Annotated in this window: 64 protein-coding genes; 53 read left to right on the top strand and 11 right to left on the bottom strand. The window is 49.3% G+C overall.

What is annotated here, in order from left to right:
* The first annotated feature begins 47 nt into the window (after nt 1-47).
* From PGX44_RS06185 to PGX44_RS06150, 8 genes are all read left to right on the top strand, one after another.
* Nucleotides 48-443 carry a hypothetical protein gene (locus PGX44_RS06185; protein WP_288200884.1) on the top strand — a complete coding sequence of 132 codons (396 nt, stop codon included), beginning with the start codon at nt 48-50 and terminating at the stop codon, nt 441-443.
* A 368-nt stretch (nt 444-811) separates the two neighbouring features.
* Nucleotides 812-1,009: a Sec-independent protein translocase subunit TatA/TatB gene (locus PGX44_RS06180; protein ID WP_186501740.1), complete on the top strand. Its 198-nt coding sequence runs from the start codon at nt 812-814 to the stop codon at nt 1,007-1,009.
* 14 nt (nt 1,010-1,023) lie between these two features.
* On the top strand, nt 1,024-1,845 hold the full coding sequence (locus PGX44_RS06175; RefSeq protein ID WP_498854656.1) for a 4Fe-4S binding protein: 822 nt from the start codon (nt 1,024-1,026) through the stop codon (nt 1,843-1,845).
* Nucleotides 1,842-2,057 carry a hypothetical protein gene (locus tag PGX44_RS06170; protein ID WP_186501738.1) on the top strand — a complete coding sequence of 72 codons (216 nt, stop codon included), beginning with the start codon at nt 1,842-1,844 and terminating at the stop codon, nt 2,055-2,057. The genes PGX44_RS06175 and PGX44_RS06170 overlap by 4 nt, the downstream gene beginning before the upstream one ends.
* Nucleotides 2,050-3,276, top strand: coding sequence for an aldo/keto reductase (locus PGX44_RS06165; RefSeq protein ID WP_498854655.1), 1,227 nt, complete (start codon nt 2,050-2,052; stop codon nt 3,274-3,276). The genes PGX44_RS06170 and PGX44_RS06165 overlap by 8 nt, the downstream gene beginning before the upstream one ends.
* Before the next feature lie 152 nt (nt 3,277-3,428).
* Entirely contained in the window at nt 3,429-3,959 is a 531-nt protein-coding gene (locus PGX44_RS06160; RefSeq protein ID WP_289001151.1) for a flavodoxin family protein, read from the top strand.
* 12 nt (nt 3,960-3,971) lie between these two features.
* Nucleotides 3,972-4,511 carry a cyclophilin-like fold protein gene (locus tag PGX44_RS06155; RefSeq protein ID WP_498854654.1) on the top strand — a complete coding sequence of 180 codons (540 nt, stop codon included), beginning with the start codon at nt 3,972-3,974 and terminating at the stop codon, nt 4,509-4,511.
* Between the two features lie 79 nt (nt 4,512-4,590).
* A complete protein-coding gene (locus PGX44_RS06150; RefSeq protein ID WP_498854653.1) occupies nt 4,591-4,815 on the top strand; it encodes a hypothetical protein in 225 nt (74 codons plus the stop codon).
* Between the two features lie 76 nt (nt 4,816-4,891).
* Here the strand turns inward: PGX44_RS06150 and PGX44_RS06145 are convergent, their stop codons facing one another.
* Nucleotides 4,892-5,998 (bottom strand): acyltransferase, encoded by a 1,107-nt coding sequence (locus PGX44_RS06145; protein WP_498854652.1) that lies wholly within the window; start codon nt 5,996-5,998, stop codon nt 4,892-4,894.
* 89 nt (nt 5,999-6,087) lie between these two features.
* On the opposite strand from PGX44_RS06145, the gene PGX44_RS06140 reads away from it, so the two are divergent.
* Genes PGX44_RS06140 through PGX44_RS06105 form a run of 8 tightly spaced genes read left to right on the top strand, consistent with a single transcriptional unit; the run spans nt 6,088 to nt 11,589 of the window.
* Nucleotides 6,088-6,606: a hypothetical protein gene (locus PGX44_RS06140; protein ID WP_498854651.1), complete on the top strand. Its 519-nt coding sequence runs from the start codon at nt 6,088-6,090 to the stop codon at nt 6,604-6,606.
* Nucleotides 6,607-6,618: 12 nt separating this feature from the next.
* Nucleotides 6,619-7,017 carry a DUF3592 domain-containing protein gene (locus tag PGX44_RS06135; protein WP_186501731.1) on the top strand — a complete coding sequence of 133 codons (399 nt, stop codon included), beginning with the start codon at nt 6,619-6,621 and terminating at the stop codon, nt 7,015-7,017.
* Nucleotides 7,018-7,059: 42 nt separating this feature from the next.
* A complete protein-coding gene (folE, locus tag PGX44_RS06130) occupies nt 7,060-7,671 on the top strand; it encodes a GTP cyclohydrolase I (RefSeq protein ID WP_498854650.1) in 612 nt (203 codons plus the stop codon).
* A complete protein-coding gene (gene folP / locus PGX44_RS06125; RefSeq protein WP_498854649.1) occupies nt 7,664-8,503 on the top strand; it encodes a dihydropteroate synthase in 840 nt (279 codons plus the stop codon). The genes folE and folP overlap by 8 nt, the downstream gene beginning before the upstream one ends.
* Before the next feature lie 26 nt (nt 8,504-8,529).
* The gene (folB, locus tag PGX44_RS06120; protein ID WP_498854648.1) at nt 8,530-8,892 is read left to right on the top strand and encodes a dihydroneopterin aldolase; all 363 of its coding nucleotides are present in this window, start codon (nt 8,530-8,532) and stop codon (nt 8,890-8,892) included.
* On the top strand, nt 8,889-9,392 hold the full coding sequence (gene folK / locus PGX44_RS06115; protein WP_498854647.1) for a 2-amino-4-hydroxy-6-hydroxymethyldihydropteridine diphosphokinase: 504 nt from the start codon (nt 8,889-8,891) through the stop codon (nt 9,390-9,392). The genes folB and folK overlap by 4 nt, the downstream gene beginning before the upstream one ends.
* The gene (locus tag PGX44_RS06110) at nt 9,377-10,045 is read left to right on the top strand and encodes a response regulator transcription factor (RefSeq protein WP_498854646.1); all 669 of its coding nucleotides are present in this window, start codon (nt 9,377-9,379) and stop codon (nt 10,043-10,045) included. Before folK ends, PGX44_RS06110 begins: the two co-directional genes overlap by 16 nt.
* Nucleotides 10,042-11,589, top strand: a complete 1,548-nt coding sequence (locus PGX44_RS06105) for a HAMP domain-containing sensor histidine kinase (protein WP_498854645.1) — start codon at nt 10,042-10,044, stop codon at nt 11,587-11,589. Before PGX44_RS06110 ends, PGX44_RS06105 begins: the two co-directional genes overlap by 4 nt.
* A 131-nt stretch (nt 11,590-11,720) precedes the next feature.
* Here the strand turns inward: PGX44_RS06105 and PGX44_RS06100 are convergent, their stop codons facing one another.
* Genes PGX44_RS06100 through PGX44_RS06090 form a run of 3 tightly spaced genes read right to left on the bottom strand, consistent with a single transcriptional unit; the run spans nt 11,721 to nt 13,501 of the window.
* Nucleotides 11,721-11,951: a hypothetical protein gene (locus PGX44_RS06100; protein ID WP_289001157.1), complete on the bottom strand. Its 231-nt coding sequence runs from the start codon at nt 11,949-11,951 to the stop codon at nt 11,721-11,723.
* Nucleotides 11,948-12,685 (bottom strand): metallophosphoesterase, encoded by a 738-nt coding sequence (locus PGX44_RS06095; RefSeq protein WP_289001158.1) that lies wholly within the window; start codon nt 12,683-12,685, stop codon nt 11,948-11,950. The genes PGX44_RS06100 and PGX44_RS06095 overlap by 4 nt, the downstream gene beginning before the upstream one ends.
* Nucleotides 12,686-12,691: 6 nt before the next feature.
* Nucleotides 12,692-13,501 carry a DUF4931 domain-containing protein gene (locus PGX44_RS06090; RefSeq protein WP_498854644.1) on the bottom strand — a complete coding sequence of 270 codons (810 nt, stop codon included), beginning with the start codon at nt 13,499-13,501 and terminating at the stop codon, nt 12,692-12,694.
* A gap of 124 nt (nt 13,502-13,625) precedes the next feature.
* Between PGX44_RS06090 and mutY the strand changes: the two genes are divergently transcribed.
* A complete protein-coding gene (gene mutY, locus PGX44_RS06085; RefSeq protein ID WP_498854643.1) occupies nt 13,626-14,696 on the top strand; it encodes an A/G-specific adenine glycosylase in 1,071 nt (356 codons plus the stop codon).
* 29 nt (nt 14,697-14,725) lie between these two features.
* Nucleotides 14,726-15,943 carry a metallophosphoesterase gene (locus PGX44_RS06080; protein ID WP_498854642.1) on the top strand — a complete coding sequence of 406 codons (1,218 nt, stop codon included), beginning with the start codon at nt 14,726-14,728 and terminating at the stop codon, nt 15,941-15,943.
* Nucleotides 15,944-16,113: 170 nt separating this feature from the next.
* Here PGX44_RS06080 and PGX44_RS06075 read toward each other — a convergent pair whose 3' ends face one another.
* Complete coding sequence (locus PGX44_RS06075) at nt 16,114-16,506, bottom strand: NifB/NifX family molybdenum-iron cluster-binding protein (protein WP_186501719.1); 393 nt, start codon at nt 16,504-16,506, stop codon at nt 16,114-16,116.
* Between the two features lie 98 nt (nt 16,507-16,604).
* Nucleotides 16,605-18,125, bottom strand: coding sequence for a pyruvate kinase (locus PGX44_RS06070; RefSeq protein ID WP_498854641.1), 1,521 nt, complete (start codon nt 18,123-18,125; stop codon nt 16,605-16,607).
* A gap of 220 nt (nt 18,126-18,345) precedes the next feature.
* On the opposite strand from PGX44_RS06070, the gene PGX44_RS06065 reads away from it, so the two are divergent.
* From PGX44_RS06065 to PGX44_RS06025, 9 genes are all read left to right on the top strand, one after another.
* On the top strand, nt 18,346-18,759 hold the full coding sequence (locus tag PGX44_RS06065) for a hypothetical protein (RefSeq protein WP_498854640.1): 414 nt from the start codon (nt 18,346-18,348) through the stop codon (nt 18,757-18,759).
* A gap of 75 nt (nt 18,760-18,834) precedes the next feature.
* Nucleotides 18,835-19,686, top strand: a complete 852-nt coding sequence (locus PGX44_RS06060) for a polysaccharide deacetylase family protein (protein ID WP_498854639.1) — start codon at nt 18,835-18,837, stop codon at nt 19,684-19,686.
* A gap of 247 nt (nt 19,687-19,933) precedes the next feature.
* The gene (locus tag PGX44_RS06055; protein WP_498854638.1) at nt 19,934-20,194 is read left to right on the top strand and encodes a hypothetical protein; all 261 of its coding nucleotides are present in this window, start codon (nt 19,934-19,936) and stop codon (nt 20,192-20,194) included.
* Nucleotides 20,187-20,636, top strand: a complete 450-nt coding sequence (locus PGX44_RS06050; RefSeq protein ID WP_498854637.1) for a radical SAM protein — start codon at nt 20,187-20,189, stop codon at nt 20,634-20,636. The genes PGX44_RS06055 and PGX44_RS06050 overlap by 8 nt, the downstream gene beginning before the upstream one ends.
* Before the next feature lie 72 nt (nt 20,637-20,708).
* Nucleotides 20,709-21,392 carry a radical SAM protein gene (locus PGX44_RS06045; RefSeq protein WP_498854636.1) on the top strand — a complete coding sequence of 228 codons (684 nt, stop codon included), beginning with the start codon at nt 20,709-20,711 and terminating at the stop codon, nt 21,390-21,392.
* Between the two features lie 25 nt (nt 21,393-21,417).
* Nucleotides 21,418-22,845, top strand: coding sequence for a sodium:solute symporter family protein (locus PGX44_RS06040; RefSeq protein WP_498854635.1), 1,428 nt, complete (start codon nt 21,418-21,420; stop codon nt 22,843-22,845).
* Between the two features lie 83 nt (nt 22,846-22,928).
* Nucleotides 22,929-23,843, top strand: coding sequence for a DMT family transporter (locus PGX44_RS06035; RefSeq protein WP_498854634.1), 915 nt, complete (start codon nt 22,929-22,931; stop codon nt 23,841-23,843).
* A 203-nt stretch (nt 23,844-24,046) separates the two neighbouring features.
* Nucleotides 24,047-24,766 (top strand): GntR family transcriptional regulator, encoded by a 720-nt coding sequence (locus PGX44_RS06030; protein ID WP_498854633.1) that lies wholly within the window; start codon nt 24,047-24,049, stop codon nt 24,764-24,766.
* 17 nt (nt 24,767-24,783) lie between these two features.
* On the top strand, nt 24,784-25,242 hold the full coding sequence (locus PGX44_RS06025; RefSeq protein WP_498854632.1) for a RidA family protein: 459 nt from the start codon (nt 24,784-24,786) through the stop codon (nt 25,240-25,242).
* 106 nt (nt 25,243-25,348) lie between these two features.
* Here the strand turns inward: PGX44_RS06025 and PGX44_RS06020 are convergent, their stop codons facing one another.
* From PGX44_RS06020 to PGX44_RS06010, 3 genes are all read right to left on the bottom strand, one after another.
* Nucleotides 25,349-26,515 carry an iron-containing alcohol dehydrogenase gene (locus PGX44_RS06020; protein ID WP_498854631.1) on the bottom strand — a complete coding sequence of 389 codons (1,167 nt, stop codon included), beginning with the start codon at nt 26,513-26,515 and terminating at the stop codon, nt 25,349-25,351.
* Nucleotides 26,516-26,651: 136 nt separating this feature from the next.
* Nucleotides 26,652-27,566, bottom strand: coding sequence for an EamA family transporter RarD (gene rarD / locus PGX44_RS06015; RefSeq protein ID WP_186501715.1), 915 nt, complete (start codon nt 27,564-27,566; stop codon nt 26,652-26,654).
* A gap of 26 nt (nt 27,567-27,592) precedes the next feature.
* Nucleotides 27,593-28,327 (bottom strand): BUD32 family EKC/KEOPS complex subunit, encoded by a 735-nt coding sequence (locus tag PGX44_RS06010; protein WP_498854630.1) that lies wholly within the window; start codon nt 28,325-28,327, stop codon nt 27,593-27,595.
* A gap of 252 nt (nt 28,328-28,579) precedes the next feature.
* Between PGX44_RS06010 and PGX44_RS06005 the strand changes: the two genes are divergently transcribed.
* Complete coding sequence (locus PGX44_RS06005) at nt 28,580-29,332, top strand: NADPH-dependent oxidoreductase (RefSeq protein ID WP_186501713.1); 753 nt, start codon at nt 28,580-28,582, stop codon at nt 29,330-29,332.
* A gap of 232 nt (nt 29,333-29,564) precedes the next feature.
* Here the strand turns inward: PGX44_RS06005 and PGX44_RS06000 are convergent, their stop codons facing one another.
* Nucleotides 29,565-30,482 carry a LysR family transcriptional regulator gene (locus tag PGX44_RS06000; protein WP_498854629.1) on the bottom strand — a complete coding sequence of 306 codons (918 nt, stop codon included), beginning with the start codon at nt 30,480-30,482 and terminating at the stop codon, nt 29,565-29,567.
* Nucleotides 30,483-30,665: 183 nt separating this feature from the next.
* Between PGX44_RS06000 and PGX44_RS05995 the strand changes: the two genes are divergently transcribed.
* The 13 genes from PGX44_RS05995 (at nt 30,666) to PGX44_RS05935 (ending at nt 42,205) form a co-directional block, all read left to right on the top strand.
* A complete protein-coding gene (locus tag PGX44_RS05995; RefSeq protein ID WP_498854628.1) occupies nt 30,666-31,490 on the top strand; it encodes an aldo/keto reductase in 825 nt (274 codons plus the stop codon).
* A gap of 13 nt (nt 31,491-31,503) precedes the next feature.
* Entirely contained in the window at nt 31,504-32,040 is a 537-nt protein-coding gene (locus PGX44_RS05990) for a flavodoxin family protein (protein WP_498854627.1), read from the top strand.
* A gap of 140 nt (nt 32,041-32,180) precedes the next feature.
* Nucleotides 32,181-33,719, top strand: a complete 1,539-nt coding sequence (locus tag PGX44_RS05985; RefSeq protein ID WP_498854626.1) for a hypothetical protein — start codon at nt 32,181-32,183, stop codon at nt 33,717-33,719.
* 100 nt (nt 33,720-33,819) lie between these two features.
* Complete coding sequence (locus PGX44_RS05980) at nt 33,820-34,359, top strand: flavin reductase (RefSeq protein WP_186504345.1); 540 nt, start codon at nt 33,820-33,822, stop codon at nt 34,357-34,359.
* Nucleotides 34,360-34,477: 118 nt separating this feature from the next.
* Complete coding sequence (locus PGX44_RS05975; RefSeq protein WP_498854625.1) at nt 34,478-34,978, top strand: prolyl-tRNA synthetase associated domain-containing protein; 501 nt, start codon at nt 34,478-34,480, stop codon at nt 34,976-34,978.
* Nucleotides 34,968-35,540 (top strand): hypothetical protein, encoded by a 573-nt coding sequence (locus tag PGX44_RS05970; protein ID WP_498854624.1) that lies wholly within the window; start codon nt 34,968-34,970, stop codon nt 35,538-35,540. The genes PGX44_RS05975 and PGX44_RS05970 overlap by 11 nt, the downstream gene beginning before the upstream one ends.
* Before the next feature lie 14 nt (nt 35,541-35,554).
* Nucleotides 35,555-36,361 (top strand): MBL fold metallo-hydrolase, encoded by an 807-nt coding sequence (locus tag PGX44_RS05965; protein ID WP_498854623.1) that lies wholly within the window; start codon nt 35,555-35,557, stop codon nt 36,359-36,361.
* A 44-nt stretch (nt 36,362-36,405) separates the two neighbouring features.
* Nucleotides 36,406-37,440, top strand: coding sequence for a macro domain-containing protein (locus PGX44_RS05960; RefSeq protein WP_498854622.1), 1,035 nt, complete (start codon nt 36,406-36,408; stop codon nt 37,438-37,440).
* Between the two features lie 94 nt (nt 37,441-37,534).
* On the top strand, nt 37,535-38,221 hold the full coding sequence (locus PGX44_RS05955) for a vWA domain-containing protein (protein WP_498854621.1): 687 nt from the start codon (nt 37,535-37,537) through the stop codon (nt 38,219-38,221).
* Between the two features lie 141 nt (nt 38,222-38,362).
* Nucleotides 38,363-38,938, top strand: coding sequence for a hypothetical protein (locus PGX44_RS05950; RefSeq protein ID WP_498854620.1), 576 nt, complete (start codon nt 38,363-38,365; stop codon nt 38,936-38,938).
* Between the two features lie 121 nt (nt 38,939-39,059).
* Nucleotides 39,060-40,739: a helix-turn-helix transcriptional regulator gene (locus PGX44_RS05945; RefSeq protein ID WP_498854619.1), complete on the top strand. Its 1,680-nt coding sequence runs from the start codon at nt 39,060-39,062 to the stop codon at nt 40,737-40,739.
* Between the two features lie 245 nt (nt 40,740-40,984).
* A complete protein-coding gene (locus PGX44_RS05940) occupies nt 40,985-41,263 on the top strand; it encodes a DUF5665 domain-containing protein (protein WP_498854618.1) in 279 nt (92 codons plus the stop codon).
* 210 nt (nt 41,264-41,473) lie between these two features.
* Nucleotides 41,474-42,205, top strand: coding sequence for a hypothetical protein (locus tag PGX44_RS05935; protein ID WP_498854617.1), 732 nt, complete (start codon nt 41,474-41,476; stop codon nt 42,203-42,205).
* Nucleotides 42,206-42,366: 161 nt separating this feature from the next.
* On the opposite strand, the gene PGX44_RS05930 is transcribed toward PGX44_RS05935, so the two are convergent.
* Entirely contained in the window at nt 42,367-43,395 is a 1,029-nt protein-coding gene (locus PGX44_RS05930) for a Fic family protein (RefSeq protein WP_498854616.1), read from the bottom strand.
* Nucleotides 43,396-43,650: 255 nt separating this feature from the next.
* On the opposite strand from PGX44_RS05930, the gene PGX44_RS05925 reads away from it, so the two are divergent.
* The 12 genes from PGX44_RS05925 (at nt 43,651) to PGX44_RS05870 (ending at nt 55,593) form a co-directional block, all read left to right on the top strand.
* Entirely contained in the window at nt 43,651-44,616 is a 966-nt protein-coding gene (locus tag PGX44_RS05925) for an ATP-binding protein (protein WP_498854615.1), read from the top strand.
* Between the two features lie 18 nt (nt 44,617-44,634).
* Nucleotides 44,635-44,997: a hypothetical protein gene (locus tag PGX44_RS05920; RefSeq protein ID WP_498854614.1), complete on the top strand. Its 363-nt coding sequence runs from the start codon at nt 44,635-44,637 to the stop codon at nt 44,995-44,997.
* 19 nt (nt 44,998-45,016) lie between these two features.
* Nucleotides 45,017-45,409, top strand: a complete 393-nt coding sequence (locus tag PGX44_RS05915) for a hypothetical protein (RefSeq protein ID WP_498854613.1) — start codon at nt 45,017-45,019, stop codon at nt 45,407-45,409.
* 65 nt (nt 45,410-45,474) lie between these two features.
* Nucleotides 45,475-46,461, top strand: coding sequence for a hypothetical protein (locus PGX44_RS05910; protein WP_498854612.1), 987 nt, complete (start codon nt 45,475-45,477; stop codon nt 46,459-46,461).
* Nucleotides 46,462-46,737: 276 nt separating this feature from the next.
* Nucleotides 46,738-49,290: a type III-A CRISPR-associated protein Cas10/Csm1 gene (gene cas10 / locus PGX44_RS05905; protein WP_498854611.1), complete on the top strand. Its 2,553-nt coding sequence runs from the start codon at nt 46,738-46,740 to the stop codon at nt 49,288-49,290.
* Nucleotides 49,291-49,305: 15 nt separating this feature from the next.
* On the top strand, nt 49,306-49,710 hold the full coding sequence (gene csm2 / locus PGX44_RS05900) for a type III-A CRISPR-associated protein Csm2 (protein WP_498854610.1): 405 nt from the start codon (nt 49,306-49,308) through the stop codon (nt 49,708-49,710).
* Nucleotides 49,711-49,752: 42 nt separating this feature from the next.
* Nucleotides 49,753-50,451, top strand: coding sequence for a type III-A CRISPR-associated RAMP protein Csm3 (gene csm3 / locus PGX44_RS05895; protein ID WP_498854609.1), 699 nt, complete (start codon nt 49,753-49,755; stop codon nt 50,449-50,451).
* Nucleotides 50,451-51,461, top strand: a complete 1,011-nt coding sequence (gene csm4 / locus PGX44_RS05890; RefSeq protein ID WP_498854608.1) for a type III-A CRISPR-associated RAMP protein Csm4 — start codon at nt 50,451-50,453, stop codon at nt 51,459-51,461. The genes csm3 and csm4 overlap by 1 nt, the downstream gene beginning before the upstream one ends.
* On the top strand, nt 51,451-52,707 hold the full coding sequence (csm5, locus tag PGX44_RS05885; protein WP_498854607.1) for a type III-A CRISPR-associated RAMP protein Csm5: 1,257 nt from the start codon (nt 51,451-51,453) through the stop codon (nt 52,705-52,707). The genes csm4 and csm5 overlap by 11 nt, the downstream gene beginning before the upstream one ends.
* Complete coding sequence (gene cas6 / locus PGX44_RS05880) at nt 52,697-53,470, top strand: CRISPR system precrRNA processing endoribonuclease RAMP protein Cas6 (protein WP_498854606.1); 774 nt, start codon at nt 52,697-52,699, stop codon at nt 53,468-53,470. The genes csm5 and cas6 overlap by 11 nt, the downstream gene beginning before the upstream one ends.
* Nucleotides 53,467-54,795, top strand: a complete 1,329-nt coding sequence (gene csm6 / locus PGX44_RS05875; protein ID WP_498854605.1) for a type III-A CRISPR-associated CARF protein Csm6 — start codon at nt 53,467-53,469, stop codon at nt 54,793-54,795. The genes cas6 and csm6 overlap by 4 nt, the downstream gene beginning before the upstream one ends.
* Nucleotides 54,796-54,900: 105 nt before the next feature.
* Nucleotides 54,901-55,593 carry a hypothetical protein gene (locus PGX44_RS05870; RefSeq protein ID WP_498854604.1) on the top strand — a complete coding sequence of 231 codons (693 nt, stop codon included), beginning with the start codon at nt 54,901-54,903 and terminating at the stop codon, nt 55,591-55,593.
* The last annotated feature ends 807 nt before the right edge of the window (nt 55,594-56,400 follow it).

The following is a 56,400-nucleotide window of genomic DNA, read 5'->3' as shown; positions in this document are numbered from 1 at the left end:
TTATGGTATAATAGGGGACATCTAGGTTTACTATATTTGAAAAGGCGGTGTACTTTTTGAAGGCAAAAAAAATTCTGGCCGTATTGGCCTTAACCCTGGCTGTTTCTGTGACGGCCTTTGCAAAAGAAGAAGTCTGGCAGTACAACCAGTTCACGACCATTGACATGAGCACGGCAAAGCTGTCCTATCCGGCAGGCATGGAAACCCTGACCTTTGAAACGGTAGAACAGGCCGGTGACACGACGGACTATTGCACGTACGTCTACAACGTGGATGAACAGACCATTCAGCTCAAGGAAATGATTACTAAGACCAAGAAGAGTAAATACAAGAGCAACTTCTATCCCGAATCGGTCAAAAATGGCAACAACGTCATCAAGGCCCGGGCCCGTATGGCTGACGCAGTACTCCAGAAAGTAATGGCCGAAAAAAACAAGAAATAAGAAGGCATGATGAAAAACACTTCTCCTGAGGACATTGGGAGAAGTGTTTTGCTTTCTCTGGGGAGAACGTACTCGTTGCGTAAACAACGAGGGATGGAGGCGGAACGAAACGTCTCGTAAACGTGATGCCTGCAAAAGTACTGCAAACCGGGGATAGGGGTGAACCTATGCCTATCATGCTTACTTCCACACCTGCATAATAAAGAAATACGCCCGAGGCATACATAAAGATAAAATATAAGCATTAGATTTAAGGATATATTTCTCCTATACTATAACTATGGAAAATAATAGGCTGAGAAAAAACTAAATTTTCTGTCTATTTCCATGCGGGTATTAGTTTTACAAAGTAAGAGGGGGAATACAGTATGGGACGTTTTGGTATGGAAGAATGGGGCTTGGTCCTTTTGATCGCCCTCGTCGTTTTTGGACCCGGCAAGATCGCCGGTCTGGGCAAGGCCCTGGGGAAGAGTGTCCACGATTTTCGCAGCGCTCTCAATGGGGTAGAAGCACCGCAGGAACCGGAAGCTCAGGAACAGAAGGGGGCCGTGAGCCACCATGGCTAAGATTTCAAAGGATATTGTCCGCTATCGCTCGTTGCGGCTTGCAGGCTACGTCATTGGCTTTATGCTTTTTTTATGCACCTTTTGACGGTTTTGCCCGTTTTATCGACCTTTTCATTACGCCGACGCAGCTTTACAGCATTCATGAACCGTGCTTCCGCATTCCGCTCCATGATTTGCTCCTGGGCAATATGGGCGAAGCCGGTCCGGTGTCACTCATCGCCTTCGGCCTTTTACTCGTCGTGTCGTTTTTCTTTGGGCCGCTCTTTTGCGGCAAACTCTGTCCGGCCGGAGCACTGCCGGAATATTTGTCCCGTCTCGTGCCGGACCGCTTCAAGATTGACTGGCCTAAACACATTCCAGCCACACCTATCCGGTACGGTTTCTTTGCAGGCTTTCTCCTGGCCGGTGTCGTCGGTATTAGCGAACATTGCTCATATTGCAATTTCTACGTCTTCGATCTCTTCGTCCAGACAGTAACGACAGGTCATTTGCCGGTTTATTCTATTTCCCTTATTCTGACCTTTTTGGTTTGGTTCTTCATCATGGGCATCTTTACGCAAGGCGGCCGGGGCTTCTGTAATTTCCTCTGTCCCGTTGGTGCCTGCAGCAATCTGGTCCATGTTTTAGGCGTGCATATACCGTGGACGTGGCGTTTGCGCGTGGGCCAGCCGTCGTGCGTTCACTGCGGCCGCTGTACCAAGGTCTGTCCCATGAGCTGCCTGACTCTGACAGATTATGCCCTGAAGCTCGACCGGCATCGCTGCATCCTCTGCCAGGAATGCCAGCATACATGTCCGGCCAATGCCATTTCCTACGGGAGAGGTGAAGTAAAATGAAAAAGTTTACCATGCTCGCCAGTTCTGGCGCGGCAGGAACGGCTTTTTTGAGCAGTGCTGCAGAGACAGCATCCGGCGCGGCACCACTGTGTAACGGTATTTGTGGTACCTGCGGCGGTGGCTGTGTCATTGCCATAGCGGCTGTGGCCTGGATGGGAGCCACGGCATTTTACAAGAAGAAGCACAAAGAGGGGGATGCAGACCATGAATAGAAGAAACTTTCTGAAAATTGCCGGTTTAGGTGCGGCCGGACTGGCCCTTTCCGGGTGTGGTCTCAAGTCGCGGCGTGAAGCCTTTAACGAACAAAGAATAACCAGTATTGCCGACACGGGGGACGTACAATACAGGATTATTCCTCACAGCAACACGAAGGTCAGCACCATTGGCATCGGTGCCAGTGCCATTCACGAAGCGGATGGCGACGAAATCCAGCGCATATTTGATTATGCTGCAGATAAGGGCATTAATCTCGTCGATACGGTCATGTCGAACTTTGCCTCGGCAGAGCTCATGGGCAAGGCCATGAAGGGGCGGCGTCAGTCTTTTATCACGCAGATGCATATCGGTGCGACCTATCCCGGTGGTACCTATACGCGGACCCGTGATTTTGCCAAGGTCAAGGAAGGCTTTGAAACACAGCTGAAGACCTTCCAGACCGATTACAGCGACATCGGTTTCATTCACTATGTCGACGAAGGCAAGGATTACGATGACATGCTCAATAATGGCCTTCTCGATTACGCCCAGAAGCTGAAACAGGAAGGCATTATCCGCAATATCGGTTTTTCCTCTCATTCTGTAGAAATGGCTAACCGCTTTCTCGATACGGGCCTCATGGACGTCTACATGTTCAGCATCAACCCGTCGTACGATTTCGTTTCCTCCGGCGGCGGCATGACCCTCGACGCAGACCGCAAGAAGCTCTACGAACGGACCCAGCAAATGGGTGTCGGCATTACGGTCATGAAGGCCTACGGCGGCGGCCGTCTCCTTTCTGCCGGTTCGTCGCCCTTTGGCAAAGCGATGACGCCTGTCCAGTGTATCCAGTACTGTCTCGACAGGCCGGCGGTTATTTCCGTCATCCCCGGCGTGCGCAACCTCATGGACCTCAAAAGCGTGGCCCTCTATTATGCAGCTACGCCGGAAGAACGGAGCTATTCGGATATCCTTAAATCACAGGTCAAGGACATGGACGGCGTTTGCATTTATTGCGGCCACTGCCAGCCCTGTGTGCGGGCCATCGATATTGCGGCAACGAATAAGTTTTACGATCTGGCCCAGGCTGGTGATGCCCTGGCGAAGGATCATTATATGCGCCAGTCCCGTAAGGCCGGTGACTGTATCCAATGCGGCCAGTGCGAACCGCGCTGTCCCTTCCACGTACAAATCCGGGCGCGCATGCGGCAGACGAAAGAATATTTTGGCGCGTAAAGGTGACGGAGAAAGAGGCGATTTAGATGGACAGACGCGAGTTTTTAAAGCTATCCGGACTCGGTATGATGACTTTGTTTTTAAGCGGTTGCGGTACGATCCTTTCTCAGGGTGGTACGTCGGCGGCAGCTGCGATTGGAGGAGGAAAGAAAATGAAAATTGTCGTAGTAACGGGGAGCCCTCACGATCATGGCACGTCGTTTTTGCTGGCCGATAAGTTTATTGAAGGGGCTAAATCAGCAGGCCACGATGTATTCCGCTTTAATGCGGCTTTTGAAGATATTCATCCCTGTATTGGCTGCGATCATTGCGGCATGGATGGCGACTGCATCTATAATGATGCGATCCAGCAAAAGCTCATGCCCCATCTGCTCGATATGGACATGATTGCCCTTATTACGCCATTATATTATTATGGTATGTCGGCACAGCTAAAGACCATTGTCGATCGTTTTTATTCCCGCACGGGACATCTCACGGGCAAGAAATCAGTCCTCATGGCTACGGCCTACAATAGTGCCGACTGGACCATGAACGCTCTGGTTGATCACTACGATACACTCGTCCGCTATATGGGCTGGACCGATATGGGCAAGGTCCTGGCCATTGGCTGCGGTGCCCGTTCACTGATTGAAAAATCTGAATTTCCCGACCAGGCCTATAAGCTGGGCGCTAGTCTTTAAGGAGGAAATCCCATGGGCTTCTTATTTCAGCACCATCCTATACGCTGGCTCTACGTAGCCATAGCAGCTATCCTGGCAGTCATCGTTTCATCGTACGTTCATCGTCTCTTGAATCCCTGGACCGTGTGCAGCTCCGCAGCATCAGTCTACAGTATGAACCAATATAGCATGGAAGAAACGCCGTTACAGGCAGGCCTTTCGTTTCCAGGCGGTCAGGCAAAACTGGAATTGTATGATACAGAAGCTGCACTTGAAGTAGCGGAACGGCGGCCTTTTGTCGTCCAGCTGCAGCATCAGGGCAATCGCTTGGTTCTGCCAGGCCTGCCGGCTACGGTGTTTCAGCGCGAAAGCAATAAGGGCATGAATCCTGTTGCCGGTGACGTAGCCTTCGATACGGCTAAAAACGAACTGGTCGTATTTTTGGCCGACGAAGCAGCCTCAGACGATCTTATTCCTTTAGGTCATGTGTCTCAAGGTCTCGACAACATGAAACACGCAGGGGAGGTATTCCAAACCTATGTCACACAATTTGAACCAAGCAAAGCTAAGTAAAAACTACAATATTTCTCCGGATATTGTACGGAAATACGAGGCCTGTTGCCGTAAAAGCCGGACAGGCCCTTATACGGACGTGGAAATTGAGGAACTGAGCCTCGTGGCAACTCTCGTAGACCTGGGCTTTTCTGACAGGGATATTTGTACGTATTTGCATCTTAGCCATGCCCCCGGTGAACATCAGGCTGAGCTGTTGCAGCTCATTGATACACAACGCCGGCAGCTGGTACAGCGAATCCATACAGAACAACGCAAGCTCGATTGTCTTGATTGTCTGCGCTACGAAATGAAAAAACAGTGAAAAGTAATAAAAATCACCGTTCTATGCAGAATTACTAATACCTGCATAGGACGGTGATTTTACATTGGGGATTGTATTATTTCCCTTTGAGGCAGATGTCGAGCCACTTTGGCAGGGGCAGCCACGTAATGATGGCCGAGAATGCCGTAGCCAGACAGGTGACTGCAATGTAAATGGCAATGATGTAGAGGCTTCTCAGGTAAATATGGAAGTGAGCTGCAGACCACGTGAGGAAGCTCAAAAAGAGGGGATGTACGAGATAAATGGGATACGAGTAGTCGCCCAGAAGGGAGAAGAACCGGTGCAGGAACGGCGGTACGCGGTGACATTCGAGCCAATAGAGAAGGTAGAGAATCGTCGACAGGGTGTAGGCCATACCGATAGGGCTCAGCTGATGGATCGTAAAGACGGCAGATAAGGCATCGTAGTGAAGCGTAGCCATGATGCCGTAATAGGCCATGAGCATGCCTGCTGTCGTCAGAGCCTGAAAGCTATTGACCAGAAGCCCGTGCCGGGACAGCCAGTTGCACGTTGCCTGGAAGTGTTCTGCTGTAAAAGCGCCGAAGAGGAAGATGAAGAGATAGTGCAGGACGACGTAGTTCAGGCGGTACGTAAAGGCATCCTGCAGGAACGGATTGGCTGAATGGAAATCCCAGACGTAGCTCGAGTAGAAGTTGAAGACTACGTTACCGGCAAAGAGCAGCGTAAACCAGAACCAGGGCTGGCGGTTCATGTATTTCAGCATGATGCGCCACAAGGGCATGAGAAAATAGAACCAAAGGAGAATGACGAGAAAATAGATGTGATACATGGCCAGGCCATACCAGAGGGTACGTATAAAGGCAAGGGGCTGGAAAATACTGGTGTTATGGCTGAGAATAGAGCTATAGGTCATGTAAAACAGAGACCAGGCCACGTACGGTACGAGGACTGTACGCAGGCGGCGCTTCAAATAGTCCTTGTAGACAAAGGGGCCTTCAATAGGCTGGCTCATGAACATGCCAAAGGCCGAGAGAAAGAAAAACGTCGGCACGGAAAAACGGGAAAGGATTTCCAGAACAGCCACGAGCTCAAGATTGGGCGTCGGGTTGAGGAGTGCCACAGAACCGACGTGAATGGCAATGACGCCAAGCATGCAGATTCCGCGCATATAATTGATAGAATGTATAAATCGTTTTGACATCTGGCACCTCAATAGATACAATATAATAGATACTTCAGTTTTTAATTGTAACACATTTGTCATATTTTCTGTAGAGTAGAGAGGTTGTTATGGAAGGAGCGAATCTGCGTATCCTGACGCGGACAGGGATTATCGTGGCCCTGACCTTAATCTTGCAGAGCCTGCGCCTGTGGATTCCCATGCCACCGCAGTTCAGCTTTGCCTTTATCGGCGTCCTCGTCAATGCCTGCCTGATTACGGCTGTCCTGGCCGTAGACCTGCGGGCCGGTATTGTCACGGCTTGTGTGACGCCTTTTTTTGCCTATATCGAAGGCATGCTGCCCTTCCTGCCCTTTGTCGTCCCTGTAGCCCTGGGCAACTGCGTGTATGTGTTCCTGGCCTGGCTGGGCCGCAAACACTGTCTGCTTGGCTTCAGCGTGGCAGCACTGGGGAAGGCGGCCACTCTTTTCCTGGGCTTTTATATACTTTTTGCCGCCGTAGCCTTTCCGCCGGCTATGCGGCACACGCTGCTCTTTATCATGAGCTGGCCCCAGGTAGTGACAGGTTTAGGAGGCGCTGCTGTAGGCTTTTTTGTCTGCCGCAGCCTTGCCCGTTCCCATATTATCTAAAGGAGTTTTTCCATGTCTATCTTTTATTATGTTCCTGCTGTACTCGGAGTGTTCTTTATTGCTGTCGGCATTTGGCACGGCTGGCGCCTGCGGGCCCTGACACGTCACTGCACGGCACCGGCTACGGGTACAGTTATGCAATTTGACGTAGAAAAGAACAAGAGCGGCGATATGTATTATCCGGTCGTGCGCTTTTCTGTCCACGACGAGCAGTACACGGCACGCTATACCTTTGGCAACAGCGAATGGAGTTTTGAAGCCGGCGATACTGTGGATTTGCGCTATAATCCGTCACGGCCGGAAGAAATATATTTGTATCATGAACAATCGACGCTGCAGCAATATGCCAGCCCGGTCATGATTATCGTCGGCGGTCTGATTTTTATCGCTACGTATTATATTGAGCTCTAAAAAAGTACCGGCTTTTAGGCCGGATCAAAAAGGAAGTATGACATGACAGATAGTACAAAGTATACGCCGGACCACGCGTCCGGTGTCAATCAAAAGGCCGTACAGGCCATGCAGGATTTTCTCGAAGCCTTGGGACTGGACCTGACGGCTCTCGGTATGGAAAAAACACCGTACCGTGTGGCTGAAGCCTTTGGTCAGTTTTTTTCAGGCCTCCGCGAGGATCCTAAGGCGCGCTGGGGCAGTCTCATCGAAACGGAGTCGAATGGTCTGGTCGCCGTGCGTCAGATTCGGTTTTATTCCATCTGTGAGCATCACCTCCTGCCTTTCTTTGGAACTGTTTCCATTGCCTATTGCCCGCACGAGGGAAAAATTGCCGGTTTCAGTCACTTTGCTGAAGTCGTCGATGTCCTGGCCCGGCGGCCGCAGCTGCAGGAACGTTTTACAGCTGACATTTGCAAGGCTGTAACCGAAGGCCTGCAGGCAGACGGTGCCTTGGTCATCGTTCAGGGCACACATTTGTGTTTGTCCATGCGCAACCGGCAGGGGAGCGATTCGGATATTGTCACGCAGGCGTCCTATGGCTGCCTGGCTGAAGGTACAGAAGCCGGACGGGAAGCGTGGAAGCTGTTGATGAAGGGGGCAAATCATGACTAATCTTATGCGCGAGTACCATTGGTCTGACGGAAAACGCTTGATCGTTGGCAAGAAAACGCTCATCATGGGCATCCTCAATATTACGCCCGATTCCTTTTCGGATGGCGGCAAATGGAATTCTATTGATGCGGCCTTGCGCCATATGGAAGAAATGGTAGAGGACGGGGCCGATATTATCGATATTGGTGCCGAATCGTCGCGGCCAGGCTTTACGCCCCTTTCGGCAGCTGAAGAAATAGAACGGCTTCAGGTCATTTTGCCTAAATTGGTGGAACATTGCCCGGTGCCCATTTCTGTCGACACGTACAAGGCTGAAACGGCAGATTATGCCATGACAGCCGGTGCTCATATGATGAACGATATTTGGGGCCTCCAGTATGCGCAAGAGCCGGGGCAGATGGCCGCCGTAGCAGCCAAGCACGGTGTGCCCGTCGTAGTCATGCACAATCAGGCTGGCACGGACTATAATGATATAATGGAAGAGATGAAAGCCTTTTTTGCCCGTTCGGCAGCCATTGCGGCCGCTGCCGGTGTGCTGCCGGAACAGATCATTACCGACCCGGGGATTGGCTTTGGCAAAACGTGTGAGCAGAATATATACGTCTTACAGCATTTGAAGGAATTGACGGCTTTGCCGTATCCCTTGCTCCTCGGTACGAGCCGCAAAGGCTTTATCGGCAAGGTCCTTGATTTACCCGTAACAGAACGGATGGAAGGTACCGGTGCTACGTGCGTTGCCGGTGTCCTCGATGGCTGCGCCATCGTGCGCGTTCACGACGTCCGTCCCATTGCCCGTATGTGCGCCATGGCAGATGTCCTGGCAGGCAGATAAATTTTCCCTATAAGGATGGTACAATTATGGATAAAATCGTATTAAAAGGCTTACATTTCTATGGCTATCACGGTGTATTTCCGGAAGAAACGCGGAAAGGACAGCCTTTTTCTGTAGACGTAACACTGGAATTTGACGCGTCCCGTGCAGAAGAAACAGATTCGATCAATGAAACAGTCGATTACAGCGCTGTATACGGCACGATCCAGAAAATCGTCGAAGGTGATCCGTATAAGCTTATTGAAAAAGTAGCTGCTGTCATTGCCTGGGCGATTCTCGCTGAATACAGCCTCGTCCAGGCCGTAGAAGTGACGCTCCACAAGCCACAGGCGCCTATTGATGGTCATTTTGACGATGTGCTCTTCGTCATTCGCCGGGAACGGTCATGATCACTGTATATCTCAGCTTGGGCACGAACCTCGGTGATAAGGTGCAGGCTTTGACGCGGGCCTTAGATGAGTTGCGGCAAGCACCGGAGGTGACGCTTACGGCCGTTTCACCGTACTATGAAACGCCACCCTGGGGGAAAACAGACCAGCCGCCCTTTCTCAATGCCTGTGCCGCTGTCCGTACATCGCTGACGGCAGAAGCACTGCTGCGCCTGTGCCAGGCCATCGAAGCCCACGGCGGCCGTGAGCGCCACGAAAAATGGGGCGCCCGTACGATTGATATAGACCTGGTGTACAGTCCGGATGTGATCTGTGCCAGCCCTGATTTACAATTACCACACCCGTATCTGACGCAGCGTGCCTTTGTTCTCGTGCCGCTGCAAGACATAGCACCTGACCTCGTGATCCAAAACCGCCCGCTTAACGCGTGGCTTCAAGAATTGCCTGAACGGAATGCGGTGGTCAAAGCAGAAGGAGGTTATTTATGGAAAAAATTTTAATCGCCGATGATGAAGAGCTCATGCGGCAATTGGTTATCGATTTTCTCAAGCCTGAGGGCTACGAAATTATCGAAGCAGCTGATGGCAAGGTAGCTCTGGAAAAATATCATTCAGAACATCCCGACCTGATTCTCCTGGATGTCATGATGCCTATTTATGACGGCTGGACCGTATGTCGTGAAATCCGCCGTGAATCGACAGTGCCGATCATGATGCTCACGGCTAAGGGCGAAGAAATCGACCAGCTCTTTACCTATGACCTGGGGGTAGACGAATATATTACGAAACCCTTTAGCCCGAAGATTCTCGTCGCCAAGATTAAGGCTCTCTTGCGGCGCGTCCAGCAGGAAGAAGAGCAGCAGCATACGGCTTCAGAAGGCGTAGCCATTGACCGCGATGCCCATCAGGTAGTCATTGACGGTAACAACGTTGATCTCAGCCCGACAGAATACAAGCTGCTCAATTACTTGATGATCAATGCCGGCAAGGCCCTCAGCCGCCGTCAGATCTTGAACAAGGTTTGGAACTACGACTACTATGGGGACCTGCGTACAGTCGATACGCATATTAACCGCCTGCGTATTAAGCTCGGTGACAAGGGCAGCCTCATCAAGACTGTGCGCGGCTACGGCTATCGCTATGAAGAAAAATGATACGACTTTCCCTGCGTAAGAAAATTTGCCTGATCCTCTCGGCCTTTACCATCGTTTTTTCCCTGTTGCTCATGATTGCCGTGGGCATGGGCTTTACACCTTTTTATTTCCACTATAAAAAGGATACCCTCGTGTCTATGTCCCAGGTCATAGCCAGCCTTTACGAGAAGGGAGAAGCCAATTATGTCGATGAATTCGACCAGATCAGCCAGCAAGGCGGCGCGGCTGTCTTCATCGTCGATAAGGGGACTCTCGTCTATTCGTCCCGGCCGGACCGCAAGGCTGTCGTCGGCAAGCCTCATTTTGATTCGGAAAATGTCGTAACTGCCGAAGCACCGCAGCGGTCGGAAGAGGCAAAAACGGAGGATTTTAAGACGCCCCGTCATGTTGAACTCATGCGGAAGCTGTTTAACGGCGAAGAACTGCCCCAGTCAGACCTGCGGCGCGTCTTTTTCGATGGCGATGAAGATCATGTCCGTTTCATGAGTATCCTTTGGCCCAGTGGTAACGACGCGTACGTCATCGTTACGCAGCCTATGGAACCTATGGAAGCGACGGTGGCAGTGGTGCAGCAGTTCGTCATCATTTGCAGTCTCATTTGGCTGGTCATTGCTATCATCGGCGCTATCTTCTGTACCAACCGCCTGACGCGGCCGCTCCTCAAGCTGAAGCAGCTCTCCGTGGCGATGGCCCATTTGGATTTTTCCAAGAAGTGGACCGATACCAGAAGCGATGAAATCGGCGAACTCGGGCGCAGCTTGAATGAACTCTCAACGCAGCTTGATACGGCTTTGAATGAACTCAAGCAGGCCAATAACGAGCTGGAAGTACAGCTCCAAAAGGCTAACGAAATTGAAGAAATGCGCAAGGCCTTTATTTCAGCTGTGTCTCACGAGCTAAAGACGCCACTGGCCCTCATTCAGGGCTACGCCGAAGGTTTGGACAGTCTGGATATCTCGGAAGAAACGCGCAAGCGGTATTGCCGTGTTATCCATAGTGAAACGGAAAAGATGGATCATTTGGTAAAGGATTTGCTCAACCTGTCGCGGCTGGAAACGGGTTCTTTCCGTATTGAAATGACGGAGTTTGATTTCCCGGCCTTAGCAGAAGAATTGCGCTATCGTTTTGACGGCGTCATTAAGGATAAGCAAATCAATGTTACCAGCCATTTCCCGGACGCTATGGAGGTCTATGGCGATCCCGAACGAATCGATACAGTCATGAGTAATCTCTTGTCCAATGCCATTGATTATACAGACATCGGCAAGAAAATCGACGTTTCTGCTGTCCGCGAAGGTGATCATTATGTGATCAGCATTTACAATCAGGGCATTCAAATTGCTGCGGCCGATCAGTCCCGCATTTGGGAGCCCTTCTACAAGGTCGATGCAGCCCGTACGCGGCAGCCACAACGTGTCTTTGGCGGCCATGGCCTGGGCTTGGGCATCGTCGCCGCTCTCGTCGAACGGCACGGCCAGAAATACGGCGTCCGCAACGAGACAGACGGCGTGACCTTCTGGTTTACCCTGGCGGCAGCAAAATAGGAAAAAGTGAACTGCATCTTTTGAGACCCGGCCGTTTTCGCAGCCGGCCCGGTTCTCCCCAATGGGGAGCCTTAGGAAAAACTAAAAAGCTGTGCAAGAAGTAAAATCCTTCTTGCACAGCTTTTTCATTTCTAAAACGAGCGGTTTCCCAGTGAGGGATGACTGCATTTTTTGAGGGTCAGATGTTCGACCAAATAGCCTGCTTCGTCGAGGTCGATGTCGTCGCGCTGACCGTCGTGCTCGTAAATGCACATGGGCTTATCCGTACCGACTTCACCGCCAGGCAGGTAAATGTATTCGTTGTTTTCCCGGTCACCGAAGATAATGCCGGCGAGGAGGTGTTTCTTTGCTATTTGACTCATCGTAAGGCTGCTCCTTCAGCATCAAATTTTACTTCCAAGAGGGAACAATCGCGGTAATCAGCAGAGACGAGATGCAGCAGCGTGCCGTTATAAAGGCGCGGGAACATGGTGTTTGGCTGCATGCCGTGGAGGTGGCCGAAAATGCAAAGGGGTACCTTGTATTTTTCCAGAAGCTCTGTAAAGCCACTGGGCTTGGTAAGGTCGCACACGGGCGGGTAGTGGAGGAGCACGATAGTGTGTTCACAATTCAGCTTCTGTGCTTCTTCCAGGCAGCGTTCTACACGCAGGAGCTCGCGCCGGTAGGGCTTGGCATCCTTTTCTTCCTGGTAATGAATATCACCAGGGCAAATCCAGCCGTGGGTGCCGCAAATGGCGATGCGGCCGTCGTCAATGGTGATAGGCGCACTGCCGTGCAGGTAATACATGTGGTTTTCCGGGTCTTCCTGACGGTTGAGCTTGCCGGCGCTTTCCCACCAGAAATCATGATTGCCGCGGATGATGATCTTATGTCCCGGCAGGGCCCGGATTTCATCGAGGTCTTCCTGGGCTTCTGCCAAATGCATGGCCCACGAGGTATCGCCGGCAATGAGGACCGTGTCGTCTTCGCTGACGCGCTCGTTCCAATCGTCCTTAATGCGCTGCCAGTGGTTGATCCAGCGGGGGCTGAACACATCCATTGGCTTGCGTGGCGGATTGCCGGACAAGTGTAAATCTCCTATTGCAAATAAACGCATAACCTGTTATTTCCTTTCTGGCTGGTTTGAAGCTGCAGCCAGAGCTTTCTGTAATCGTTCGATAAAACGGTTGCGATGGCCTTCATTGGCCGTCTGGGGAATCATATAGCCAACGTATAAAGGGTTGGTCAGAAAACGGGGCACAATCTTGACGTATAATTTGGAATCGTCAGGGAAGGTATAAAAGAAGATATTATAGCTTTCATTGTGCCATACGAAATCGTGGATCATGAAGTGGGAAACGATCTGCATATAGCGTACAAAAAGAGGCAGCTGTGCGTCGTCACTGAGAATCAGGTTAACTTCGTAGAAGCCGATAATAGGCCGGGCTGAAAGGTTAACTTCAATACCCGGGCTCTGCAGCACCGGATGCCCTTGCAGATGATAAAGCTTGACATCGTCGTGGTAGTCGTATTTTTCCAGGCCGACGATCTGCGAATGAGGATGGTGAATCGTACCGCCAGACATGTAGCCGTGGTTGCGGTAGAAGACGACGGACCGGAAGCGGTCCATAGCCTGCACCTGATGCCATTTTTCCAAGCCAAAGCGAATCATTTCAACAGCGTAGGCCGGGTCGTATTCAGAAAATTCACCGTCGCAGTCATCCGTTTCGATGATCAGTGTCTGCCAGCAATCTTTCAGCACGGGAAAGGCATTTTCCAGCCAAATCATATGACCACGTGTTTCCAGGACGTTCTTCAGGTTCTTTACGTCGCAAAAGGGGCAGTATTTTTCATGACGATGTACCGTATCAGGTTTTGTCTTGCCCAAATCCAAATTATATTCTAACGTGTGCGTAAAGGGATTTTGTTCCATGGCTAGCCGGCTCCTTTTCTAATACTCATATTCTATTGTAGCATAGACATACGCTTTTTGAAATATGCTATAATGGATATTGAACGAATACAAGTAATTGAAATTCTTTTTCAACGAGGTAATTATGACCAAAGAAATAAAAAAGGTAGATCCGGGCCAGTGGGCGCAGCTGTTGCTCCACTGGTTCTATGCCAACCGGCGGGATTTGCCGTGGCGCACAGTGCCGCGTGATCCCTATAAGGTGTGGGTATCGGAAATCATGCTGCAGCAGACGAAGGTAGAAGCCGTACGGCCATACTATGAAAGCTGGATGGACCGCTTTCCTACGGTGCAGGCGCTGGCGGCAGCATCAGAAGACGATGTCCTGCGGCAATGGCAGGGGCTGGGCTATTATTCGCGGGCCCGCAACCTTCACGACGCCGTGTGTGAAGTGCAGCGCGAATATGGCGGCAAGGTGCCTGATACGCTGGCAGGCATGCGGTCCTTAAAGGGCGTCGGCGACTATACGGCCGGTGCCGTCCTAAGCATTGCCTATAAGAAGCCCGTACCGGCTGTAGATGGCAATGTCTTGCGTATTTTTGCCCGCCTGTACGTAATAGAAGACAATATTTTATCGGCTAAGGTGAAAAAATCCGTTACGGCCTTGGCCGCTGGCCAGGTGCCGCCTGATGCACCGGGGGATTTCAATGAAGCTCTCATGGATTTGGGGGCAACCGTCTGTATTCCCAAGCATCCGCGTTGTGACGCCTGCCCCTTACAGGAACGCTGCGGTGCCCGGGCGCTGGGCAAGGAAACGGAACTGCCTGTGCGGCTAACACGCAAGCACGTGCCTGTAGAAGAGATTACCGTCGTCGCCGTAGCCGACGGCCAGCGCTGGCTTTTGCACCGGCGGCCGTCTAAAGGCTTATTGGCGTCTATGTGGGAATTTCCCAATGCCATTGGTGCCGGTAAAGCAGGCCTTGAGGCCGTGCAGCATCTCGTGCGGGATCTGGGCCTTTCTGTGAAGATAGACGACCAGCCCAGCGGTACCTTGCGGCACGTCTTTTCTCATAAGATTTGGCAAATGACCATCTATACGGCCGAATGTACAGGTGGTACATTAGAGACAAAGGAGGATTGGCAGTGGCTGGACCGGTCTTGCTACACCGATGTGCCCTGGGCCGGGCCGCATGGTAAGATCACTGCCATGGTATAACGATGAGGGGAATGTTTTTCATCAATTTTATGATCATCCTGACGGTCGTGTCTGTGTTGTCCGTCATTTTATGGAACTATCTGCGCCGTGGGAGGCATATGGGCCGCTGGATTTTAGGTACGGTTGTCCTTTCGGTCGCCAGTGCTGCTATTTTATCGGCATACAGCCAGGCCTATAGTGACGGCAGCTCCCTGATTCCGTTACTACACGCCGGAGCCCTCGGTTCAGTGAGCTGGTTTCTCTTATTTATGCTCGTGTTTCCCGTGCTCCTTGCCGTGGCCCTGCCCGTTACGGTATACCGCCTGATTACGTGGTGGAAACGTAGCAATACGACAGGGCAGGCACCGGCACCGGCCGCGTCAGGTATGTCGCGCCGCGATTTCCTTAAAGGCGCTATGTTCGTCATTCCTGCTGCCGGTATTGCAACGAGTGCCCTGGGCAATGTCGTAGGCGAAGAATATCTGTCCCTGACAAAGGAGAAGCTGTCTTTTCCCAATTTGCCTGATTATCTTGAGGGCTATCGCATAGGCCAGCTTTCGGATACGCACATTGGCCTCTTCTTCAGTACGGAGGATTTAGAAGCTTCGATTCGCCGCGTGGCAGCAGAAAAGGTAAACCGCCTGGAAATTACCGGTGATCTCATCGACGAAATCAGCCGTTTGCCTGAGTGCCGCGACGTTCTCAACCGGACAGCGTCCCTCTTTCCGGACGGCATCGATTTTTGCTATGGCAACCACGAATACTATCGCGGCCTGGCGGCGATTACAGCCATGTTGGAAGAAACGCCTGTACGCATTCTCAGGAACAGTCATTTTTGTGCCAGTCCTGGCGGCGGCAAAGGCTTAGCCGGCTGCAGCGGGAGTGACCAGACACCGTTTTATATTGCCGGTGCAGACTTTAGCTTCGCCCCTGTAGGACCGTTATATGATGCAGAACGGAAACGCTATATGGAAACGACGCTGGAAGGAATTCCGGACGGCGCTTTTACAGTCCTGTTAGCCCATCATCCGGACTTTTTTGATGAAGCCTTTGCGTACCACCTGCCCCTGACCATGAGCGGCCATACACACGGTGCCCAGTTTGCACCGATTGGTCCCATCGTGCAGGCCGTAGGCTTTAAATACCTGCGCGGTCTGTATCAGCAGGGCAATTCTTATGGCTACGTCAACAGAGGTACAGGCCATTGGCTGCCTTTCCGTGTCCTTTGCTCACGCGAAGTGACGGTATACGAATTGACCCGGGCCTGAAGGCCAGGTAAAAATATATGCACACAAAACGAGCCCCTGGCATTGGACATATAGGACAACGCCAGGGGCTCGTGTATGGAAGGGTGGTTATCTTGGTTACCTAATTGTTGTAGAGATGATAGGTGTTTGGAAGAGGTTTGGATAAGAGATTGGTTTAGATGTGCTGCGTATTAGTGATGATGGCCACAGCCTTCGCCGCCGTGACCATGGCCGTGGCCTTCACCGTGGTGATGGCCCTGACAGCCTGCGTCGGGGTTGGTAACCAGCGTACCGGCGAGGAATTCCTGTACAGCCTGATCTACGTTGCCCTGAACGCCATTAAAGAAACGGATGCCTGCAGACATCAAGGCCTGACGGGCACCAGGCCCGATGTTGCCGCAAATGACCGTGTCGACATCGCGGTCTTTGAGCCACTGGGCCAGCGGTTCGTGGCCTACACCATTGGTGTTGACGACTTCGCTTGCCGTGACGGCGCCATCAGCAATGGTATAGAGCTTGAAGTTTTCCGAACGGCCGAAGTGCTGGAAAACCTGTTCCTGATCATAGGTTACTGCGATTTTCATGATTGTTGCCTCCTTTATCTGATGGCCTTAGTATACGCCTTAAAACGACATATGTCAATTACTATTTTAGACATATGTTAAAAAAGATGGGAAGGCAATTATTCAAACTGTTTCAGCGTGTCTTCGGCAATGTGTAAAATACGCAGCTGCGGTGCCTTTTTGTGCTGATGCTGTTCCATGCGCTGGACAATGTCGGCCAGGCTGACGACGGCTTTGACAATATAAGGTCCTTTATTGAGCATGACACATTCAGCCCGTTCACTCATGGCGGCGTCTGTAATTTCGGCCCGCGACGGGATACCGGTTTTGACCAGGTTTTCCAAGACCTGCGTGGCCCAAATGACGGGGACGTGGGCAGCTTCGCAAATCCAAAGGATTTCTTCCTGCAGCTCTGCCAGACGGTGGTAGCCCGCTTCGACGGCCAGGTCGCCCCGGGCAATCATGACGCCAAAGGGATTGTGTGACGCTGCCTGGACGATGATTTCCGGCAGGTTGCTGACACTGTCGCGTGTTTCGATTTTGGCAATGATGGCCATGCGATGTGCGTTGTCGCCCAGGCGTTTTTTCAACTCTTCCTGGAGGAGAATGATGTCGTCCTTGTTGCGGACGAAAGAGTAGCCAATGGCATTGGCATTGGGGATGATGAAGTCCAGATCCTTCAGGTCTTTTTTGGTAAGAGGGGCTACATCCAGCGGCGTCTGCGGGAAGTTGAGGCTCTTCTTATTTTTCAGGCGGAAGCCCTTAACCTTCGTAGAGATAACGCGCAAGTATGCACCCTGCGGCGTAATTTCTGTAACCGTGCAGTTTAGCTTGCCATCGTCGATGACGACGGGATCACCAACTTGGAGGTTGTTGAAGACCTGAGGGATGCTGCACGTAATGACGATATTTCCCGTATAATCCTCAGGATAGTCGGAGATTTTGTTCCGCGCCAGGAAGAAGGTTTCATCTGTCAGGACGCGGTCTGTATCGCCAGGGACAAGAACCTGTTCGATGCGCACCTTCGGGCCGGCCAGGTCCATGTAAATCTTGCAGCGGCGGCCTGTTTCCTTTTCGGCCTTATGAATATTCTTCAACATGCTCTTCCATACGTCCTGGTCGTCGTGGGCGCAGTTGATGCGGGCCATATCCATTCCGGCCCGGACAAGGCTGCGTACGAGCTTATAATCTGTAGCCGCTTCTGTAGGCATGGTAACCATGATATTGGTAAAATCTATGTTGGCGTGGTTACCAAAAATCAGGTTGGCATTGTGTGAGAGCAGGCGGTTGCCGTGGAAAAACCAGCGCCGTGAAGGATACGCAATGAGCTCTTCCTGGGGCTTCTGGCAAATACGGCCTAAGGAGGCGATAACTGCGTCGAGATTGGCCATCGTGCGGGCTTCACTGCGGCCCAGGGAGGAGAGACCCAAGGGCAGGAGCTTCTCCTGGAGAGGGCGCAAGTCGTGGCAGCGGATGGCTAAGTAGTAGGCCAGATTTAACGCACTAAAACGAAAGGACGGCCGCTCGATTTGCGGGGCGATAGATGCGTACATTTTGTTTCCCTTATTTAGTACGTCTTGCCGCAGGTCGTACAAGGTCGTGTATAATTCGTTGATTTCTGCTGGCGAAATTGTTTTCATATGAGTAAAGCCTCCAGTAGTATGAAATTACGTACATGTTTACAGAGAAAAAGCATAGACAATCAGCTATAGTATATCACAATGGAAGCATTGAAAAGAGTATATTACATAGATTTTACATATGGTGGAGAAGGATAACTGCCGGATTACCTCTTGTCTCTACACGGCCGGCGGTGACCTGTGCTATAATAGGCGTACATGATTACGAGGAGGATTTTCCATGGACGTATATATTAACGATGAATTACGGGAGCTACACGTATATGACAGGTTTACTGGCCAGGATTATGCGAAAAATGTTGTCTGTGCCCAGGACCGGCTGGAAACAGGTCCTTTAGGCGAGTTCATTCTCTCGGAAAAAGAATATGCCTATTGGCAGGATGTCTTGGCGACAATCCAGGCATCGGAAGATATGCGCTATGCCATGAAAGATAAGGTAAACTTAAAAGAGGTAGACGACTATATTTTTGAAGATGCACAGTACCTGACGGATATCCGCTCGACGGCAGAAACAGAGCATTACTGCCTGAAGGAAGTAGAAAAAGCGCTCAAAGATGAAGATCGGGACTGGTTTGCGGCGCATGGCTTCGTTAAGACACTGAAAGGCGAATTGGACGATAAGTCAGAAGAATAGTCTTGTTAAGTACCTATGAATATGGTATTCTATGTAAGATATGTTACTAGAGAGCTGACATAAGGGAGTCTTACAGTGAAAAAGATCTGTTTATGGTTAGTAGGATTCATGTTTTCCTTGTGCGTACTGGTTGTCGGCATGTTTGCCTTCTGGTTTTTATGCTCAACCAACTATCGTCTGACCGGTGTGCCCGTCTTGAATTATCATCAGGTTAATGATAAGTTCAAGACCGTACTCACGATGACACCGAAAAATTTTGACGCGCAAATGAAATATTTGCATGACCATGACTACCATTCTATTACACAGGCTGAATTCGATGCTTATATGAGTGGCGAAGGGGATTTACCGGACCGGCCGGTCATGATTACCTTTGACGATGGCTATATCGATAATTATGAACATGCCTATCCGATAATGAAAAAATACGGCTACCGCGGCACGATTTTCCTAATCATGAACCTCATGAATAAACCAGGCTATCTGACGTGGGACATGGTAAAGAAAATGAGTGACGACGGTATGGAATTCGGTTCCCATACGCTGAGCCACAAGCCGCTTACCAGCTTTGATGAAGCCGGCCTGCGCCATGAATTGCGTGATTCTAAGGCCTACATCGAAAAAAAGACAGGAAAACCGTGCACCTTTATTGCTTTCCCGGAAGGGAAGTTTAACGATCAGGTCATGGAAGAAACGAAGGCTGCAGGCTATAAATACGCCTTTACCGTAGAAACGGGCCGTGATTTCCCTTGGGACGATCATTACGACCTCGATCGCGTAGCTATGTTTGAAGGGCCTATCAGCTTTGAACACTTCCGTTTCCGCCTGACCTTCAGTGCCTTCAGTGCCTTCCTTTGGAAAACCCATAAATATTTGGAAAATATTGAAATGACAAAAGTCCTGGCGAAACACATTCCCCAGCCTTAATATCAAGAACACGCAAAACAGCCTTTCCCATACGCCTTGCTGGTGTATAGGAAAGGCTGTTTTGCTGTTTATTCGATTTTAGTGGTTCGTCTATATGAGAAATTTGCATAATTTGAAAAACGTATAATTAAAAAGCAATTGACATTTTCTGTTATTGTATGATATTATTTTCACATGATATATTGATATGTTGATATAACAACATATCAAATACGGAAAATATATTATAAAAGGAAAGGATGAAATCATGATGGATTATTTTGAGTACAAACAGTATGAATTTATCAAAGTAGAAAAAAATGGTCAGAAGGTTTTGCCAGTCAGCATTAATCCCCGTAAGGCATGCATATTTAATTGTGCTATTTGCAATCATGGACAGACGGAATTTCAAGGCGAATGGCACGATTTCGGCCCTATTGAAGATTCGTTGGCCGGGTTAACAAACAAAATTACACAGGAAAAACCAAATATTGTTGAATTATACGGGTTAGGTGATATTTTTGACTAATACTAAACTGGAAGATATCATCAACTGTATTCATGCTCAGGGTGTAAAAGTACGTTTACTTACGAACTGTTATTTATTAGGTGTTGGCGATCATATGCGTATCGCTTCCTTGTGTGACGAAGTAGTTGCCGGCTTCTGCTTTACTGATGATGAAGATTTTAAGAAAATACATAGGCCTTTGCAAGAGCTGCATTTTACACCAGCCAAGCAGACAAAAAGCATGATCGACTTTAGTCATCAGTATAAGGGGAGATTTACGCTTCGTGTCCTTCTTGTAAAAGGATATAACGATTCTAATAAAAAAGCAGAAGAATTAAAAAAGGTCGTAGATCAGGTAAAATACGATGAATTATGGGTGACCACATGGCCTAAATTTAATGTTAGTGATGAACGGGTAGCGGAAATTAATAAAATCATCCGCGGGGAGTCAGTCGCAAGCTAAGCTATTACAATACGTATATGCAAGTATTGTGAACAATATGAAATTTATTATATTTAGGAATGAGGTGTAAGTATGAATCAATTTAAGTACAAGCAAGATGATTTCATTAAAGTTGGTGATGACGGGCGCAAGGTATTGGGAGTTGATATTAGTCCGGAAAAAGCATGCATTTTTAATTGCATTGTTTGTAATCGGGGTAATACAAAATATCAGGGCGAGTGGCATGATTTCGGACCGATCGAAGAATCTCTTCAAGGATTACGGGAAAAAATTACAGTTGTGAAACCAGATTTGGTAGAAATTTATGGCCAGGGTGATATTTTGACCAACGTCCATTTAAAAGACATCATTCATTGTGTCCATGAGCAGGGAATTCCTGTCCGCCTAGTCACCAATTGCTATTTGTTAGGTATTGGTGAGCATATGCGTGTAGCCTCTCTTTGTGAAGAAGTCGTGGGTGCTTTCGGTATTGTCAATGAAGAAAAATTTAAAAAGTATCATCGGCCGCTTCCGGAACTTCACTTTACCACTCAAAAACAGGCAGAAAGTCTTATCAATTTTAGTAAACAGTATAAAGGTAAATTTAAACTCCGTGTATTTCTTAGCAAAGGATTCAATGATTCTCCAGAAGATGTAGCAGTACTGAAATCAATTGTAGATCAGGTAAAATACGATTCACTTTGGGTAGCAAGTACTAATAAGTTGCAGATTAGTGAAGAACGCGTTGCTGAGATTACACGTGTCCTGACTGCATGATTGAGTGCAAAGGAGGAGATTATAAATGGATTATCATGTAATGGTACCACAGCCTAAAATGCTGATTATGATTTGTGCATATTTTATAATCGTATTCATCTTTGCTTTTTTGGCTAAAAGGAAAGAGAATAGAAAAAGTATCAAAGACTTTGCTTTAGCTGGGAAAGGACTAGGATCATTTATCCTCATGGCAACGTTCATGGCTTCCTGGATGGGTGGCGGCGCTGTTGCCGGCAGTATTAATTCTATTGCCTATTCAAATGGCTTATGGCCGTCCATCTGCTATGCTTCAGGCAGTATTTTGGCCATTGTTATTCTTTTCGCCATTGGGCCTTTAGTCCGTAAACGCGGCAAGATAACGACGGCAGCATTAATTGAAGACAGTTATGGAACTAATGCCCGTGTCCTTTCTGCAGCAATCATAGCTCCGGCTAGTTTTTCTATCGTTTCCTATCAGCTCCGGGCTATGGGTGTTATATTGAATGCAACGACTGGCTTTAGCATCGAATGGATGACCGTTATTGCTTGTGTCATCGTTATCATAGCTACTGCCTCTGGTGGCCTTAGTTCTGTTGTTCGTATTGATGCTTTTTCAGTTTGTGTTATGTTAGCAGGCTTGGTTTGTGCTTTCGCCTACATCATACCTAATATTGGAGGTCTCGACTGGATTGTTGCACAAACTAAAGCGACCGGATCTGATGGTTTAACCTTTACCGCCGGTTGGACTGCTAAAGATTATCTGGCAAACTATGCACCAGGGTTCTTGTTAGCCTTAGGTGATCAGAACTTATATCAAAGAATGGCTGCAGCTAAAGGGGATAGAAATGTACAAATTGGCATGATCGGCTGGGCTTTGGGTACGATTATTGTACTTCCGGCGATTGCGATCCTTTCCTATATTGGCCGGTTATATTTCGGGCCTAATATCATTCCGTCCCAATCCTTTATAGCATTATCGACAGTTTGCCCCTGGCTTATAGGTGGCCTCATGATGGCTTCTTGCACCGGCTTCATTCTGACGACAGGAAATTCTTACTTACTGGCCGGGTCTACAAATGTGGCAACAGATATTTTTGCTCATTTTAAGAAAGATGCTACGGAACTTCAAATTGTCAGAGTTACAAAATTGAGCATTGCTGTATTTGGTTCTGCGTCATTGATTCTTTTAAACTTTTTCCCAAGTATTTTAGCCATTCAATATTGGGCTTCTACTATTGTGGGAGCAGGGATTACACCCGCATTGTTAGCTACCGTTGTTTGCCCGCAGAAAGTCACGAAATGGAGTGGTATCGCTTCAATGATTGGTGGTACGCTTATGACCATTGGCTGGGAAATGGCTGGACAGCCTTTCGGTTTAGCAACGGTTCTCGTGGCTTTTCCGGTTTCCCTGTTCTTACTGATTGTAGTTTCTGCAGTTACTAGAGGAAAACGAGATTTAGCTGTTAGTGTGTAAATGACTAAGCATTCCCTGGTTATTTAAATCGGGGAATGCTCTTATTCTAATCTGTTTCTTGCTCCTGTGGAGGCGTAGTAAAGATGATTGAAGAATTACATAAAGAATTACCAAGACAACAGGTGGCAGGTCATCAGTTACGTCAAAAGGCAACCTATGCCAGTATTATGATGGGTGCTAGTTTATGGGGAATATTAGGATTTTGGAACCGGCACCTAATGGCATATGGTTTTTCTTCATATTTGATCGTTGCTCTTAGAAATCTGGGAGGACTACTGATTTTAACTCTCTATATTTTATGTGTAGATCCCAGCCTATTCCGAATCAGAAAAGAACATCTAAAGTATTTTTTTGGTACAGGGATTGTTAGCGTGTTGATGTATAATGTATGTTATTTTTCTTGTCAGGAAATTTGTTCTTTGGCTATAGCGTGTATCTTGATTTATACGGCTCCGGCAATTGTGGTCATTCTGTCAGCAATTTTATGGAAGGAGACTATTACTAGAAAAAAGATGCTGGCGCTGATTCTTACGTTGACAGGCTGCGCCTGCGTAACCGGAGTATTTGCCGGTGGTTTGACGATAACCGCTTGGGGATTAATGCTAGGTGTATTGGGAGGCTTCTTCTATGCTCTATATAGCATAATAGGACGTTATGCCTTACAACATTATTCGCCGCTTACTGTAACCTACTGGACCTTTGTTTTTTGTGGTATAGGATCGCTCTTCCTGCTTCAGCCGACTCAGGTACTTAATGGTATGGCCCATGGCGACTTCATCTTTATCATTTTGGGACTCGTCGTGTTTTCCACAGCGTTACCTTATGTTTTATATACGCGGGGATTGGCACGGATTGAGTCAGGAAAAGCTTCGATTATGGCATGTGTTGAACCTGTTGTTGCGACTTTAGTGGGCACAATCGCCTTTGGTGAACCTATAAGCTTTATGACAGGTATGGGTATTTTGTGTGTATTATCTGGCGTGTATATATTGCACTGAAGAAAAATGGATTATCTCTTAATTCCCTTAAACCTTATCTGAACTTTCACCGCAGGATGGCTTTTAGATGACATAGTATCCTGAAACTTGAAATAGCCATATAATTTGATATAATGATATAATAATAAAATGTATCAAATAGGTGTATACAATAGATTGATTTTTAAATCTATAAGCGGCGATTAATAAACGAGGTAATTAGCATGGGAATCCCGATGTACATGAGAATACAGCAGTATATAAAAGCACAGATTAACTCAGGCGCATGGAAAGAAAATTCTGTAATTCCCACAGAAAATGATTTGAGCAAGCAGTTTGGCTGTAGCCGGATTACGGTAACGAATGCTCTGCGTGGGCTGGTTAAGGATGGAGTTATCTACCGCATTCAGGGGAAAGGTACCTACGTTTCAGAGCAGAAGAATGCAGCTTCCCTTTATGAAAAGGGGAATCTGACACAGATGGCTTTGTCGCTGGAAAGCCTGTCTATTCCTGGCGAGCATAAATGCGTCAATTTTCGTATAGAAGCACCATCAGAAAAAATACAGGGCATATTCCATTTAAGCGAAGAACAAAAGATTATTGCCTTTGATCGGATTAAATATGTGGATGGTGAAGTGTTTGCAGTAGAACAAGTATTTTTGCCCCATTTTTTATATGCCTCAGGTATTCATAACTTTTCAGAAAAGAAATGGCTGAATCAGAGTATCTTAGAAATTGAAGAGGCGTGTGGTATTACTGTCGGCAAAGGGATTGTATCCTCATGCCCCATCCTTTGTCCTGATACTGCAAGTAAATTTCTGGGTGTGCCGGAAGGAACACCTGTTTTACAATTTAGTGTTGAAATTCGTGATGTACAGGAACATCTGGTAGCTTATGAAATTATTTATACAAAAGGGCACCAGGAAAGAGTTTTTGTACCATAAGATTGAGGAGAATATATATGAATATTGAAAAAAGAATAGAAAATTTAGGTCTTATGCTTCCGAATGCATCCCCAGCGGCTGCTCTTTATGTTCCGGTTAAACAAGTAGGAAATATTGTGTTTTTGGCGGGCCATATACCCGTACAATCTGGCAAGTTGGCCTACACTGGTAAAGTTGGAAAAGAATTAACGTTGACAGACGCACAGGATGCTGCCAGATTATGTGTGATTAATCTTATTGCTTCTTTAAAAGCGTATTTAGGCGATTTAGACAAAGTAAAGTCTGTCATTAAAGTACAAGCTTTTGTAGCTAGTGAAACTGGCTTTATGGAACAACATCTAGTGGCTGATGCGGCTTCAAAGGTGTTAATTGATGTCTTTGGTGATGTAGGGAAACATGCACGGACCGCAATTGGTACGAATCAGCTTCCTTTAGATGCTCCTGTTGAAGTCGAAGCTATTGTCGAACTGTACTAGATTACTGTTATATAAGAACCAATGAGAAAACGGGCCTACGACTGTTGTCATAGGCCCGTTTTTAGTAATCAAAGCAAAATACACACCATATAATATATATTATGTATTATTTATAAGCTTTCTGGTAAATATCTACGACGTCTTCTTCAGAGAGGTCGATGCGGTCGCTCGTGAAGAGGAAAGCCATTGCCGTTTTGGCAATGTGAGCCATTTGCGGGAATTCATCCGGTGTAATGCCGTAGTCGGACATTTTCAGGTCGCCTACACCGCATTCGTTCTGCAAGTGTTTGAGGGCTGTAATGAAGTCCATTGGTTCCGTTGCGTCAGTCATACCCAAAGCTTGGGCCAGGCGGACGAAGCGGCCGTCACAGACATGGTGTTCGATGAAATAGGTGAAGTATGCTTCGCTGAGCATGATCAGGCCGGCACCGTGAGGCAATTCCTGATGGAAGGAGCTCAGCGAGTGTTCCATGGAATGTTCACTTACGGTCGAGCAGACAACCATTTCAATGCCTCCGAGGTAGCTGGCGAAGGCTACTTTTTCGCGGGCCTTGAGGTTCTTGCCATCTTTTACTGCTATAGGCAGGTAACGGGCAATGGCTTCAATAGCCGTGAGGGAAATCATTTCGCTCATGAGGCTGGCCTTGTTGGCAATGTAGCCTTCAATATTGTGGAAGAGAGCATCAAAGCCTTGCAGCGCCGTGAAGTGTGGCGGTACGCTGACCATCAGTTCCGGGTCGACAATTGCCAGGCGCGGGAAGAGCTGCGGCGCCTTGATCGGTGTCTTTTCTTTCGTTTCCGGGTTGGTAATAACGCCACCCATATCCGTTTCCGAGCCTGTGCCGGCAGTCGTCGTAATGGCGATGATCGGTAACGGTTCTTTGGCAATGGGCAGGCCTTTGCCCGTACCGTTGGTAATGTAATCCCAAACGTCACCACCGTTGGCAGCTACGACGGCAATGCCCTTAGAGGCATCGAGGACGGAACCGCCGCCTAAGGCAACGAGGAAGTCTGCGCCGCCTTCGCTGGCAGCATGACCACCGGCTGTGACTGTAGCGCGCAGAGGATTGGCTTCGATTTTATCAAAAAGGAACGTTTCTACACCGGCCTGATGCAGTTGTTCTTCCGTGCGGGCCAGGTAGCCATTGGCTTTTACGGATTTACCGTTAGAGACGATGATCATGGCTTTTTTGCCAGGCATAGCCTGAGCATGCAACTGGTTCAGCTGGCCACAGCCAAAAAGAACACGTGTTGGTACGTGCAGATTAAACATAATATCACCTTCGTGTCATAGTGTAGTAGTTTTTTTAGTCCCTCTCCAAGGACATTCTACAAAAGGAAGTTCTCAGACATATTATAACATAAAAACCACGCCAGTATAGAAACCAGCGTGGTTTTAACGTGTAAAATTACTGTCTCTTTCGTACCTCTACAAGGCCGGTGTGGCTTTTTATTTCGCGCATCGTGCGGTACAAGCCGGTAATATAAAGGGCTACGGCAATCCAGGCAAAGATGAAGGTGATCAGCATGGGCTGGGTGATCGTTTCACCTGTCAAAAGGCCGATGACCAAGGTCAGGCTGGGTGAGCAGTACATGAGAATCCCCGAAACGGTAACGGGCACGCTTTTAACGCCTGCTGTAAAGAGCATCATCGGAATGGCCGTGACGACGCCTGTAGCCGGCAGGAGCAGCCATTGAAGACCATGGAAGACACCGATGGCGCCGACTCCTTCATATTCACTGAATAACATAAACGCCAAGGCCAGGGGCACCATGGAAAAGGATTCGATGAAGACGGAAACCTGGCTGTCCATGACGATCTTCTTTTTGAGGATACTGTACGAGGCCCAGGTCAGGCAGATAATAAAGGAAAGGTACGGTACCTGGCCGTAAAGGGCAAAGGCGATGAGCAAACCGGCAGCTGCCAGGGTAATGGATAATTTCTGCAAGCGGCTAATGCGTTCGCGAAAGATCAGGCCCCCGAAGAAAATGACGACGATGGGATTGATAAAGTAAGCCAGGCTGGCTTGGAGAATGTAGCCCCGTGTCGTAGCGTAAATGAAGGCGCCCCAGTTTAAAGTAACGAGGATACAGGCTCCGGCAATGTAAGGCCATTGGGCCCGCTGGTTACGCAAATCCAGGAGATGGGGCAGGAGATGCTGCTTCAAAATGAGCAGGAAGCAGAAGATAGCAGCCCAGAAAATTCGGGAAGCCAGCGTGTAAAACGGAGATAAGTCACGCAATAAAATCCAGAAAGCCGGTAAAATCCCCCAGATGACCTGGCTGAGGAGAAAATAAATATAATAAATATTGATATGACGCATGCAGCCAACTCCTTTTAAGCGGCCCCTTAGGAGGCACTGTTATTTTTGATGAGTGTGCGCAAATAATCTTCTGCCTTGCTTACGGAAACCACGTCGATCCAGCCGAAAGACGAGGCAGAACGGCAGATATGGAAAATAAGCGTATGCTGGTCGATGAAATGGAGCACATCGGCCAATCGTTCGTCCGATCCGGCGACAGTCTGGTAGCCGGCCATAGCCTGATCCAGATAGACTGTCGTATCCCACCCTTCGCGGAAATAACTGTGAATAAAGAGGAAGAGGTCGAGTGTGCGCGCATCGACATGGAAAAATGTTTTTTCACTTTCCCAGTCCAAGAAGGTAATCCGGTGCTTTTCTGCATCCCAGGAAATGTCGCGCAAAGCGGGACGGCCATGATGCAGGCCCAGCTGGTGCAGGGACGACAAGGCAATCCCTGCCTGATAATAAGCTTCTTCCGCTGTGGCATCGTGTTCCTTGACGATGCGCTGCAAAGGCTTGCCGCAGGCTTCCATGACGAAAAAATCATCTGTCAGGAGAACGATGTGCGGCGCCAGAGGCAGGCGTTCATTGACCTCCATAATCTTGTAGACTTCGGTCAGGTATGCTGCGTGGGCACCCTGCTTGACGAGCTTGTTGCGGCCGTTTGAAAGGAGCCGCTTAATGTAATACGTTTTCCCCTCTACAGAAAGAGGCAGGACCCGCTTTTTCGGGTTGTCCCGGATAGCCAGGCGCGCTGCCGTTTCTATTTGTGTGTTGATCATGAAACTTCTCACCTCAAGCTGAATATACTTTCTATGTGTAACTCTTACAGATACCATAGCACCTGTATAGATGTATTCAATTGTAGACCATCGCTGAAAACCTGTAAAGAAAAAAATACCTTTTTTAGCGTTTGTGAAAAGACCGTAAAATAGGCAAAATAGACTGGCACATATGAAATAGGTATGGTAAAATAAAACACAAGAAGATTATTACTTAATAATAATTACAAACACTAGATGGGAGGAATATATATGGACCCTATTGATACCTTATTAAATCACCGTACGATCCGTGAATTTAAACAGACACCGGTACCGCCGCAGCAGCTGGAAAAGCTCCTGAGCGTAGCGAAACGGACGGCGACCAGCACGGGGATGCAGACCTTTAGCATTATCCACATTACGTCCCCTGAATTGAAGGAACAAATTTCTGAAGTGTGTAAGCAGAAATACGTAGCCCGCATGCCGGAGCTCTTTATTTTCATTGCCGATGCCTATCGCAATTACCGCATTGCCCAGGCACAGGGCCTGGATAATGAAGCAGCCCGCGATAGTGACCGTTTCTTCCAGGGCTGGACTGACGCCTGCCTGGCTGCGCAAAATATGGTCGATGCTGCAGAAATCAGCGGCTTTGGTACTGTATTCCTGGGTAGTATTTGGAACGATGCTCCGAAAATGATCGAACTCCTGCATCTGCCGGAACTGACCTTCCCCGTTGTCGGCGTAGGTTTGGGGATTGCCGACCAGGCACCGCAGCTCAAACCGCGTATGCCTAAGGAAGCTAATATTTTCGATAATTCCTATACCGTCTTTGACGATTACATGGCTCTCATGAAAGACTATGACGCCGAAATGGCCCAGTACTATGACCTGCGCGATGCCAACCGCCGCGTAGATTGCTTCACCCTCCAGGTTGTGAAGAAACTGCAAGGCGTCCTGCCGAACCGGCAGCACCTGATCCAGCAGGCCGAAGCCCAGGGCTTCCATTTCAATCCTAAAACGTAAGAAATACAAAATTGGCTGGCAATAACCGGGGAATATATCCCCACAAAACGAAGAAGAGCTGACGATTACGCAGCTCTTCTTTTGCTGACTATAGTGTTATTGCCTAATGTCTGAGCACTATGGCTGTTGGTTCTGCATCCGGCCTTGTGGACGAGTCACCGGCATTTTCTCTGCTGGGGCAGAAACCAGGAAAAATAAGGAGCCCCGTTATTCAGGGCTCCTGCGTTGCAGCTTATGGTTTCTTTGTTGGTTCTTCTTCTGTGTCTTCCGGTTCCGGACCATAGGTTTCAATCAGTTTTTTCCGGAACTGGTCGGCAATGGGTGTAAAGGTTTGGACTTTTTTCCAAATGATGTACATCTTCACTTCCAGCGGTGGTTCCAGAGGCCGGAAGACGAGGCCCGATTCCTCGCTGGTATTGGCCAGGTATTCGAAGGTGAGGAGACAGCCCAGGCCTTCGCGTACGCTGACGGCGCTGTTAAAGATTTGGTCGCCTGTACCGATGAAGCGGAGCTTGTGAGATTTATCGTTACTCCATGCGGGCAAGTCGCCTTTAATGCCCTGCGTAGAACAGATGAGATCGATATTAGACAAATCGGCCAGGGTAATGTGTTCCTTTTTAGCTAAAGGATGATCCTTGCGCATGACCAGGCCCCAGCGGTCTGTGCCGGGGAATGCGAGATATTTATATTTTGTAGAGCCCGGTGGTTCGACAATGACGGCAAAGTCCAGTAATCCTTTATCCAAGCGTTCTTCTAATTGCTCGGTGTCCCCGTTGGAAACGTGGAAATGGAAGAGAGGGTACGTTTTGCGGAATTCCTTAATGGTCCGTGCCAGGTACTTGATAAGATACGACTCGGCGCAGCCAATCCGGATGTTACCCCCTCTTACGGTATCTAAGGATGCAAATTCATCTGTCGTCTTATCTACCATATTTAAAATATCTTCAGCCCGTTTGTGCAGGAGAGACCCTGCTTCTGTCAAAGACAGGCCCGACTTGGTTCGCGTAAAGAGCGGACGTCCCAATTCATCTTCCAGTTCTTTCATTTGCTTTGAGAGGGCAGACTGGGATACGTGCAGGTTTTTTGCCGCACGAGTCATGTTGCCTTCTTTGGCAATTTCTACGAAATACCGTAAGACTCTGATTTCCATTGTACTACACCTCCCCTCTGTGTATGCGTATTGCGTATAGTTATCTCATTCTTAGTATAACTCATTTCTATTTTATCTTCAAGTAATTACTACAAATTAATAATATATATTTGATATAAGAGAAAATGTTTTGTGTTATTATATAATAAGATGACATTAGAAAATAGCAAGGAGGAATATTGTATGACGCAGTTTGATCTTTCAACGCATACGGTGCAGCTCAACAGCGGCTACGCCATGCCGACGCATGGTATCGGTGCCTATAATCTTTTGGGCAGTACCTGCATTCAGTCCCTGCACGCTGCCTTAGACCTGGGCGTCCGCCTCATTGATACGGCTAATCTGTACCGTAACGAACGGGAAGTGGGTCAGGCCGTACGCACGTTGTCTGTGCCAAGGGAAGAGATTTTCGTAGCGACAAAACTCTATCCGAACCAATATGCAGATCCTGAAGCGGCGATTGCTGAAGCATTAGAAAAATTAGATATAGGCTATATCGACCTTATGCTTTTACATCATCCAGGCAGGGATGACGTGAAGGCATACAAGGCCATGGAACGTGCCGTCACGAAGGGCTATATCCGTTCTTTAGGGATTTCCTGCTTCTACATTCAGGAACTGCAAGACTTCCTGCCACGGGTGGACACCGTCCCGGCGCTTGTCCAAAACGAAATCCATCCGTATTATCAGGACACAGACGTCGTACAGTACATCCAAGGTCTGGGACTCGGCATTACCGTAGAAGGCTGGTATCCCTTAGGTGGCAGAGGTCATCAGGGAGAGCTCCTGAGCGATCCTGTCCTCACGGCCATTGCGGAGGCCCATGGGAAATCCGTTGCCCAGGTCATTTTGCGCTGGCTATTGCAGCGTCACATCGTCGTCATTCCCGGCTCCAGCAACCCGGCCCATATTCTTGCCAATACACAGCTTTACGACTTTTCCCTAACTGACGGGGAAATGGCTCAGATTGCCAAGCTTGACCGGCGGGAAAAACACGATTGGTATTAAGGAGAGGATGTATATGCAGGTACTCATCATTAGCGGCAGTCCCAGACGGCAGGGGAATTCGGATCTCTTATGCGATGAATTTGCCCGCGGCGCCCGGGAAAAGGGGCACAGCGTAGAAAAAATCAATCTGCAGGAAAAGGAGATCCGCCCTTGTCTCGCCTGTTACGCCTGTTTTCAGACAGGCGCATGTGTGCAGCCTGACGACATGGCAGACGTATTGGCGAAAATCGACGCGGCGCAGGTATTGGTCCTGGCGTCGCCTACGTATTTCCTCACCATGAGCGGCCAACTGAAGGTCATGATCGACCGTCTGTTGCCCAAATGGCAGGACCTGGGCGGCAAGGACGTGTATATCATCGTCACAGGTCATGACGGCAAAAGTGGTCTCCTCCGTGTAGGCGATGATCTGGCTGCCATTTGGACCAGCCTCGGCGCCCATGTACGCCAGATTATCTACGGCGACCATGTCTGGAAAAAGGGAGAAGTCCTGGGTACACCGGCCATGGAGGAAGCCTACGCAGCAGGGCAGTGTGTCGGTCATACACCGTAGGCCGGTAGAAAAAATCTTCTATAAAGCGGTCTTGTCTTTTCTGACAGGGCTGCTTTTTTAGTGAAATTTGTGATATAATAATGATAATAAATAATCGTTATTTATGACGAATAGTATTACCTAAGAAAGCAGGTCTCACTATGGCCGATAGAAAAGAAATACACGAATTTGCTGTAACGTGGCAGGAAAAATTTATGAATGAGGACAGCAGCTTTTGGGAACTCAGCAGTGCCATCTTTGGCGACGCGTGTCTTGCGTTTGGCTTTGCCGACGCCGGGCGCATTGTCGTAGCACAGGAGCAACCCTTGGCTACGGTAGACCGGGAGGCTTTGCGCAAGAGCCTGGCTGCCGTAACCGATGTGACACTCATCGGTACGGCCATTTATTCCCTGTGGAGTTCCTGGGCCCGTGATGAAAAGACACTCATGGCCCAGCAAAACCGGGAGTGGCTGGTCTTGGCGCTGGAACGGCTGGCTGCCTTAACAACAGAACCTGTATACCGCTTTCAAGGCCGTTTGAGCCGCATGCGCCTCGTTTCCAATACGATGTCCTACGGTCCTATGCCGGAACCTTTCGAAGAAATTGAGCAGCATGTGACGGTCAATGCCAAGGGACGGGTCTGGCTGACAGGCTATGCCTTTGGTAACGGACGGGAGCTAAATCAGAAAGTACGCCGCCAGAACTACACCATTGAAAACGAGTCTCTGCAAATTTTGTTTGAAACGTTGATGGACCATTTTTCCCAGGCTGATCCCTCCCGGACAGACACGGTTCTCGATGTGGGCACGTGGGTGCTGGAACTGACTAATACGGCAGGGGAAACGTATATCTTTCAAGGCCCCCTCTGTGTGGATCAGGCTGAAGACCAGCGAAATTTGTCGAACCTTTTACGAGAAGCCCTGCACGACAACACGCTCTTTGCCTTTGATGGCGAATGCGAAGCCGATGAAATTGAACGGATTACACTGGAATACAACCGCCACTCAAAGATTGACGTATCCCATCAGATGACAGACGAGCTGGGCGACTACGTCTACTGGGATTATGCCGAACGGCTGATCATCGACCGGGAGAAGGAAAAAATCGAACACGTGCGGCAAATTGCACGGAACTGTAAAGTAACGAGTACCTATGAAATTGAAGGCGGTGTGCCGGCGCTGTTGGATAGCTTCGATGCGTCCTATCTCTTTGCCCACACGCAGGGAAACCCGTCTGATGTCGTGCCCATGCCATATGAACAGAAAGAGTACAGCATTACGATTGTTTATAAGCGCCGTTCACCTGTCGTGCACAAAGGTTCCTTTGACAAGCTCGGCTTACCACAGGATTTTCCTGACTTTGCGTCGGTCCTACTGGATTTCCTGCAATTCTATAGCCGTCAGGAAATGCTTTCACCATGGACGTATAACCGGCCACGGCGCCGCCAATGTGAATACATCTATTGCAGTGTCGTCTTTAACGAAAATGGCCCGAGCTACTATTACCTGACCGATGACGATACCATCGATATTGGTGAAGAAGTCGTCGTCCCGACGGGACAGGATAATCATGAGGCAGTCGTCACGGTCGTCGATATTGAGTATTTTCGCAAGGACAATGCACCGTATCCCTTTCAGAATACGAAGTGGATCCTGCGGCGCTGTCTCGATGACGACCCTGTCCTGCACCCTGATACGTAAAGGTATGTAAGGTACTTTCAAGTACGTACTGGACATTCTGCTATATTTCGTATACTATAGATACGAACGGAAAAGAATACAAAAAAGGGGGATATTTGTTATGGAACCATTTGAAGCAAAAAAGTATGAAGTCTTTGATCTTTTTAAAAACCAGTGGGCTCTGGCTACAGCCGGCTCGTTAGAATCCCATGACGGCTGCACCATCGGCTGGGGCAGCTTGGGCACGATTTGGACGCGGCCCGGCAAGAGTGGCGCTATCGTTACGGTCTATCTCCATCCGGCCCGCTATACGACGGAATTTTTAAAACAGAACGGCTCCTTTACGGTCAGCTTCTTTGATCCGTCCTATAAGAAAGCCCTGGGCTATATGGGCTCCCATACAGGGCGCAACGAAGAAAAGGATGTCAACGCCGGCCTTACGCCTGTAGCTATGGGCGACAGCGTAGGCTACAAGGAAGCTAACCTGACCTTCCTCTGCCGCAAAATCTATCAGCATCAGTTTACCAAAGAAGATATTGCCCAAGACGTACAGGATTACTATAAGGAAAACCCGAAAGCCTATCCTGTCAACGCGAAAGGCGAATGGGAACCGCACTGGATGTTTATCGGTGAAATCCTCGGCGTAGAAGACAAACGCTAACCATTTGACCTGTTTCTGACGGGCCTCTTAGGATACAACCTAAGGGGTCTGTTTTTTGACTTTCTTGTACTGCACATCCCTTCTTGTTATAATTAAGGGAGATTAGAGGAGGTGCCCTATGAACAAAGAAGAAATCTACGCCTGGCTCACCGAGCAGGACGTAACCTACGAAGTGACAGAGCATCAGGCCGTGTTTAATATGGACGAATTGAAAGCGGTCCCCCTGCCCTATCCCGAATGGGACGCGAAAAATCTCTTCGTCCGCGACGACAAGAAACGCAATTATTATCTCCTCACCGTAAAAGGGGAGAAGAAGGTCGACTTGAAGACTTTCCGCAAGGAAAACGGACTGCGCGCCTTATCCTTTGCTTCGGCTGACGACCTCCAGGCGTACTTAGGCCTCACGCCGGGTGCCGTCACACCCTTAGGTCTTCTTCATGACGAGGAACATGCCGTCCATTTCTACTTGGACGAAGATTTCCTGGGGCACAAAATCGGCGTCCACCCAAATGACAATACGGCCACGGTCTGGCTGGCGGCAGGCGACCTCGTGCGCCTGTTACAGGAATTTGGCACAGACGTGCATATCGTATCCATAGGAGGAAACCATGCAGATTGAACAATACGTCGTGGCCTACGGCATCGAACAGGACCGCATGCGGGCCATCTTGCCGGCAGGCTTTACATCCCTGCGTCCGGTCGTGCGCTTCAACGCCGAAGTCCGCGATGACAGGACAGGCTACATCGAATTTAATACGGCCGTCGAAAAGGACGGCAAACGGGGCTGGCTGAACATCGGCCACTGGGACAACGTGCCCTTTACGCGGCACGGCAAGACCGTTACCTTTACGACGGATTTCCTGGACCTTTCCTTTACAGCCGTCGGCGTAGCCGGCTCGTGTCCGGCCGAAAAGGATAACGACGGCTGCTTTTTCTTAGGCGAAACACCGGAGCTGCGGCCTGCCGAAACGATTACGGCTAATAAGGAATTTTGCGACTGCACCTTTGCCTGGCATTTCACGGACCACGACGCCCATGGCGAAAGCATCGGCAAAACCCTGCCGGCTATTCCGGAAACACCAGCACACACATACAGCCATGCGCCGTTTACGCCCGCTGAGGCCGCCCACATTCCGTGCCGCCAAGTCCTGGGGACGTACGTCGTGCGCTTTGACAGATAGGAGACGTCATTCCCATGAAACTTACCATGTTAGGGACCGGCAACGCCCTGGTCACGCAATGCTATAATACGTGTTTTGTCTTGGAAACTGATGCAAACCACTGCATCCTCGTCGACGGTGGCGGCGGCAACGGTGTCCTGCGCCAGCTCCGCGCGGCCGGCTACGACTGGATGGCTATGCGCGACATCATCGTCACGCACCGCCATATCGACCACCTCTTGGGCATCGTCTGGATGATGCGCATGATCTGCCAGTACATGAAAAGCGGCAAATATACCGGTGAAGCCCGTATTTACGGCCACGATGAAGTCATAGCACTCCTTAAGGAACTGGCCCAAAAGCTGCTCCAGCCAGAAGAAGTCCGTTTTATTGGTGAGCGTCTCCACCTCATTACCGTCTACGACGGGGAAACGAAGACCCTGGCCGGCCATGCCGTGACCTTCTTCGATATCCAGTCCACCAAGGCCAAGCAATACGGCTTTGCCCTGGACCTCACAGCAGGAAAACGACTCGTCTGCTGCGGCGATGAACCGTACAATCCGTGCGAAGAACGCTATGCCAAGGGCTGCACGTGGCTCTTGCACGAAGCCTTCTGCCTCTACGGCGAAGCCGACATGTTCCACCCTTATGAAAAACACCACTCCACTGTCAAGGACGCCTGCGAGCTGGCCGCCTCCCTCGGCGCGGCCAACGTCATTCTCTACCATACGGAAGACGCCCACCTGCAGGAACGCAAGGCTCTCTATACGGATGAAGGGAAACAGTATTACACGGGCCACCTCTATGTGCCCGATGATTTAGAAACCATAGAGCTTGACTAAGACAGAGCACGTGGCTCTGATCCAATACAAAAGGAGATGATACCATGCCGTTTTCTATTGTGGCAGGAGACATTACAGAATTGTCTGTCGACGCTATTGTCAACGCAGCCAACTCCCAACTGGCCATGGGCGGTGGCGTATGCGGCGCTATATTCCACAAGGCAGGCCCTTTGGAATTGCAGCATGCCTGTGATTCTATGGCACCGGTCCAGACAGGGGATGCCGTCATTACACCGGCCTTTGCCTTGCCGGCCAAGTACATCATTCACACTGTCGGCCCGGTCTATAGCCCCGGCCAGGCAGCACAATGCGCCCAGCTCCTGCGTTCGGCCTATTTGTCAGCTCTGGATTTGGCTTGGGAAAATAAGTGCCATAGCATTGCCTTTCCCCTCATTTCCAGCGGCATCTTCGGCTACCCCAAGGCAGAAGCCCTGGACATTGCCGTCACGGCCATCCGGGATTTCCTCAAAGACCATGACGACCTGGACGTACAGCTCGTCATGTACGACCGCACAGCCTACACCGTACGGGAAGAACTGCTCGAACCGGTCCAGCGCTACGTCGCCGGCTATTACGAAGGACCGGACAAATTCTCTTACGAGAGAGACGTGCTTTATGATCTGATTCCCCCGAACGAAGAGGACATGGAAGAAATCACCCAGGCACCTCGGGTATCGTATCGCCGCAAACCGGCAAAGCCCCGCTTAGGCGACTTGGAACACATGATTTCCGACCTCGATGAACCCTTCAACACGACCCTCCTGCGCCTCATCGACGCCAAAGGCATGACCGATGCAGAAGTATACAAGCGGGCTAACATCGACAGACGCCTCTTCTCCAAAATCCGCACGGGCAAGGGCTACCTGCCGAGCAAGCGTACCATCCTGGCCCTGGCCATTGCCTTAGAGCTGAACCTCGACGAAACAGATGACCTCCTGGCCCGGGCAGGCTACACCCTCTCGCGGAGCCAGAAATTCGACGTCATCGTCCAATATTTTATCTCCACGGGCTACTACGATATTTACGATATCAACAAGGTCCTGTTCTACTACGACCAGCCCCTCCTCGGCGCCAGCTGAGCAATGTCGCTTTGAAGGCAACCACAAGACCTCCTTTTTGGCGTATCCTGTAAGTAACAAGAAACAAGGATACATCAAAAAGGAGGTCTTTTTTATGAAAAAGAATTTGACAGAACTCGTATTTATCCTCGATCGTAGCGGCTCTATGGCAGGTCTTGAATCAGATACCTTAGGCGGCTACAATGGCTTTATCCAGAAACAAAAAGCCTTAGACGGCGAATGCACCTTGACGACGGTTCTATTCGATAACGATTACGAAGTGCTTCACGACCGCATCAATCTCCAAGCCGTCGCCCCGCTTACGGACAAAGACTACTACGTCCGCGGCTGCACGGCCCTCCTCGACGCTATCGGTAAAACCATCCGCAAAATCAGCCAGGTCCAGGAAATGACCGCACCGGACTACCGCGCCGAAAAAGTCCTCTTCGTCATCATCACCGACGGCCTCGAAAACGCGAGCCACGAATTTACGACGAAACAAGTAAAACACATGATCGAAGCCCAGAAAAAACAAGGCTGGGAATTCATCTTCCTCGGCGCCAACATGGACGCCGTAGAAACAGCCAGCCAGTACGGCATCGACGCCGACCGCGCCGTAGACTACCTGGCCGACGAAGCAGGCACAGACCTCAACTTCGAAGTCATGAACGACGTCGTCACGGCCATGCGTTACGCCGATGCCGACTACTGCCTCAGCGAAGCCGTAGACAGCAAACTGGACCGCATCCGCCAGGACACTAAAAAAAGAAGCCGGAAAGTACGGCACACAAGTCATCGCTAATACTCAAAGGCCAGGCTCAGGTACTCCCTGCAGCCTGGCCTTTGCCATGAAATAGATTAGCACAAATTGTTTTTTACTGGGACAGACATGTGTCTGCTAACTTTGCTAAACTATAAAAAAAGGGAAAAGGAGTGCATGTGTATGTTAGTAACAACTATCTGGATCATCAAGGCCATCATCATCGTGGCCGTCATTTCCATTATTGCCGTTTTTGCTTTGCATATTAAGTCACCGGCACTCGTCATGATAACTCTCTTCTTTGCAAGCATTTTGGGCGCAATTGTCAATTGCCTGACCATCGCCGTTCGCTATCCACAGGTCACCATCCCCTATGTCATCGCCAATATCTTTGCCTACCCAAGCAACCTGGGCTTTGTCATCTGCCTTGTCGTCTACGTGCTGGTCCTCAAAAACGTTGTCACCCGCGACTACCACCGCGATATCGTCGCCTGCTTAGAAGAAGCGGTCCGGGAAGACATCGAAATCATCGGTGACGGCAGCCTGGTCAAAACATATCTGGAAACCCGCGCCTCTATGCACGCTTTCATGACTATCGACCGGATTATCTGCAACTCCTGGGACTGCGCTAGAGAAGAAAAACAATTCGTCGCCAGAGAATATGCCAAAGGCAACCTGGAAAAACGAATCATCGATGGACAAGTATGCTACTGCCGGCCCCTCGCAAAGAAACAATTGAAATATTGGGGGCAGATATAGAAGCTTGGCAAGGTCTGTGAAAGGCACCTGCATCATGAGGGACGCCTTTTTAGATACAGAATCAACTAGAAAATGTAAGCTGTAGTATGAATCAGACGTTCACCCACAAAGAGGAGGAAAAATGGAATACGATACAACAGATGTAAAAACGAAAGAAGGCAAGTCTGCGTTAAAAGACGGTCATGGTCCCGCATATACACGTACGTACAAGGCGTTGCTTAGCTTGTTCCACGAGGATGCTGATTTTTACAAGGGAAAAAGGCAACACATCATCAAGGTGATGCAAGCGTCCCTGAAAGAAATACGGGTGACCCTTGGCATAAGTGAAACAGATTTCAGCAATTTCGCAGGCATAGCTAGGGAAACCCTGGCTGATTGGGAACAAGGCCGTGCGGAAATGAGTGCTTCACAATATATTGCCGTGTGTGGCCTTTTGGATCAAACCGTAAAAGAAGCAGACCATGGGCTAGAGCGCTTGAAAAAGGAAATCTTGCCCATTTTATGTAGTCATGACAGCAATCAGCCGGCCTGGTTTTCGTATCTGGAAGATCAGTCGTTTCTTACGGACTGGTTTCTTTGTTTCCCCAATGACCGGAATTTGGTCACGAAGGTACTCTGCGACTGGGGCCGCGAAGCCCTTTACAAAGCCTATGTGACAGATCGTTACCAGGCGTTCATCAGTACTTTAAAGGAAGAAAATATCAAATCATTATTGGGATATAATCACAATGATGCAGCGGAAACAAAAAAGTTTATTCTGGAAAACTTAAGTCTTCACCCTGACAATCCCATGATAAAGAATCGGTATGACCGGGCAGTCACCAAAGGGCATTTGATTTTTTTGGATGAGACCGTCCTGTCTAAGCCATACCTGTTCATGCGCGCCTATGACGAAGCATCCGGAGCGATGGAAAAATCTCCTATCCTAAAGGCTATGGAAGACCAGAAAAATAAGTTCATCGTGCCGGATAGTGTCCTGAATCAGCTAGGCCAGCCTCTTGCTTCCCTCAGCGCAGGAGAAATGTACACCTGCTTGGAAACAATAAAAGAAACGGGACAAGAACATGAACCGGCCCTTTGGCATGCTGTAGTCAATATGCAAAAACTGCAAAATGACCTGGCCTGCCATACGCTGAAGTATGCACAAGAGATACTAAACGAACCTTCCAATCGCGCGTTCCATGCTATGCGTGAAAAGGCAGAAGCAAAACAAGGGGATTTCCTTGAAACGTTCGGCGCAGCATTCGACTCCTTTTTCACTGAGGAAAATAAAGATATGGCCCAGCGTGAGGAAGAGTTACTTGAGTCCGTGGGTAACGTAAGCAGCGGATACGACCATCAAGAAATCCCGATTGCGTTTGCAGCCGTACTAGCCAGAAATAGAATAGAAGAAAGAAGCATGGCCCATTCTCCTGCTACTGGCAAGGCTGGCGACAGAAGGATTAAACTTGCGGATATAGAGGCAGAAAGGGCAACAAGTGCGGCAAGAACATTTGCGGATCCCCTGGGCATCTTTGACCTGGAACAGGACCTTTTGCATAAAACCCCTGATGCATCCGTAACGGATATATGCAAGGAGCTTTTTACAAGAATAAGACAAAGAAGCCGTATCGCATTCATCACAACCGATGAAGCACGGGCAAAGGAAATCTTTGCCTTGAATGAGCAAGAAGGCTTTCCTATCATGGTATATATGTATAAGGAAATGTGGCGCAAAGAACCTGATGACACGGGAAATCAGTGGGAAAAAGATGTTACATTAGAAGGATGGGTTCCCTTTCACGAAGCAGACCTGAAATAGGAGAAAAGCCTGACGGCCGTACCAGCACACGGAAATTGTGCGGGTACGGCCGTTTTTTCTCACTACTTATTTGTAATGATACAATATGATATAATGAAAGGGACAAAACGCGTAGTAGCCTGTCATACCGGCAACAGTGGATCTGGCTGAAACAGGTGACCCGGATCAAAAAGGACGGATCGATGATGAAATTTTTATGGTTTGGAAAGACAGAGAAAAAGATAGAGCCTTCCCCTTTAGAAGACTTGCAAAGCCGGCTCCAAGCGACGACCAATGAGATGAATGACCTCATTGATGTATTACGCGATATCCTGTTGCTGCGGAACGACTGGAAACGGTTTATCGTCTATAATCTCCTGGCGGGAATCATTAGAGGCGTCGGCGCAGCCCTCGGCTCCACGCTGATATTCGCCATTATTCTCTATATCGTTACCCAGGTCATCGACCTCGACTTGCCGCTCATAAGCGAATGGCTGTCTGAACTCATCACGCTGGTTGAACAAAAACGCGGCATTGTCCGATAACGTAAAGGCCAGCAGCCTGAACTGCACATCAGGTATGTGTAGTTCAGGCTGCTTTTTTTTGTTGTCGGAAACGATGCGGCATATAGGAAAATGCGATGGAATGCTGACGCTACTGTATGCTACAATACAATCAACTGACAAAAACGCAGCAGCAACCGTAGCATAAAATTAGCCGGCATAACTGACAGGGCACGAAAAGGACGGATGTATATGATCAACATCAAGGAGTACTTTGAAGCACGTGAGCAAGGAAATATAGCTAAGGTTCACATTATTTCCAAACCGATTATCCCGTTGCGGATGTTGCAGCTAGAGACGATTGCTGAATATTATGTTAGAGAACCAGAATACCTATATATCCAAGGCAAAGACGAACTCATGTGTGAAGTAATTTTTCAATGCGTTATGTATTATCCAAACTGCGCAGAAATAGCATGGAGTGTCTATGCTGATGACAGAGAAGAAAAAAATATCGAACAGGTGATTATCCGTCATTCTGTATGGAATAAAGAAAAGGAGATACAAAAAATCAAGGAAAATTCTCACGAAAACCGTGAAAAAATAGCCATGCTTCCGGATATTAACACCTATACGCATCGGTGCAACGTAAAGGAAGCAAGCTACGTGGTTGCCAGCCTGTCAAAGCTCGATACCTTTTTTTCTAATGGTATTGCTTTAGCTGACAACACCGCTGCAATTGAAGCCTGGAGTGATGTAGAGCTGCAACGCCGCTTAAGCTGGGGAACTGTTTGTTCTGTTTGGAATCAACGCAAACGCTGGGAGGGGATGGCGCAGCTAAAAACATTTTTAGCTGCCTTAGAAGAGCTGGTAGAAGACTCAAGCTTTGTCACAGCTGATTCGATTGAATTAGATTTAATGTTTCCTATGGCCGCTTATGTAAAACACACATTTCCCTACGCAGAAAACCTAGAAAAAGAATAGCCATTCTGAACGGCCATACAGCACCTGCAAATAGTATGTGTCACAGGAAAATAGGTGATTTTTGTTCCCTTGCGCTGGTACAAAAATCAGCCTATATGCAAACGACCCGGACAGCACAGTTCTCCTGTGCGGCCCGGGTCGTTTTTTTAGTTTACACTTTTTTACATAGTTTTTCGATAGGTAATAGCTCTCCCCACGCCATAGCGTTCGATTTCACCTGTCTGTACGAGCTCGCGCAGGGCGCCTTCTACGGTGCTTAGGCTGAGGGCGGGGCACATTTCCATAATATCCCGCTTTTTGAAATCGCCTTGGCGCTGGGCGACGGCGCTGCGGATCGTTTCGATGGCCGGAAGTTTTTCTCCCATAGTGGCGCAGCGGGCGTTGAGGTCTTCGTAGGCGGCAAGGAGGGTATGGAGCATGTATTTTACATAAGACGTCGTGTCATTCGTGCCTTCGTGCCAGCCTTGCTGGGCCTGGCATAGGGCTGCATCGTGTTCAGCCTGCGTTTGCCGGAGCTTTTCCTCCAGGGAAATGTATTTGCCTATGCAGAAGCCCTGATCCCAGAGGAGACGGGAAAGCAAGAGCCGGCTTACGCGGCCGTTGCCATCATCAAAGGGATGGATGGAAAGAAAATCGCAGAGAAAGGCACTGATGGCGAGGAGAGGATTGACCTGGCCGTGTACTGCCGTGTAGGCTGCGCACAAATCGTCCAATGCTTTTGGCGTTTCGTAAGGCGTAACGGGGAGGAAAATCTGTGCGCCTGCCGTATCTGTAATGGCATGCAGCCCCGTTTTCGTCAGTCCGGCGACGGGATTGTGCGTGTAGCTATAGAGTGCCTTATGGAGGCTCACTATGTACTTTTTAGAAATATGCCAGCCGGGCAGGTCCTGCGTCATCAGCGGGATAACGGCGTAGTAGCCCATCATTTCCCGTTCATCCAGATTACGCGGCTCTATTTGTCCGGTAACCAAATGGAGAACCCTGCTGTTTGTCATCGTCAGCCCTGCCAGAGACTCTGACGCTACGGTGCTTTGTAAACGCGCCGGTGGTACGAGCTTTTCCAAGGCATCGCCATGGTGCTGGACATAGAGCTCGGTCTTGCCTGCTTCCTTATAAATAGCGGCCACATAGGCCAACACCTCATTATCCCAGGTTTGAGAAATGAGGCTGGTATCGGTTATCGTATGCATCCGTAATCACCCCTTATGCCTTAAAAGATACCATAAATTAAGGGAGAAAACAAGGGACAGATTATTTATAATAATAAAATCCTAGCCGTTTCGCGCGCCACTGTCTCTTAGGAACAATCCGTCCGCCCGGACAGCCCTTTGTCTGTCTGCCTTGTTATACTATAAAGGATGAGCTGCAGGGCTTGTCTGAGCGTGATATATTGTTGCTAAGTGCAAGACAATACGCTATAGTTAATAATATAGACAGAATTCGTCGTGGAAAAGGATGGTGCAGTAAAAGCGATGGGAATTGGCAGACGCGTAGAGGAAAATGAAACAACGAAAGGGGTTGTAAAGCCTGCAAAAGAGGGAATCGTCTTTGTGCCGGAAACGCCGAAGTATACCATGGACGATCTGATTCTGCCTGAGCGTGTGCGCGAGCAGATCCTCGATATTGCCGCTTATGCCGCCAATAGCAAGCATGTCTTTGAAGACTGGGGCCTGGCCAAGACACATCCCTATTCAAAGCGCTTGGGCATCAACCTCTATGGTCCGTCGGGGACGGGCAAGACTATGGCGGCCCACGCTATTGCCAGCTACCTCCGGCGGCCTATTCTGATCGTGAACTATGCTGACATCGAGTCGAAATACGTCGGCGAAACGCCTAAAAACATTCGCAAGGCTTTTACTGCTGCCAAGGAAACGGGGAGCATCCTCTTCTTTGACGAAGCCGACGCCATTCTCAGCCGGCGTGTGACAGACATGACCAGCGCCACCGATGTAAGCGTCAATCAGACGCGCTCGGTTTTGCTCATGCTTCTCAATGAGTACGAGGACTTTATTCTCTTTGCGACCAATTTTATCGAAAATTTTGATCCGGCCTTTATGCGCCGTATTTCTCTGCATATCAAATTTGAACTGCCTGACTACGACTGCCGCTTCCGCCTTTGGCAGCGCTACATTCCAGGGGAAATGCCTAACGACCTGGATTGCGCGTATTTGGCCGGCCAATACGCAGCGCTTACCGGCAGTGACATTGCCAACGCCGTCCTCTTGGCGGCCTTCAAGGCAGCCCGGCACGGTGACAGCCTGGTTTCCCAGGCCTACGTAGAGGAAATGATCGGCCATATCCGGGACGGTAAGGCAGCCAACGCGGGACAGGCCGTGACGACAGAAAAACGCGTCGTCTCAGAAGCGTATGTACGGCAGCAAGTGCAGCCAGAAGATAAGCAAACTCATTAGAAAGGAAGTGTACGTTTTATGATTCCTGCATTAGTAGGTCTCGGTATTTTACTCGGCAGCGTTCTCGTCGTAGCCAACTGGAAGGGCATCCTCGATTGGCTGACAGATTTCATCCCTAAGCTCAAGAGTGCCTGGGCCAAGGTCAAGCCCAACGTGCCCTATGCAGCCGTCCTCGTAGGCGACCTCATCGTCGAAGGGGTCAGCCGCATGGCGGCTATTATGCACCGCATGTACTACAAGGAAGACGGGAAATGGATCGAAGCGACGACGACCCGCAAGGTAGACGCCAGCGAAGTGCCGGCCCATATCCGTTGTAAATTTGAAAATCAGGAAGCCGATATTACGAAGGACATGGAAGATACATTGCAATTGACCGTCTGAGGCCAGAAAGGAGATTGCCATGAGCGAAGAAAAGATGATTGACCGCTTCAGCCGTTTTATTGAAGAGTTGACGGCACCGTTTTTTGAAAAATCCCTGGACCAGATTGCCCGGGCGTGCGAGGAAAAGATTGACCAGATTATTATCAAGGAAGAACTGGAACAAGGCTATACCTATGCCGGTGGCGAATTTGCCATTTCCGGATACGATAAAGGCCATTTCTATTTGACGCTGGACCTCTTCTTTAAGGATCAGGAAGACCAGTGGGTCGCCGTAAAGGCCCAAAGCACGCCGCGGGAACGGAGCGTCCTCCGGCCTGATGCGGCCAGTGAATTGGAGCAGAAGGGCCGTGTTATTTACGCTATAGATGAACCGCAATTCAATAAGGACGGGAGCATCCATGTTTCCATGTAAGCGGTGTGGCGTCTGCGGTTTGCAGCAGACAGAAGAATTGGTTAGGGAAGGGAAGTGAGCCGTTTATGTCGTACATCCTCTTTATTATCGTCGCCATTATCGCCTTGCTCGTCCTGTTTCTGGCCCTTTCCATCGCCGGTACGCTGGTCATGGCCGTCTTGGGCACAGCACTTTTGATCATACAAATCGTCTACAATTTCCTGCTCATCCTTTTGCGGCATGCCATGCTGATCGTTGGCTTTGGCGCCCTCTTTTACGCCGCCATGCCCAACCGCGCTGCCATGGCCGGCGTCGTCGTCTTTGCCGTCTTCTTGCTTAGCTGGACTGTACGAAATGATGCCAAGCAAGCAGTCATCCGGCATCTGCAAGAGGACATTCAAAAGACCGGCGTCATCCCTGCTGACGATGACAGTCTGTTCGCCTTCGTCAAGCGTGACGGCTTTCGCAAAATTGATATCTGGGCCTTGAGACACTGGGGGCCTGGCGATATCAAAGCCTACCTTACTGACGAATGTACTGCGAGCCGCCTCAAAATCACTGGCGCCGACACAGAGTACTACTTCCTCAGCCCCCAGACCATCCGGGAGCAATGGCCTGCTCTAAAAGAAAAAGACGCTATCCCGCAAAACTGGTTCCATCCGGACATGAGCACCAAGGGATTTGCCAGCATCATCGTGGCCATCGAAGAAACGTGTCCCGACGTGCCGCTGGAAGACAACTTCCAAGGCGTCAGAAACCCCTTGGAACCGGCCTTTCTCCTGCGCAAGGATCTTGTCCCGACTCATACCTGCGAGCGCTGCCAAAAAATCTTCCTAAAACTGGAAACGCTGAAAGAGCACCACTATTGCCATACGTGCCGTCAATGGCTGGAAGACCACACGTGCGACCTGTGCGGCAAGCTTTTTACTAACGAGTTGAATCATCACGGCAGCCGTACGTTCTGCGATCCGTGCCTGGCCATTATTAAAGACGCAGAAGAAAAACAAACGACCATACGCCGCGTCGTAGACGAAGAAGACGTGCCATTGGCTGTACGCAGACGATTGGAATGACTATTTTTTAGGCTCTTGCAGACAGGAGCCTTTTTTTGTACAAAAAGTTTCACTGTGGACAGACGTCTGTCTTACCGATTTGTTATAATGGTAGATATAGATTCTGATTCTCAGCGTACTTGAAATACCTCGTTGTATAGGTAAATTGATAGCAAAAAAGAGTAAAACAGAGCAAATCATAACTTAATATGACAATAAGCAGGTATTTTATTATGCGTAAAGAATATGTATAGTATGAGAGAATGGAAAAACCTTATTTTATTAGGGAGGAATTATATGTCGCAACATGAGTATGATGCGTTAGTAAAAGGCGCCTTGCTGCATGATGTCGGAAAGCTCGTACAGCGCGCAACAGGTTCACCACAGACGCATGGCGAAGCGGGAGCCGTCTTTGTGCAGCCGTTCTTAGATGCGTCAGAGGACAGCCAGGTGATACTAAACTGCATCCGGTATCATCACAAGGACGACTTGGCAAAGGCTGATCTGGCGGCAGACGATATGGCCTATCTGGTCTGCGCGGCTGACCAGATTGCAGCCGGCGTACAGACGCCGCGGCCTGTCGAAGGGGCTGACGCAGGCTTTGCACCTGCCCGGCCTTTACACTCTGTATTTTCTGCTTTTGGCGGTTCTGTCAGTACGGCCTTTGCTTCGTATGCGCCAACAAAACTGAACGAACGGGACCGGTTCAACTATCCGTTACCCGACAGAGACAGCGTGACGCGTGCTGATTATGAAGCGTTGGCAGCGTCCCTGAAACAGGAACTGTCCCAGGGCAAGGTGAGCAGCCTCACGTGCAATGAACTGCTCAGCATCTATGAGGATGCAGGTACGTACATTCCGGCCCATACGGATGAAGGAGATTTATCGGATATTTCTCTTTTTATTCATTCCAAGATTACAGCCGGCATTGCAGCGTCTATGGCGGCTTATTTTGCTGCCCAGGGAGAAACGAATTATCGGGACCGCTGCTTTACGGACAGTACGTCCTTCTGCGAAGAGGATGCCTTTCTCCTCACGTCAGGGGACCTTTCAGGGATTCAGGATTTCATCTACACCATTCCTACGAAGGGCGCTTTAAAATCCTTGCGGGGCCGGTCTTTTTATCTGGAAATCCTTATGGAACAGATTATTGACTGCCTCCTCGATTCCCTTGATCTGACACGGGCCAACTTGCTCTATAGCGGCGGTGGTCATTTCTATGCCCTCCTGCCCAATACGGAAGCGGCGCAGCAGAGCGTGAGCGCGCTGCAGACAGCTGTCAATACGTGGCTGCTGCAGCACATGGGCACGCGTCTCTATTTGGCGCTCGGTACGGCTACGTGCAAGGCAAATGACCTGCTCCATGCCGATGCCCAGCGCAGCGTCTTCGCCCGTACAAGCCAGGCCGTAGGCAAGGACAAGATTCACCGCTATACGCCGGACATTTTACGGAATCTCTTCGATGAAACGAGTTCCCTCAATACGATTGCCGATGCCACGCGGGAATGTGCCATTTGCCATACGTCGTCGGCCAAACTTCAGCCCTATGGCGATACGGACGGCGCCGGACAGACGACAGAAGCGTGCCCCCTTTGTGCAGGTCTGTATCACCTGGGAAACAGCCTCGTTTCCTACGAGGATACGTGCTTTGTCATTGCCACAGGGAAGGCCGATCCGGCCTATGCGAGCGTACCCATGTACGCAGCCGATGAAGCGGCAGTCTATGTGCTGCCGGTAACGGAGCTGGAAGGCTTTGCCAAGACCCATACCATCGTGCGTCTCTATGGCAAGAACAAGGGCGTTTCCGGTACGCATGTGAGCCAGCGTCTTTGGATTGCCGATTATTCGTGCCGCGATCATTACGGTGCCATTCTCGACTTTGCCGATCTGGCCAAGGTTAGCGTCGATGAAAAGGGGCAAGGCATTCAGCGTGTAGCCGTTTTGCGGGCCGACGTGGATAATTTGGGGGCTGCCTTTATTGGCGGCTTCGTCAGTGATGACCGGGAAAACCGGAACCGGTACGCCAGCTTGGCACGCTATGCCGATTTGTCCCGGGAGTTATCGTTCTTCTTCAAAGTCGGCGTCAATAAAATCGCCCGCGGTGATATCACCGGCCAAGGCGGCTATGCACCGGAACCCTTTTCTATTTGGCACAAGCCGGACCGGGCGTCCCGTGCAGTGCACGTCATTTACTCCGGCGGCGACGACGTCTTCATCGTCGGTGCCTGGACAGATATTCTCGAGCTGGCCGTCGATATCCGCCGTGCCTTCCGCGTCTATACGCAAGGGAAGCTGACCTTTTCTGCAGGCATTGCCTTTTTCTCGCCGTCCTATCCGATTCACAGCATGGCCGGCCTGACAGGCGACCTGGAAAGCATGGCCAAGAAAAATCCCCAAAAAGATTCGGTGGCCCTCTTTGGTATCGACAGCAACAACCAGGGAACCCAGCTGTTGTGCCACCATATCCACAAATGGGACCGCTTTGCTGAAGGCGTATGCCTTGAAAAACTGCAGTTTCTCAAGGACGTTTTCAATCTGCAGGGCGACGGCGAAAACGGCCTGCCCGTAGGTCATACGAAGCTCTATCAGATCAAGACCTATGTAGAACAAATCGATAACGATGCCCATAAGGGTACACACAAAATCAATATAGCCCGCCTGCTCTACCTCTTGGCCCGCCTGCAGCCGGCCAAACAGCGGGACAAAGACGTATATGAACACCAGCTTTCCCTCTATAACGCCATGACCCAGACCCTCTACGCCTGGATCAAGGACGACAAAGACCGGAAAGAATTGCTGACAGCCTTACATTTGGCTATTTATTATATGCGCGATAATCAGGGTATATAAGGAGGAGACTACAAGATGAGTGAAAAAGTAGCGGTAGATATCGTCGATGAGGCCGAAAAGGTCATCAAATCATTAAATACGGATCGCTGGGGCAAGCCGGGCCTGAAAACGGCTAAAATCCGTAAATTCCTGGCAGCTGTCAACTCCATCCGCAACGAAGTGATGGTCATGAAGGGCTCCCATAAGGATACAGCCTTGTCACCGGATATTGCCCTGGAAATCAAAATGCTGAAGGCCAACATCCTCTATCAGGCAGGACGTGATACGGACCGGGACAAATTCGTCAAGGATTTCGTCGAAAAAAGCCACTTAGTCGATAAGATCAATGCCGTCGGTACGGACTACAAGAAATTTGATCTGCTTTGCAAATACATTGAAGCATTGGTTGCCTTCCATAAATACTATGGCGGTGCCGACTAATTTTTGGATCTACTCATTGACATAGAATCAGGAGGTTTCGTGATGGAAGGAACTCAAGCAGTATTAAAAGGAAAAGTAGTATTTACGGGAATCATTACGGTAGAAACGGGTCTTCATATTGGCGCCGGCTCGGACTTTGCCCCGATTGGCGCCGTAGATTCACCCTTTGTCAGAGATACGCTGACCCACGCGCCGATCATTCCCGGCAGCTCCCTGAAGGGGAAAATCAGAACGCTTCTGGCTAAAAAGACGGCCCAGGGCTATATCCTCAATCCGATTGAAAAGGATAACGCCGTCATTGCCCGTCTCTTTGGCATGGCTGCAAAGGATAAGGTTCAGACGGCGCGCCTGCAATTTTATGATCTCTTTATGACCCAAGAAAGCAAGGAACTGTTCAGCAGTCTCGATACGGATACGTACATGGGTGAAGTCAAATACGAAAACACGATTAACCGCCTTTCCGGTGCTGCCATGCCACGGCAGATCGAACGCGTACCGGCAGGCGTACAATTTGATTTCAAGCTCGTTTACAATGTAGAAACGGACGACCAGGCTGAAATAGAAGAAGACATTCGCACTCTGAAAGAAGGCTTGGATCTTCTGACGTACGACTATCTCGGCGGCCACGGCTCGCGCGGCTACGGGCGTATTGCCATTTCGGAAATCAAACCCAACGTGATTGGCATGATGGATAGTGATGAAAAGGCGCTTATGACCATACTGGAAGGCAGCGATGAGTAATGGAATATTATATCTATTCGTTACAATTTCAAACTCCCGTCCACTTCGGCAACACGTCTGATGGCGGTACCTTAGAGACCGTAGACCTGGCCTTTTCGGCGGACAGCCTCTTTAGCGCCCTGTGCAATGAAAGTGCTTCGTCACCAGCCTTTTTACAGCAGTTTATCGGCGCTGTCAAAGAGGGCCGTATGCGCTTTTCCAGCCTCTTTCCGTATGTTGCCGGCAGTGGTGCAGACGGCCAATGGCAATATTACCTGCCCAGGCCTATTCAAATGCAGGAAAAGAGCGTTGCCACACGCTCCTTTACAGAAACGAAGCAGGAAGCGACGAAGCGGAAGGCGATGAAAAAAATCAACTACGTACGGGCGTCTCTCCTCGAATCGGGGAAACACCTGTGGGAAACGGACGCAGCCTTGGATTTGCCTGATTTTGGCCAGTACGTAACGGCTGGCAAACTAAACCGCCGCGTCGAACCGGGACGGCCCTATTTCGTCAGCTCCTACCTTTTTGCGCCTCACGCAGGCTTGTACTTTGTCGCAGCCTTTGCGGATGCGTCCTGGCTGGATTCTTTTGAACAACTCATTACCCAGCTGGGGTACTCCGGTATTGGCGGTGAACGGACCAACGGCTTTGGCAAATTTACGCTGGCCCGGAAACCTTTGGCTGTAGGCGATCCTGCGTGCCGGGATGCAGATGTTCAGGCTCTGGCAGAGATGCTTCGTACGCAAAAGGCGGCAACGTACATGAATATTAGCGCCGTCGTGCCAACGCCGGGGGAACTGCCTGTCGTCGCAGCCGGTACGTATAAGCTGCGCAAGCGGGGTGGTTTTGTCAGCTCGCCACGGCTTACGAATTATACAAAACGGAACAGCTATTATACGCTTATTGAAGGCTCTTGCTTCCCCAGTCCCTTGACAGGACGGATGCTTGAATTTTCTGTGCCCGGTGTACCACACCGGATTTATCGGAATGGCTTTGGCCTTTTTGTGGGGGTGGGACATGATGGCTAATGAAAATACAGCATTTTTGGAACACAAGACCATGACGATCGAGGTAGTGACACCGGTGTGCATTGCCGACAGCAATAAATTGAATACGCGGGAATACTTGTACGACAAGAATCACGGCAAAGTGTACCTTCTTCAGCCCGTCGAATGGTTTAAATACTTGTATAGAAAACGCGTCCTTGACCAATACGAACGGTATCTCATGGACCCGCGCAGTCAGGATATACCGCCTTATGAATGGCTCAAAAATACACTGGGCCCCCAGGCAGTAGCACCGCACCAGTGGGGCAAGGCAGTCAAAGCCTGCGTCGACGTGTACGCCCGGCACAGCTTTGACCGCAGCCAGCCCTCAGGCGGCCGACAGAACGGACGGGGCCGGAAGAAAAACATCAATGATATCTTGCCGGCTATACGCCTCGTCGATGGGACCGTCTATATTCCCGGCAGCTCCATTAAGGGCATGATGCGGACGGCTATTTTGATTCACCTTATCCGCCGGCAGGAATGGGCTGGCCGGCGCCGCTTCTATTGGCAGCAGATCCAGAAAAATCTCGCCGCCCTCAAAAAGGCTAACCAGACCAAAAACCGTTCGGAAGTCAAAGCATGCACGAGAAAATGGAACTATATCATTAAAGATGTGGAACGGGAACTCCTGTGCATCCTGAATATGGACAAGAAAAACGATGCCATTAACGATGCCTTACGGGGCCTGCGCTGTGGCGATGCCATCTTGGTCAAGTCACCGCAGGAAGAGGCAAATGCCGTTCACACGGCTATTGTCCAAAAAATCGACATTCGCGAAGACAGCGAAGTAAACTACGTACCGCTTTTCTTAGAATCGATTATTCCCGGTACGCGTTTCCGGTTTTCCCTGACTCTCGAAAAGAAAATGATGAACCAGATTGGCATTTCTTCGGCAGACCAGCTCTTGGGGATTGTAGAAGAAGCCTACCGTTTCCTCAACCACGTCCTGCAACCGGTCTTTTCCAACAGGAAGCTCTTTTCCAGCCTCGGTGAAAGCAATGCATACCTGGGCCGCAACAATGGCTTCCTCCATAAAACGGTCGTGCTGGCCTTGGCCGAAAAGCCAAAGGATGCCGTGCCCGTCGTACGGGAAATACTCTGCGCCCAGTTCCGCGATCACAAAGCCGGCCTGGATAAGCAAATTGCGCCGCACATGCTCAAGGGAACGGAATACGAAGGCGTCGTACAGCTCATGGGAGGGGTGAAGATTTCCAGTGTTCACTAAACCATTAACGACGATAGAACTGACCCTGAAATTGCAGGGACAGACGAAGCTCACCCAGTCGGCAGGCAGCCTCTTCCACGGTGTCATTATGGAACTGATCGGCCCGGCTTACGCCGCCAAGATGCACGAAGAAGCCTTGCGTCCGTACAGCCAGTATATTTACGTCGACAAGAAGGAAAAGGCCCTGAAATGGCATGTTTCCAGCCTTACGACGGAAACGGCAGAAAAAATCCTTGCGCCTGTGTGGCAATTGCCGGATACGTTTCGCCTGAAACAAAAGAACCTGACTGTAGAAATTGTCAAACGGGATATTTGCGAAGAAACAGACTATGCTGCCGTAGCAGCCCGCTTTTTGGGCGACGACGAAACGTACAGGAAAATCCAGCTGCACTTTCTCACCTCGACAACCTTTAAATGCGGGGGCACCTACGTCATTTATCCCGACGCAGGCCTCATCCTGCACAGCGTGCTCCAGCGCTGGAACCACTTTAGCGACAGCGAAGTCATCGATGCGCCTGATGCCGTAGAAGAACTGGTGAAAAACCTTTACGTCCGTTCGTACGAACTGAGGCTCAACCCCTTTGCCCTGGAAAAAACGCACATCCAAGCCTTCCGCGGCAAATACACACTAGTCTTGAAATCGAATATTGTCCTGCGCCGCATTACCGCCCTGCTGGCCTACTACGCCCGATTCTCCGGCGTAGGCGTCAAAACAGTATTGGGTATGGGTGGGACGCAGGTGGAAATGGAGGAATGGAAATGAAAATTTTATATTCCTGTGTCGGTGATACGGATCCGACACGTAATTGCCGCGATGGTGGCGTACTGCATATTCTCCGGGCGTATCATCCGGAAAAAGCGATCCTCTTCCTGAGTAAAGAAATGACTGAGAAAGAAAATAAGTACCAGCGCTATTCCGGACCTATCGCTGCAGTAGACCCGCAGTGCGAGGTTACGCTTATCAAGACGGATTTGACAGAAGCTCAGAAATTTGATTCTCTCCATCCCGTAGTAGATGAATTTTATAAGGTTATTGAAACCTATCCGAATGAAGAAATCCTCGTCAATCTGAGCTCGGGAACGCCACAAATGAAAATGATTTTGGCAATGCTTTCCCTGGAATATGTGAACGTCAAAGCGATTCAGGTAGATAGTCCGGAAAGGGGCTCAAACCGGAATGCCCATCCCCTTAATGACGATGCGACGGTCGAAGAAATATTGGCTACCAACCTGGATAACGAGCCGGAAGAATACATCAATCGTTGCAGCGAACCGAAACTGCGCTTTATCAAATACCGGCAAGTGGCGCAGGAGCTGATGAAACTGACCGCTGCCTATAGCTATAAAGACGCATGGGAACTTGCCAATAGCAATAAAGATATTTTATCGCCAGAAGTAGTTGCCCTCATCCACCATGCCTATAAACGGTCAAGCCTCGAATACACCGAAGCGACAAAAGAAATTAAGAACTTTAAGGAACTGAAACCCTTTGCCATTTCTAATGCAGACGATCCGGACGTGACGAAGCTGCGCGAATACCTTTGGATTATGCAAGTCCGCATGAAACAGGACTACCGGCAGGACTTTTTCGTCAAGATGAGCCCGTTCCTTTACGAGCTGTTACGCTTTTACGTCACGAAGGTCTTACGGATCCCCTTGGCTCAGTTGACAGGCAGTAACAGATCGAACAAGCTAAGCCTCGAACTAGCAGAACGGAACTTCCCTAAATACTATAACGTACTGAAGAAAAAACTGCCCCGCCCTCTGCGGGATAACCAAAACCTGTCCTATTACCTCTTGGAACTCTTCTTGCAAACGAGAAAAGAAGTGCCTGATGACATGAAAAACAGACTCAAGTTCCTGCGCCAAGTAGAACGGAACATCCGGAACCGTCAGGCCCATGAAATCGAACCCCTTACGGAAAAGATGGTACGCGAAGAAGCTTCCAACAAAAGCACGGAAAATATCTTTAACGATATTAGCAAAGTCTTTTACTTCGTCCTCCAGGATATTTATAGTACGAAGAAAGAACTGATTTACGACCAAATTAATGAAAAATTAGCGGATATGCTGAAAGAACAGCAGTAATCCGTTACTCCTGACTTAGACAAGTAGTCGTTATGCAGACCAGGCGCTGTTTTGGCAGGAAATTCCTAAGCTGCAACGGCGCCAGGCCTGGTATATGAGAAAAAAATGAAAGCAATCGTAAAAAAGAAAGATAAAACCTGGTATGTGTCCACAGTCTTTGCCGACTGTGACGATGGAAATCACGAATATGACTTCACGCGGTATTTCGTCATTTTAAACGAAGATAAGACACAACTCACGGTGCAACGGGTTTTTGAACAGCCTCACAAAAACCTGGAACCTGTAGTCATCCCCTTGGATAATGACCATACGGACTGGGTATTTTCTGATAAGTGGCATGGTTATTACAAACTGATGGAAGGCTTACGTTTTGATGAATTGGCCCTTGTACCGCCACAGATCCTGAAAGAATGTATCCGCATCGACGCAGAAACCACGTATAATCCATATCCAGAAATTCATACGCGTAAAGATGTAGAAGACCTGGAGACTATGATTGGCAGCTTCCACGACAGTCATGTCAAAACAATCGAACAAAAAGAAGACACGATCTATGTCGTATTAGATGGCCTTTGGGGACTCGAATTGGAAATGTGGTTTTCCGGTCATGCAGGCTATAATCTGGGAGATGAGGAAGATCGCCAATATTATTATTGGCAGAGTGGAGACATCTATGAAAAAGACGGCGCGTATTATTTAGCCGATACTGATTATTTAGAAAATCTGGAGAAAATTAATAAATGCTATTGGATCAAAGGAGACCATGTGAAATACCATATCGTGCCGACCTGGAACTGAATGGGCAATGCATAAGCAACGCATAAGAAAGATTAGCCTGGAAAGACGTGCGCTACATATATATTATTGTCATGACAGTGCTTTTCATCAGCGCCGATAATGCCCATTTGAGCCGCATAAGAATGCGGGTTCCGGGAGATAGGGCTTCTAAACATTGTCCCCCTTCATGCGGCCTTTTTGCGGCCGCATGAACCGCAATGCCCACACGGGGGCATTGCGCCCCGTAAGGGGACGGAAACTGGAAGAAAAAGATATAGCCATGATACATTACCTCCTTGGTAGGTTTCTAAACATTAGCCCCGTAAGGGGACGGAAACGACGTGAAAAGTAATAATCTTTCGTGAATTCTGTTACTGTTTCTAAACATTAGCCCCGTTAGGGGACGGAAATTGCTCGCACTTGATATCAATGTTAATCATGATTCATTCGCGTTTCTAAACATTAGCCCCGTAAGGGGACGGAAACTCCAAGGTAGCTTTTACCAGTGTGTGCTGGTCGAGTTGTGGATTCTAAACATTAGCCCCGCAAGGGGACGGAAACAAAGAAGTCGGCGTCCTCCAGCACCGCCTTGATGTCCTGTTTCTAAACATTGTCCCCTTCATGCGGCCTTTCTGCGGCCGCACGAACCGCAATACCCGCACAGGGGTATTGCGCCCCTTAAGGGGACGGAAAAAGAGATAGCCCTGCCTTAGCAGAACTCATGATTCTGCTGAGGCAGGGCTATGTTGCTTTACACTTAAAACTGACCCATCTCACGCGCCTATCAGCCAAGTTTTCGACTGGATTTTTGTTCTCTAAAACTTATCA

It is taken from the genome of Caecibacter sp. AF58-12pH5A, assembly GCF_027681725.1.
In the GTDB taxonomy this organism is placed as follows: Bacteria; Bacillota; Negativicutes; order Veillonellales; family Megasphaeraceae; genus Megasphaera; species Megasphaera hominis.
Note: the sequence above shows the minus strand (reverse complement) of the source record. Positions and strands in the feature narration are given on the sequence as shown.

Bases quoted from the DNA above. Each gene is read 5' to 3' on its own strand.
- PGX44_RS05930 (WP_498854616.1), bottom strand. From the start codon at position 43,395: ATGCATACGATAACCGATACCAGCCTCATTTCTCAAACCTGGGATAAT.
- PGX44_RS05910 (WP_498854612.1), top strand. From the start codon at position 45,475: ATGTCGTACATCCTCTTTATTATCGTCGCCATTATCGCCTTGCTCGTC.
- csm4 (WP_498854608.1), top strand. From the start codon at position 50,451: ATGGAATATTATATCTATTCGTTACAATTTCAAACTCCCGTCCACTTC.
- folE (WP_498854650.1), top strand. From the start codon at position 7,060: ATGACAGATAGTACAAAGTATACGCCGGACCACGCGTCCGGTGTCAAT.
- PGX44_RS06075 (WP_186501719.1), bottom strand. From the start codon at position 16,506: ATGAAAATCGCAGTAACCTATGATCAGGAACAGGTTTTCCAGCACTTC.
- PGX44_RS06005 (WP_186501713.1), top strand. From the start codon at position 28,580: ATGGACCCTATTGATACCTTATTAAATCACCGTACGATCCGTGAATTT.
- PGX44_RS06180 (WP_186501740.1), top strand. From the start codon at position 812: ATGGGACGTTTTGGTATGGAAGAATGGGGCTTGGTCCTTTTGATCGCC.
- PGX44_RS05970 (WP_498854624.1), top strand. From the start codon at position 34,968: ATGCAGATTGAACAATACGTCGTGGCCTACGGCATCGAACAGGACCGC.
- PGX44_RS05995 (WP_498854628.1), top strand. From the start codon at position 30,666: ATGACGCAGTTTGATCTTTCAACGCATACGGTGCAGCTCAACAGCGGC.
- csm6 (WP_498854605.1), top strand. From the start codon at position 53,467: ATGAAAATTTTATATTCCTGTGTCGGTGATACGGATCCGACACGTAAT.
- PGX44_RS06100 (WP_289001157.1), bottom strand. From the start codon at position 11,951: ATGAGTCAAATAGCAAAGAAACACCTCCTCGCCGGCATTATCTTCGGT.
- rarD (WP_186501715.1), bottom strand. From the start codon at position 27,566: ATGCGTCATATCAATATTTATTATATTTATTTTCTCCTCAGCCAGGTC.
- PGX44_RS06035 (WP_498854634.1), top strand. From the start codon at position 22,929: ATGATTGAAGAATTACATAAAGAATTACCAAGACAACAGGTGGCAGGT.
- folK (WP_498854647.1), top strand. From the start codon at position 8,889: ATGATCACTGTATATCTCAGCTTGGGCACGAACCTCGGTGATAAGGTG.
- PGX44_RS06000 (WP_498854629.1), bottom strand. From the start codon at position 30,482: ATGGAAATCAGAGTCTTACGGTATTTCGTAGAAATTGCCAAAGAAGGC.
- PGX44_RS05965 (WP_498854623.1), top strand. From the start codon at position 35,555: ATGAAACTTACCATGTTAGGGACCGGCAACGCCCTGGTCACGCAATGC.
- csm2 (WP_498854610.1), top strand. From the start codon at position 49,306: ATGAGTGAAAAAGTAGCGGTAGATATCGTCGATGAGGCCGAAAAGGTC.
- PGX44_RS06165 (WP_498854655.1), top strand. From the start codon at position 2,050: ATGAATAGAAGAAACTTTCTGAAAATTGCCGGTTTAGGTGCGGCCGGA.
- PGX44_RS05935 (WP_498854617.1), top strand. From the start codon at position 41,474: ATGATCAACATCAAGGAGTACTTTGAAGCACGTGAGCAAGGAAATATA.
- PGX44_RS06105 (WP_498854645.1), top strand. From the start codon at position 10,042: ATGATACGACTTTCCCTGCGTAAGAAAATTTGCCTGATCCTCTCGGCC.
- PGX44_RS05960 (WP_498854622.1), top strand. From the start codon at position 36,406: ATGCCGTTTTCTATTGTGGCAGGAGACATTACAGAATTGTCTGTCGAC.
- PGX44_RS05980 (WP_186504345.1), top strand. From the start codon at position 33,820: ATGGAACCATTTGAAGCAAAAAAGTATGAAGTCTTTGATCTTTTTAAA.
- PGX44_RS06045 (WP_498854636.1), top strand. From the start codon at position 20,709: ATGAATCAATTTAAGTACAAGCAAGATGATTTCATTAAAGTTGGTGAT.
- PGX44_RS06160 (WP_289001151.1), top strand. From the start codon at position 3,429: ATGAAAATTGTCGTAGTAACGGGGAGCCCTCACGATCATGGCACGTCG.
- PGX44_RS06145 (WP_498854652.1), bottom strand. From the start codon at position 5,998: ATGTCAAAACGATTTATACATTCTATCAATTATATGCGCGGAATCTGC.
- PGX44_RS06080 (WP_498854642.1), top strand. From the start codon at position 14,726: ATGATCATCCTGACGGTCGTGTCTGTGTTGTCCGTCATTTTATGGAAC.
- cas10 (WP_498854611.1), top strand. From the start codon at position 46,738: ATGTCGCAACATGAGTATGATGCGTTAGTAAAAGGCGCCTTGCTGCAT.
- PGX44_RS05985 (WP_498854626.1), top strand. From the start codon at position 32,181: ATGGCCGATAGAAAAGAAATACACGAATTTGCTGTAACGTGGCAGGAA.
- PGX44_RS06025 (WP_498854632.1), top strand. From the start codon at position 24,784: ATGAATATTGAAAAAAGAATAGAAAATTTAGGTCTTATGCTTCCGAAT.
- PGX44_RS06020 (WP_498854631.1), bottom strand. From the start codon at position 26,515: ATGTTTAATCTGCACGTACCAACACGTGTTCTTTTTGGCTGTGGCCAG.
- PGX44_RS06170 (WP_186501738.1), top strand. From the start codon at position 1,842: ATGAAAAAGTTTACCATGCTCGCCAGTTCTGGCGCGGCAGGAACGGCT.
- folP (WP_498854649.1), top strand. From the start codon at position 7,664: ATGACTAATCTTATGCGCGAGTACCATTGGTCTGACGGAAAACGCTTG.
- PGX44_RS06010 (WP_498854630.1), bottom strand. From the start codon at position 28,327: ATGATCAACACACAAATAGAAACGGCAGCGCGCCTGGCTATCCGGGAC.
- mutY (WP_498854643.1), top strand. From the start codon at position 13,626: ATGACCAAAGAAATAAAAAAGGTAGATCCGGGCCAGTGGGCGCAGCTG.
- PGX44_RS06140 (WP_498854651.1), top strand. From the start codon at position 6,088: ATGGAAGGAGCGAATCTGCGTATCCTGACGCGGACAGGGATTATCGTG.
- PGX44_RS06070 (WP_498854641.1), bottom strand. From the start codon at position 18,125: ATGAAAACAATTTCGCCAGCAGAAATCAACGAATTATACACGACCTTG.
- csm5 (WP_498854607.1), top strand. From the start codon at position 51,451: ATGATGGCTAATGAAAATACAGCATTTTTGGAACACAAGACCATGACG.
- PGX44_RS05950 (WP_498854620.1), top strand. From the start codon at position 38,363: ATGTTAGTAACAACTATCTGGATCATCAAGGCCATCATCATCGTGGCC.
- PGX44_RS06095 (WP_289001158.1), bottom strand. From the start codon at position 12,685: ATGCGTTTATTTGCAATAGGAGATTTACACTTGTCCGGCAATCCGCCA.
- PGX44_RS05915 (WP_498854613.1), top strand. From the start codon at position 45,017: ATGAGCGAAGAAAAGATGATTGACCGCTTCAGCCGTTTTATTGAAGAG.
- PGX44_RS06030 (WP_498854633.1), top strand. From the start codon at position 24,047: ATGGGAATCCCGATGTACATGAGAATACAGCAGTATATAAAAGCACAG.
- folB (WP_498854648.1), top strand. From the start codon at position 8,530: ATGGATAAAATCGTATTAAAAGGCTTACATTTCTATGGCTATCACGGT.
- PGX44_RS05975 (WP_498854625.1), top strand. From the start codon at position 34,478: ATGAACAAAGAAGAAATCTACGCCTGGCTCACCGAGCAGGACGTAACC.
- PGX44_RS05945 (WP_498854619.1), top strand. From the start codon at position 39,060: ATGGAATACGATACAACAGATGTAAAAACGAAAGAAGGCAAGTCTGCG.
- PGX44_RS05990 (WP_498854627.1), top strand. From the start codon at position 31,504: ATGCAGGTACTCATCATTAGCGGCAGTCCCAGACGGCAGGGGAATTCG.
- PGX44_RS06040 (WP_498854635.1), top strand. From the start codon at position 21,418: ATGGATTATCATGTAATGGTACCACAGCCTAAAATGCTGATTATGATT.
- PGX44_RS05870 (WP_498854604.1), top strand. From the start codon at position 54,901: ATGAAAGCAATCGTAAAAAAGAAAGATAAAACCTGGTATGTGTCCACA.
- PGX44_RS05955 (WP_498854621.1), top strand. From the start codon at position 37,535: ATGAAAAAGAATTTGACAGAACTCGTATTTATCCTCGATCGTAGCGGC.
- PGX44_RS05920 (WP_498854614.1), top strand. From the start codon at position 44,635: ATGATTCCTGCATTAGTAGGTCTCGGTATTTTACTCGGCAGCGTTCTC.
- PGX44_RS06135 (WP_186501731.1), top strand. From the start codon at position 6,619: ATGTCTATCTTTTATTATGTTCCTGCTGTACTCGGAGTGTTCTTTATT.
- PGX44_RS06110 (WP_498854646.1), top strand. From the start codon at position 9,377: ATGGAAAAAATTTTAATCGCCGATGATGAAGAGCTCATGCGGCAATTG.
- PGX44_RS06090 (WP_498854644.1), bottom strand. From the start codon at position 13,501: ATGGAACAAAATCCCTTTACGCACACGTTAGAATATAATTTGGATTTG.
- PGX44_RS06055 (WP_498854638.1), top strand. From the start codon at position 19,934: ATGATGGATTATTTTGAGTACAAACAGTATGAATTTATCAAAGTAGAA.
- csm3 (WP_498854609.1), top strand. From the start codon at position 49,753: ATGGAAGGAACTCAAGCAGTATTAAAAGGAAAAGTAGTATTTACGGGA.
- PGX44_RS06155 (WP_498854654.1), top strand. From the start codon at position 3,972: ATGGGCTTCTTATTTCAGCACCATCCTATACGCTGGCTCTACGTAGCC.
- PGX44_RS06065 (WP_498854640.1), top strand. From the start codon at position 18,346: ATGGACGTATATATTAACGATGAATTACGGGAGCTACACGTATATGAC.